Annotated in this window: 54 protein-coding genes (1 of these 54 only partly in view); 8 read left to right on the forward strand and 46 right to left on the reverse strand. The window is 34.9% G+C overall.

The annotated features are described in order from the left end of the window. The 5 genes from B0A64_RS00570 to B0A64_RS00590 form a co-directional block, all read right to left on the reverse strand. Positions 1-789, reverse strand: partial view of a FecR family protein gene (locus B0A64_RS00570; protein ID WP_089477607.1) — the 5' portion only. Its footprint begins 390 nt before the window's first position; the window shows 789 of its 1179 coding nt (coding positions 1-789); it begins with the start codon at positions 787-789; its stop codon lies off the left edge, out of view. Positions 790-1365: 576 nt separating this feature from the next. After that, positions 1366-1929, reverse strand: coding sequence for an RNA polymerase sigma factor (locus tag B0A64_RS00575; RefSeq protein ID WP_089477608.1), 564 nt, complete (start codon positions 1927-1929; stop codon positions 1366-1368). Positions 1930-2326: 397 nt separating this feature from the next. Beyond that, a complete protein-coding gene (locus tag B0A64_RS00580) occupies positions 2327-2983 on the reverse strand; it encodes an aspartate kinase (protein ID WP_089477609.1) in 657 nt (218 codons plus the stop codon). Positions 2984-3102: 119 nt separating this feature from the next. Further along, positions 3103-3474: a YraN family protein gene (locus B0A64_RS00585; RefSeq protein WP_089477610.1), complete on the reverse strand. Its 372-nt coding sequence runs from the start codon at positions 3472-3474 to the stop codon at positions 3103-3105. A 187-nt stretch (positions 3475-3661) separates the two neighbouring features. After that, positions 3662-4561 carry a S66 peptidase family protein gene (locus B0A64_RS00590; protein WP_089477611.1) on the reverse strand — a complete coding sequence of 300 codons (900 nt, stop codon included), beginning with the start codon at positions 4559-4561 and terminating at the stop codon, positions 3662-3664. A gap of 227 nt (positions 4562-4788) precedes the next feature. On the opposite strand from B0A64_RS00590, the gene B0A64_RS00595 reads away from it, so the two are divergent. The 3 genes from B0A64_RS00595 to B0A64_RS00605 all read left to right on the forward strand — a co-directional run bounded on the left by B0A64_RS00595 (position 4789) and on the right by B0A64_RS00605 (position 7137). Continuing rightward, entirely contained in the window at positions 4789-5889 is a 1101-nt protein-coding gene (locus B0A64_RS00595) for an endonuclease/exonuclease/phosphatase family protein (RefSeq protein ID WP_089477612.1), read from the forward strand. A 101-nt stretch (positions 5890-5990) separates the two neighbouring features. Next, on the forward strand, positions 5991-6530 hold the full coding sequence (locus B0A64_RS00600; protein ID WP_089477613.1) for a 3-hydroxyanthranilate 3,4-dioxygenase: 540 nt from the start codon (positions 5991-5993) through the stop codon (positions 6528-6530). A 295-nt stretch (positions 6531-6825) separates the two neighbouring features. Then, entirely contained in the window at positions 6826-7137 is a 312-nt protein-coding gene (locus tag B0A64_RS00605) for a hypothetical protein (RefSeq protein ID WP_089477614.1), read from the forward strand. 9 nt (positions 7138-7146) lie between these two features. Here the strand turns inward: B0A64_RS00605 and B0A64_RS00610 are convergent, their stop codons facing one another. Together B0A64_RS00610 and B0A64_RS00615 are read right to left on the reverse strand one after the other, a co-directional pair. After that, the gene (locus B0A64_RS00610; RefSeq protein ID WP_089477615.1) at positions 7147-7425 is read right to left on the reverse strand and encodes a type II toxin-antitoxin system RelE/ParE family toxin; all 279 of its coding nucleotides are present in this window, start codon (positions 7423-7425) and stop codon (positions 7147-7149) included. Positions 7426-7506: 81 nt separating this feature from the next. Further along, the gene (locus tag B0A64_RS00615) at positions 7507-8466 is read right to left on the reverse strand and encodes an MBL fold metallo-hydrolase (RefSeq protein WP_089477616.1); all 960 of its coding nucleotides are present in this window, start codon (positions 8464-8466) and stop codon (positions 7507-7509) included. Positions 8467-8647: 181 nt separating this feature from the next. On the opposite strand from B0A64_RS00615, the gene amaB reads away from it, so the two are divergent. After that, positions 8648-10201 carry an L-piperidine-6-carboxylate dehydrogenase gene (gene amaB, locus B0A64_RS00620; RefSeq protein ID WP_089477617.1) on the forward strand — a complete coding sequence of 518 codons (1554 nt, stop codon included), beginning with the start codon at positions 8648-8650 and terminating at the stop codon, positions 10199-10201. A 55-nt stretch (positions 10202-10256) separates the two neighbouring features. On the opposite strand, the gene B0A64_RS00625 is transcribed toward amaB, so the two are convergent. From B0A64_RS00625 to aspS, 19 genes are all read right to left on the reverse strand, one after another. Continuing rightward, positions 10257-12827 (reverse strand): pectate lyase family protein, encoded by a 2571-nt coding sequence (locus tag B0A64_RS00625; protein ID WP_089477618.1) that lies wholly within the window; start codon positions 12825-12827, stop codon positions 10257-10259. Between the two features lie 612 nt (positions 12828-13439). Continuing rightward, positions 13440-14213 (reverse strand): Bax inhibitor-1/YccA family protein, encoded by a 774-nt coding sequence (locus B0A64_RS00630; protein WP_089477619.1) that lies wholly within the window; start codon positions 14211-14213, stop codon positions 13440-13442. A gap of 141 nt (positions 14214-14354) precedes the next feature. Then, a complete protein-coding gene (locus B0A64_RS00635) occupies positions 14355-15746 on the reverse strand; it encodes an NADH-quinone oxidoreductase subunit N (protein ID WP_089477620.1) in 1392 nt (463 codons plus the stop codon). 154 nt (positions 15747-15900) lie between these two features. Beyond that, on the reverse strand, positions 15901-17340 hold the full coding sequence (locus B0A64_RS00640) for a complex I subunit 4 family protein (protein ID WP_089477621.1): 1440 nt from the start codon (positions 17338-17340) through the stop codon (positions 15901-15903). A gap of 10 nt (positions 17341-17350) precedes the next feature. Further along, the gene (gene nuoL, locus B0A64_RS00645; RefSeq protein ID WP_089477622.1) at positions 17351-19234 is read right to left on the reverse strand and encodes an NADH-quinone oxidoreductase subunit L; all 1884 of its coding nucleotides are present in this window, start codon (positions 19232-19234) and stop codon (positions 17351-17353) included. A 6-nt stretch (positions 19235-19240) separates the two neighbouring features. After that, positions 19241-19561, reverse strand: coding sequence for an NADH-quinone oxidoreductase subunit NuoK (nuoK, locus tag B0A64_RS00650; RefSeq protein ID WP_017494599.1), 321 nt, complete (start codon positions 19559-19561; stop codon positions 19241-19243). Next, entirely contained in the window at positions 19561-20100 is a 540-nt protein-coding gene (locus B0A64_RS00655; protein WP_089477623.1) for an NADH-quinone oxidoreductase subunit J family protein, read from the reverse strand. The genes nuoK and B0A64_RS00655 overlap by 1 nt, the downstream gene beginning before the upstream one ends. Continuing rightward, the gene (locus B0A64_RS00660; protein ID WP_089477624.1) at positions 20101-20646 is read right to left on the reverse strand and encodes a NuoI/complex I 23 kDa subunit family protein; all 546 of its coding nucleotides are present in this window, start codon (positions 20644-20646) and stop codon (positions 20101-20103) included. Between the two features lie 117 nt (positions 20647-20763). After that, positions 20764-21288 (reverse strand): ORF6N domain-containing protein, encoded by a 525-nt coding sequence (locus B0A64_RS00665; RefSeq protein ID WP_089477625.1) that lies wholly within the window; start codon positions 21286-21288, stop codon positions 20764-20766. Between the two features lie 86 nt (positions 21289-21374). Then, positions 21375-22430 (reverse strand): NADH-quinone oxidoreductase subunit NuoH, encoded by a 1056-nt coding sequence (gene nuoH / locus B0A64_RS00670; RefSeq protein WP_089477626.1) that lies wholly within the window; start codon positions 22428-22430, stop codon positions 21375-21377. Between the two features lie 2 nt (positions 22431-22432). Further along, entirely contained in the window at positions 22433-23464 is a 1032-nt protein-coding gene (locus B0A64_RS00675) for a 2Fe-2S iron-sulfur cluster-binding protein (protein WP_089477923.1), read from the reverse strand. An 87-nt stretch (positions 23465-23551) separates the two neighbouring features. Continuing rightward, entirely contained in the window at positions 23552-24919 is a 1368-nt protein-coding gene (gene nuoF / locus B0A64_RS00680) for an NADH-quinone oxidoreductase subunit NuoF (RefSeq protein ID WP_089477627.1), read from the reverse strand. Position 24920: 1 nt separating this feature from the next. After that, positions 24921-25451 (reverse strand): complex I 24 kDa subunit family protein, encoded by a 531-nt coding sequence (locus tag B0A64_RS00685; protein ID WP_026982598.1) that lies wholly within the window; start codon positions 25449-25451, stop codon positions 24921-24923. 136 nt (positions 25452-25587) lie between these two features. Continuing rightward, positions 25588-26826 (reverse strand): NADH-quinone oxidoreductase subunit D, encoded by a 1239-nt coding sequence (locus B0A64_RS00690; protein WP_089477628.1) that lies wholly within the window; start codon positions 26824-26826, stop codon positions 25588-25590. Positions 26827-26853: 27 nt separating this feature from the next. Further along, positions 26854-27375 carry an NADH-quinone oxidoreductase subunit C gene (locus tag B0A64_RS00695; RefSeq protein WP_089477629.1) on the reverse strand — a complete coding sequence of 174 codons (522 nt, stop codon included), beginning with the start codon at positions 27373-27375 and terminating at the stop codon, positions 26854-26856. A 1-nt stretch (position 27376) separates the two neighbouring features. Next, positions 27377-27925: an NADH-quinone oxidoreductase subunit B gene (locus tag B0A64_RS00700; protein WP_089477630.1), complete on the reverse strand. Its 549-nt coding sequence runs from the start codon at positions 27923-27925 to the stop codon at positions 27377-27379. 164 nt (positions 27926-28089) lie between these two features. Further along, positions 28090-28455, reverse strand: a complete 366-nt coding sequence (locus B0A64_RS00705) for an NADH-quinone oxidoreductase subunit A (RefSeq protein WP_055097501.1) — start codon at positions 28453-28455, stop codon at positions 28090-28092. Positions 28456-28698: 243 nt separating this feature from the next. Next, positions 28699-28893, reverse strand: coding sequence for a cold-shock protein (locus tag B0A64_RS00710; protein ID WP_007137066.1), 195 nt, complete (start codon positions 28891-28893; stop codon positions 28699-28701). A gap of 381 nt (positions 28894-29274) precedes the next feature. Next, positions 29275-31026 (reverse strand): aspartate--tRNA ligase, encoded by a 1752-nt coding sequence (aspS, locus tag B0A64_RS00715; RefSeq protein ID WP_089477631.1) that lies wholly within the window; start codon positions 31024-31026, stop codon positions 29275-29277. Positions 31027-31184: 158 nt separating this feature from the next. On the opposite strand from aspS, the gene B0A64_RS00720 reads away from it, so the two are divergent. Both B0A64_RS00720 and B0A64_RS00725 read left to right on the forward strand, forming a co-directional pair. Further along, positions 31185-32180, forward strand: a complete 996-nt coding sequence (locus B0A64_RS00720) for a TlpA family protein disulfide reductase (RefSeq protein ID WP_089477632.1) — start codon at positions 31185-31187, stop codon at positions 32178-32180. Between the two features lie 210 nt (positions 32181-32390). Beyond that, entirely contained in the window at positions 32391-32738 is a 348-nt protein-coding gene (locus B0A64_RS00725; RefSeq protein WP_089477633.1) for a toxin-antitoxin system YwqK family antitoxin, read from the forward strand. Positions 32739-32807: 69 nt separating this feature from the next. Here B0A64_RS00725 and B0A64_RS00730 read toward each other — a convergent pair whose 3' ends face one another. From B0A64_RS00730 to B0A64_RS00810, 18 genes are all read right to left on the reverse strand, one after another. Beyond that, positions 32808-33812, reverse strand: coding sequence for a hypothetical protein (locus B0A64_RS00730; RefSeq protein ID WP_089477634.1), 1005 nt, complete (start codon positions 33810-33812; stop codon positions 32808-32810). Positions 33813-33814: 2 nt separating this feature from the next. Continuing rightward, complete coding sequence (locus B0A64_RS25700) at positions 33815-33940, reverse strand: hypothetical protein (protein ID WP_262495521.1); 126 nt, start codon at positions 33938-33940, stop codon at positions 33815-33817. A gap of 30 nt (positions 33941-33970) precedes the next feature. Continuing rightward, positions 33971-34771 (reverse strand): tetratricopeptide repeat protein, encoded by an 801-nt coding sequence (locus tag B0A64_RS00735; protein WP_089477635.1) that lies wholly within the window; start codon positions 34769-34771, stop codon positions 33971-33973. A 23-nt stretch (positions 34772-34794) separates the two neighbouring features. Continuing rightward, positions 34795-35508, reverse strand: a complete 714-nt coding sequence (locus B0A64_RS00740; protein ID WP_089477636.1) for a hypothetical protein — start codon at positions 35506-35508, stop codon at positions 34795-34797. A 50-nt stretch (positions 35509-35558) separates the two neighbouring features. After that, complete coding sequence (locus B0A64_RS00745; protein ID WP_089477637.1) at positions 35559-35792, reverse strand: hypothetical protein; 234 nt, start codon at positions 35790-35792, stop codon at positions 35559-35561. Positions 35793-35823: 31 nt separating this feature from the next. Then, positions 35824-36624, reverse strand: coding sequence for a tetratricopeptide repeat protein (locus B0A64_RS00750; RefSeq protein ID WP_089477638.1), 801 nt, complete (start codon positions 36622-36624; stop codon positions 35824-35826). A gap of 42 nt (positions 36625-36666) precedes the next feature. Next, entirely contained in the window at positions 36667-37467 is an 801-nt protein-coding gene (locus tag B0A64_RS00755; protein ID WP_089477639.1) for a tetratricopeptide repeat protein, read from the reverse strand. Between the two features lie 31 nt (positions 37468-37498). Beyond that, entirely contained in the window at positions 37499-38299 is an 801-nt protein-coding gene (locus tag B0A64_RS00760; protein WP_089477640.1) for a tetratricopeptide repeat protein, read from the reverse strand. A gap of 23 nt (positions 38300-38322) precedes the next feature. Next, positions 38323-39054, reverse strand: coding sequence for a hypothetical protein (locus tag B0A64_RS00765; RefSeq protein ID WP_089477641.1), 732 nt, complete (start codon positions 39052-39054; stop codon positions 38323-38325). Between the two features lie 12 nt (positions 39055-39066). Further along, positions 39067-39399 (reverse strand): PAAR-like protein, encoded by a 333-nt coding sequence (locus B0A64_RS00770; RefSeq protein ID WP_089477642.1) that lies wholly within the window; start codon positions 39397-39399, stop codon positions 39067-39069. 1 nt (position 39400) lies between these two features. After that, positions 39401-41296, reverse strand: coding sequence for a type VI secretion system Vgr family protein (locus tag B0A64_RS00775; RefSeq protein ID WP_089477643.1), 1896 nt, complete (start codon positions 41294-41296; stop codon positions 39401-39403). Positions 41297-41673: 377 nt separating this feature from the next. Further along, positions 41674-42786 (reverse strand): PepSY-associated TM helix domain-containing protein, encoded by a 1113-nt coding sequence (locus tag B0A64_RS00780; RefSeq protein WP_089477644.1) that lies wholly within the window; start codon positions 42784-42786, stop codon positions 41674-41676. Between the two features lie 160 nt (positions 42787-42946). Then, complete coding sequence (locus tag B0A64_RS00785) at positions 42947-44512, reverse strand: PepSY-associated TM helix domain-containing protein (protein WP_089477645.1); 1566 nt, start codon at positions 44510-44512, stop codon at positions 42947-42949. Between the two features lie 3 nt (positions 44513-44515). Then, positions 44516-44818, reverse strand: a complete 303-nt coding sequence (locus B0A64_RS00790; RefSeq protein WP_089477646.1) for a hypothetical protein — start codon at positions 44816-44818, stop codon at positions 44516-44518. Between the two features lie 220 nt (positions 44819-45038). Beyond that, positions 45039-45371, reverse strand: coding sequence for a hypothetical protein (locus B0A64_RS00795; protein ID WP_089477647.1), 333 nt, complete (start codon positions 45369-45371; stop codon positions 45039-45041). A gap of 64 nt (positions 45372-45435) precedes the next feature. After that, the gene (locus B0A64_RS00800) at positions 45436-47916 is read right to left on the reverse strand and encodes a TonB-dependent receptor (protein WP_089477648.1); all 2481 of its coding nucleotides are present in this window, start codon (positions 47914-47916) and stop codon (positions 45436-45438) included. Positions 47917-48132: 216 nt separating this feature from the next. Beyond that, positions 48133-49377 carry a 2-oxoglutarate dehydrogenase complex dihydrolipoyllysine-residue succinyltransferase gene (gene odhB / locus B0A64_RS00805; RefSeq protein ID WP_089477649.1) on the reverse strand — a complete coding sequence of 415 codons (1245 nt, stop codon included), beginning with the start codon at positions 49375-49377 and terminating at the stop codon, positions 48133-48135. Positions 49378-49458: 81 nt separating this feature from the next. After that, positions 49459-52233 (reverse strand): 2-oxoglutarate dehydrogenase E1 component, encoded by a 2775-nt coding sequence (locus B0A64_RS00810; protein ID WP_089477650.1) that lies wholly within the window; start codon positions 52231-52233, stop codon positions 49459-49461. Between the two features lie 116 nt (positions 52234-52349). Between B0A64_RS00810 and B0A64_RS00815 the strand changes: the two genes are divergently transcribed. Next, the gene (locus B0A64_RS00815) at positions 52350-52901 is read left to right on the forward strand and encodes a hypothetical protein (RefSeq protein ID WP_089477924.1); all 552 of its coding nucleotides are present in this window, start codon (positions 52350-52352) and stop codon (positions 52899-52901) included. 463 nt (positions 52902-53364) lie between these two features. Here the strand turns inward: B0A64_RS00815 and B0A64_RS00820 are convergent, their stop codons facing one another. After that, positions 53365-53718, reverse strand: a complete 354-nt coding sequence (locus tag B0A64_RS00820; protein WP_089477651.1) for a hypothetical protein — start codon at positions 53716-53718, stop codon at positions 53365-53367. A 40-nt stretch (positions 53719-53758) separates the two neighbouring features. Further along, positions 53759-54784 carry a LacI family DNA-binding transcriptional regulator gene (locus B0A64_RS00825; protein WP_089477652.1) on the reverse strand — a complete coding sequence of 342 codons (1026 nt, stop codon included), beginning with the start codon at positions 54782-54784 and terminating at the stop codon, positions 53759-53761. 163 nt (positions 54785-54947) lie between these two features. On the opposite strand from B0A64_RS00825, the gene B0A64_RS00830 reads away from it, so the two are divergent. Further along, positions 54948-57587, forward strand: a complete 2640-nt coding sequence (locus tag B0A64_RS00830; RefSeq protein WP_089477653.1) for a TonB-dependent receptor — start codon at positions 54948-54950, stop codon at positions 57585-57587. Positions 57588-57671 lie beyond the last annotated feature (84 nt).

Below are 57671 nucleotides of genomic sequence, written 5' to 3' on the forward strand. Positions count from 1 at the left end.
AGCATCTTCAGGATAATTCGAAACATTAAAATGAGTTCCCAGAACCCGAACATTCAATGCATCGGCATTTACAATAAAAGGATGTTTTTTGTCTTTGGCAACATCAAAAAAGGCTTCCCCGTCTAAATAAACCTGTCGGTTTTCGCCGGCAATAAACTTAACCGGATATTTTAAAGTCGTTCCTGAATTTAGGTGCACAAAAGTTCCGTCAGAGAGTTGTAAACGAAATTTCTTGCCATACGGAATTTTGATCGTATTGTAGGTTACTTTTTCTGTATTGGAATTGTTTTCATAAACGATTTTATCCCCGTTTTGATTTCCAACGACATTCCCGCGGGCATCTTTTACCTGAGCCGAATTGTTTTCGGATATAATCTGGACTTTTCCATCTTCAAGTTGCAAAACAATATCGTTACTTTTAAAATCGAATTTAGGTTCAGATTTAGTTGCAAATGTTCCTTTTTGGTACGCAATACCAATTCCTAATACAACCAATATCGAAGCGGCAATAGAAATGTATTTTGTGAAATTAGATTTTTTAGGAGTAATTTCTATTGTAGTTTCCTTTTCTTTAAAATCAGACAAGATGTTCAGGAAGATATTATCAGCCGTTTGCTGATTCATTTTTGGTATTTCGCCCAAAAGATTTTGAATGTCCTCGACTGAAGGGAAATCATCCGTAAGTTTATTTTTTTTATAATAGGCAATTACCTCGTTTGTTTCTTCGGGTGTACATTGGTTTAAAACAAACTTTTGTAAAAGTCTTTTTATTTCAGAATTTGAATTCATTACGAATTGATTTTAGGTCCGGGTTTTATATAATACAGTCGAAAGCAAGTTGAGTACTACTCAAACGTTGTAAATTTTTTAATTTTAACATTTAATCAAATTGATAAATGCTGTGAAGTATTGATTTTGTTGAGGTTTATGCTAAAATAAAAATTCAGAAAAAAAAATAAAAAAAAATAGTTTTTTTGGGATGAAGATATTGTTTTGTCATTTCGACGGAGGAGAAATCTCCACGAGAAGCTCTACAAAGATTGGCGTATATGTTTGTCGATTCTGATTGCGATGAATGGATTAAAATCCATCCCTAGAATATATTTTGTTCCTATCGGAACGTCTTGAAGAAAAATTTTGCAGGAATGATTTATTTTGTAGCAACGGATTTTAATCCGTTGAATGCGCAAAGAAATTTACGCAAACAAAATCGCCAATCTTTGTAGAGTTTCTTGTGTGCCTTCGACTTCGCTCAGGATGACAAGCTTTGCGTAAACCTTTGCGCACTTTGCGGTTAAGCTTAAATTAAAAACAAAAAAAAATCACCCGGAAGAGTGATTTTAGTGGTTAACGTGGTTTTTTGGTTTAGATAATTTCGTCATGAACTTGAAAAAAGACTCGCATCGATTCTAATGCTTTGCTCATTTGGTTCCTGACTGTATTGATAGAGATGCCAAGTTCCTGGCTAATTTCTTCGTAACTCATCCCTTTTTTTCGGGACATCTTAAATATTTGCTTTCGTTTGGGGGGCAATTGTTTCATTGCCTGCTTTCGAAGTTTTTTACAGTCGGCTTCCCGAATCAAATAATCGCCATATTCATGTGATTTCTGACTTTCGTAAAAGATTTCTTCTTTAAGCAATTGATCATTTGCCGCTTTATTCAAAAAATTAAAAGCCTGATTTCTGGCAATCGTAAAAATATATGCTTTAAAGGATTGATCAAGATTTAAATTCTCGCGGTGTTGCCATACTTTCATAAAAACATCCTGAACATTCTCTTCAGCAGCTTCTTTAGATTTTAAAATACTAATGCTGTAACCATAGATATCCTGATAGTATAAATCAAAAAGGGAACGAAATGCTTTTTCGTTGCCATTTTTGAGTTCACTCACCAATAATTTTTCGCTATGCTCTCTTGCTTCTGACATTAATTTAATTAGTCTTTATTTAATTCTAATTATATTATGATACTATCAAAATTGGTACTCTAATCTATTGACTGATTAGCAAATATATAAAAATATTATTCGCAACAAATTTTATTAAAAAAAAGTTAATTCTATTTTTTTTAATAAAATTTATACTGAATACCAGTAACGGTATTGGTAAGTAGCTTTTTATCAAGTCAATAAGTTTTAAGCTGTTATTTTGTAAATTAAGTATTCTAGAAGTGTTTTATTGAGAATATTCTTATTTAGGCTCGCAATAAATATTGATTTTGTAATGGTCCAGACAAAAAAATCCTTTTGCCTTTTTAATAAAAAGTACAAAAGGATTCTATAAAGAAAGAATTTATGGTAATTCTTTAGTATTTAAAAAAGCAGACTAGTTTTTCAGGTCTTTGATTACTTTAAAAGCAACATCAACCTGATCTTCTCCCACCAAAATAGTAAATTCGTTTGAAGTCGAAATTACCTCATTTATGATAATTCCTTCCCAGGCCAAACGCTGAAAAATGAAATAATAAATACCGGGAACTACGATATTTTCTTTAGGTAATTTTACAGTAATAGAAGCTAAATTATCTAATTTCTGAATTAGTTTTTCTCGAACAAAATGTTTTTCAACCAAATGGTTTACACTGCTGCTAACCACAATATTAGTTTCGTTTACACCGCGAGAAGAAGTATAAAAAATGTCCGATAAAGCGTTGATATCCGAAATTAAATCTGCTTGTTTATTTAAGACAGTTTCAGAAGCAGCAAAAGTATAATCTGTCAACTCAGATCGAACCGTAATTTCACCAATATTTTTAATTACTTTATTGATTTTATGGTTCAATTTAAAGTCCAATTCTTCTGTGAGTCGTTTTAAGGACATTACAACAGCGCCTTGTTTCACTTCTTTGCCAAATTCACTTTCTAATTCGGTCATAATGTTCCGGGAAAGGGAAGTCAGGTTAATGATTCCAAGCGATAGCGCATTTAGCAAAAAGGGTTTTGTTTTGATGTAATTTTCGACGATTGAAGAAACGGTTTTCATAATTTTTTCTTTTTTTTTTGTAACTTGATTGTGCTGGTTTAGTGAATAGGGGTGTTATAAATTTCCGCAAATATAAATAAAAAAACAATTTGTTACAAATATAACAATAAAAATTTGTGTTAAAAATGGTAAAAAGCATCTGTAAGATGTTCAATTGCAAATGTTTCACCATCTTTATGGATGGCAATGATGTCAAAACGAATGTTTAAATCATCATAAGAATCCTTTTCCCTATAGTTTATGTAGGCATTTACTGCTTTTATCAGAAGTTGAATTTTTTTGGGCTTCACAAAATCTTGCGGTAATCCAAAATCTAAACTGGATCGTGTTTTGACTTCGATAACGGCCAAAAAGAGATCTTTTTGTGCAATAATATCTATTTCTGCCTTCTTAAAAGTCCAGTTTCGCTCTAAAATCTTATAGCCGTTTTCCTGAAGATAGTCCACAGCAAGATCTTCTCCTTTTTTTCCGAGTTCATTGTGTTCAGCCATGTTTTTAAGTTTTCAGTCTCAGTCTCAGTTTTCCAGTTTGAGTTGGAGATGTTGTGTTAGAAATGTAAGTGCATGCAAAAACGCAAAGTCTACAAAGCCTTATTGAAATTGCTTTGCGACTTTGCGTCTTTGCGAGATTTTTATGTGGTATTTTGGATTCTTCTTGATTGGAAGAAACGAGAAATTATTATTTTTGAAAAGAAACTGTACTTCCGGTTTCGTTTACTTCAATCGAAATGGTATTTCCCATGATCAAAGCTCTATTGTCCTGAATATGTCCTGCCGGAAAGTTGAAGATTACCGGAATATTGTATTTTTTAGTAACATCATCTACAATTTCAACGGCATTTTTGCCCCACGGTACTTCGTTGTCTTTCATTTTTGTCATTCCGCCAACAATAATCCCTTTTAGGTTTTCGATACAGCCATTGCGTCTTAGATTCATCATCATTCGATCAATATGATACAAGTATTCGTCAAGATCTTCGATAAATAAAATTTTATCCTTGCAGTCTATAGCCGATGGAGATCCTAATAAACTGTATAAAATAGATAAATTACCGCCCACTAGTTCGCCGGTGGCTTTACCAAAACGATTCATTTTGTCCGGTGCAATAGTATACGACAAAGGTTCTCCAAATAAACCTGATTTCATTGAGCTAATGGCTGCCGGAGTAGCACGCGGAATCGTTACCGGCATTACACCATGAAGCGATTTGTAGCCCATTGTATTTAAATGATTGTGCAAAACCGTAACGTCGCTAAAACCGATAATCCATTTCGGGTGTTGTTTGAATTTGGTAAAATCTAATAAATCGACCATTCTTACTGTTCCGTATCCGCCGCGAACACACCAGATTGCTTTAATATTTGGGTTGTCCAACTGATGTTGAAAATCGGCAGCACGTTGCTCATCAGTTCCCGCAAGTTGATTAAAATCAAGTCCAATTGTGGTTCCAACAACAGCTTCTAACCCCCAACTGTGCAGTAAATCTATGGTAGGTTTTAAGTTGTCATCGATGTTTTTTCTGGCAGTTGCTAAAATAGCTACAGTATCTCCTTTTTGTAAATAAGGTGGTGTTATCATGTTTTGTTGGGATTGACAGGTAAATGATTGTAAAGCAAAAATAAAAAATATGAAAGGAGAAAAAGAAATATACTTTTTGAAGTTTTGGGATTGTCTCATGTTCATGGTTTCTATGCTAATTCATTATAAAGGTAAACAAATATAGAAATTTTAAAAATTAAAATAATTAGAAAATTCTTACAAATTGATTTATTTGCTTAAATTGAACATCTAAAACATTAAAATTCATGAAGATTATTAGATTTCAGTTTTGTTTCATTGCGCTGTTTTTTCTTTTGATTTTGCAGGCACAATCCAAAAAATACAACATTCATACTGTTGCCTTTTATAATTTCGAAAATCTTTTCGATACGATAAACGATCCTGCAACACATGATGATGAATGGACACCAAACGGAGCGCAGCATTGGACAAAAGAAAAATACGAGCAGAAGTTAAAAAATCTCTCGAGGGTTTTATCCCAAATAGGAACTCCCGAAAATCCTAATGCACCAACACTAATTGGCGGTTCTGAAATCGAAAACCGTGGCGTTCTGGAAGATTTAATAAAACAACCAAAATTACTTGATATAGAGTATGGAATCATTCATTTTGATTCGCCGGACAAACGCGGAATTGATGTTGCATTGCTGTACCAAAAGAAATACTTTAAACCTACATCGTATTCTAATATACCTTTATATATCTATAAAAATAATGCAATTGCAAAAGAAGAAAAGAAAGAAGATACCGATGATGAAGTCGAAATAAAAACAGCCAATAACAATCGAATCTTTACAAGAGATCAGCTTTTAATAACCGGTTTTTTAGAGGGTGAGGAGATTCATATTATAGTCAATCACTGGCCTTCAAGATCGGGAGGGGAGAAAAAGAGTAGTCCGTTTAGGGAAGCCGCTGGAAATTTAAACCGAAAGATTATAGACTCACTTCAGCAAATAAATCCCAATGCTAAAGTAATTACAATGGGTGATTTAAACGATGGTCCGTTTAACAAAAGTGTAAAAATAGCGTTGGGAGCAAAGGCAAAAAAAGCAGACGTTCCTGAATTTGGAGTCTTTAATCCGTTTGAAGAAATGGCGAATAACGGCATGGGAACAATTGCTTTTAGAGATTCCTGGGATATTTTTGACCAGATTATCATGACGGAATCTCTTATAAAACCAGATTTTTTGACGTTTAAATTTTGGAAAGCCGGCATTTTCAACAGACCTTTTCTTATTACCACTTCTGGACAATATAAAGGATATCCGTTACGACATAGTTTGACCGAAGTTGGTTTTAGCGATCATTTTCCTGTTTATATTTATCTGATCAAAGAGGTAAAATAGGTCTGGTATTCAGTCTCAGTTTACAGTCAGAACTTACTGAAAACTGCGACCGCGACTGAAAACTTTTCCTTAACTTAGCTAAAAACTTAGTACCACTAAACATGTCAATAGCAAAACCCTTCAACTTAACCAAATGGATCGACGAAAACCGTCATTTACTTAAACCACCTGTAGGTAATAAAAATCTTTATGTAGATTCCGGTGATTATATCGTGATGATTGTTGCTGGCCCAAATGCCCGTAAAGATTATCATTACAACGAAACCGAAGAACTTTTTTACCAACTCGAAGGCAGTATAAAAGTGGTAATTCAGGAAGATGGCGAACGTAAGGAAATGGAATTACATGCCGGAGATATGTATCTGCATCCCGCTAAAATTCCGCATTCGCCAGTTCGTTCAGCAGGTTCTATAGGTTTAGTAATCGAGCGCAAACGTGCCGGAAAAGGATATACTGACGGATTACTTTGGCATTGTGACACTTGTAATCATAAACTTTATGAAGTGTTTTTTGAATTACATAACATAGAGAAAGATTTCTTGCCACATTTCGAACATTTCTATAATTCAGAAGAATTGAGAACTTGCAACAATTGCGGAACCGTAATGGAGACTGATCCCAGATTTGTAGCGAAGAAATAGTAGATTGAGTCAATGTATTTTAACAGGTTTTGAAAACCTGTTAGGTATTATATATTAGCATTAGAAATTTTGAATTATAGCTTTTTTAGAATTTGGAATGTCAAAATTTAGAGTTTTAGGTTTTTTAGGAGCTATTTCCCGCTATTCGTTCCAATCTTTTGTGTCCGCCGCGGCGGACACAGAAGGATTTCCACTTCTATCGGGGCTAAGGCATTCGTTTTCATAAGAATGATTGTGCTTTCAAGAAAGAATATTACTATATTTGTATCATTAATGATATGAAATTAAATCAAAAATGATACAAGAAATTATCACATATAAAAATATAGTAAATAGTATTGAGGATTTAATGGATAAATCTCCCTTTAAAAAAGCCTATATTATTGAAAAAGCAGGCATACCTAGTCCTACTTTTTATAGAAAACTAAAAACCCAGACTTTTACTCCGGATGAGATGCTTTCTATTGCGAAAATACTTTCTCCGGAAGAAAATTTTCGATTAGAATTGATAAAAGGGATTGAACAAGGAAAGCGTGACTTCGAAGAAGGTAATTTTATTACTCATGAAGAAATGTTATTGGAGTTGAAAAGTAAGGGATTAATTTAATTATAAATATTAATTTAGAGGTTTCTGATGATTATCCCAAAAAATAATTAAAACAATAGAATCATTATGTATTTCGTAATGTAGAGAGATTTGCTTAGAAATCAATACAACATTACATTTTAAATCCATCTTATATTTTCCCAGATAAGGATTTTGTATAAGTAGATTGATAGTATGTATTGTATTTTCTATGAATTTTTTAGCTGTTTCATGATTCCAATGATGTAATAAATAGTTTCTATTACTATAAAAAGTATATTTTGCTTCAGCTGACCAAATAATTTTCATTTTGTAAATTTATAAAAATAAACTTACAAAAATATATTTTACTTTCAATAACAATTCGATAAATTCCTTGAAAAATAGTTATTACAATTCAAATCTCTTCCCTTGTTCCGGATAAATAATGTTCAACCCTAAATCATTTTGCTTTTGCACTTGTTCTTTAAGTTTGATGATATTTTTGGTTGGCGGTTTCAAATGCGTAACAATGATATTAAAACCTTTTAAAGTTCCCTTTCCGGATAAATCTTCTAAAGTATGAAGTTCTTTCATCAGGTAATTAGGAGTCAAATGTCCGAACAAGAATTGATCAGGTTGTTCATTTGGGAAAGAAACTTCGATAAAAATTCCTTTTAGTTGTTTGCTTTTTACAAGAGACGCAATTGCGGTCCAAAGAGCTTTTAGCTTGTCGCTTTTTTCTACTGAGTCAGGTCCGGTATCTCCTAAATAAAGCACATACGATTCTCCGTTTTTAATTAAAAATGCTGTGCTTTCAAACGGATTCACATGACTTAGCGGAAATGCTTTTACCGTCATTGTTGTATTGGTAATTGGAGTTTCTTCTCCAATATTAAGAGTCTGGAAATGGTATTTTTTTAAGGGCTTTCCGGGACCTATATCACCAAAATTAGCCCACGTCTGATCATTAAAATAATGGTTTTCCATCATTTCCATACATTTCTCAGTTGCATATACCGTTTTTGAAGAATCAGCCGGTGAGTTAATAATCAATCCTGAAACGTGATCTAAATGTGCGTGAGAGATAAGATATCCTTTAATGTATTTACGTAAAACCTCGCTTGTCGAAACTTTAAAAATCTTGTTTTCAATTGCTTTTTCGATTCCGGCATTTATAGTTCCCGCGTCAAGAGAAATAAAATCATTTGTATTTACCGGAGCAACCAAATAAGCCGAAAGATTTTTTTCGTCAATTCCGCCTTTTATTCCCAACGGAACAACCTGAAAAGAAGATTTTTGCTCTTTTTGAGAAAATACATTTGCAGAAATTAAAACCAAACAAATAAGGAAACGATTGAAAACAGACATATTTAAATAATTTTGTTGCTGCAAAGTTCCTGAATTAAGACGAATAAATACAGGAATATTTCTTTAATTGAGTTTTATTAATCCTAAATTTACTTGATTTTAACAATGCGCTTCGGTTGAAATTCAACTCGAAATAATATCTTTACATAAAAATATAACAATTTTAACTAAAAAAGTTACAATGACAACAATAGCATCGCAATTTGGAATGAATGAGGCTCTGGAAAAATTGGGCATCAAAACGATTAATGAAGGAACATCAACCGGATTAGAAAACTTTTCATCAGGGGAAATATTAGAAAGTTATTCACCAGTTGACGGAAAATTAATTGCTTCGGTAAAAATGTCAACACCTCAGGATTACGAAAAAGTAATGCAGGCGGCAACAGAAGCTTTCAAAACTTTTCGTTTGATTCCTGCACCACAACGTGGAGAAATTGTTCGTCAGTTTGGGCAAAAATTACGCGAAAATAAAGAAGCTCTTGGTAAATTGGTTTCTTACGAAATGGGGAAATCATTGCAAGAAGGATATGGTGAAGTTCAGGAAATGATTGATATCTGCGATTTTGCAGTTGGATTATCCCGTCAATTGCATGGACTCACAATGCATTCAGAGAGACCCGGACACCGTATGTATGAGCAATATCATTCATTAGGCGTTGTCGGGATTATTTCGGCATTTAATTTCCCGGTTGCTGTTTGGTCCTGGAATACAGCTTTGGCATGGATTTCCGGAGATGTTTGCGTATGGAAACCATCTGAGAAAACACCTCTTTGCGGTATTGCCTGTCAAAACATTATTGCACAAGTTATTAAGGAAAACAATTTGCCGGAAGGAATTTCTTGTTTGATTAATGGTGATTATAAAATTGGGGAATTAATGACAGCTGATTCCAGAATTCCATTAATTTCTGCTACAGGTTCAACCCGAATGGGAAAAATTGTAGCACAAACTGTTGCAGGACGTTTGGGTAAATCATTATTAGAACTTGGCGGAAATAACGCTATCATCGTTACTCCGGATGCTGATATTAAAATGACCGTTATTGGTGCTGTTTTTGGCGCGGTAGGAACTGCCGGACAACGTTGTACATCGACTCGTAGATTGATCATTCATGAAAGTATTTATGATAAAGTAAAAGACGCTTTGGTAGCAGCTTACAAACAATTAAGAATTGGGAATCCGCTTGACGAAAACAATCATGTTGGACCACTTATTGATACTCATGCTGTAGAAATGTATGCAGTTGCTTTGAATAAAGTAGTTGCTGAGGGCGGAAAAATTTTGGTTGAAGGCGGAGTGCTTTCAGGCGAAGGTTATGAAAGTGGATGTTATGTAAAACCTGCAATTGCCGAAGCTCAAAATTCGTATGCAATTGTACAACACGAAACATTTGCACCTGTTTTATATCTAATTAAATATTCTGGAGAAGTAGACAATGCGATCGATTTTCAAAATGGAGTAGGGCAAGGGTTATCATCAGCTATTATGACAAATAATTTACGTGAAGCCGAAAGATTTTTATCTGTTGTAGGTTCTGATTGTGGAATTGCAAACGTAAACATCGGAACTTCAGGGGCTGAAATTGGTGGTGCTTTTGGTGGAGAAAAAGAAACCGGTGGCGGACGTGAATCTGGATCTGATGCCTGGAAAATTTATATGCGTCGTCAAACTAATACAATAAACTATACGACTAGTTTACCTCTGGCACAAGGAATCAAATTTGATTTGTAGATTTAGACAATTTTATGAAAAGGCTTCCAAATTTGGAAGCCTTTTTTTTGTGAATTTACTTTTTAAGAATAGTTTGGGTAAATGAACCGGCATTGGTGTATACTTTGACTAAATAAGTTCCCTGAATTAGAGCACTTACATCTATATTTTCTGTGTTTTTGTCGATTGTTTTTACAAGCATTCCTGAAATATTGTAGATCGCAACTTTTTCTATATTTTGTGTAGAACCCGATATCGATAAGGAGTTTGTAACCGGATTTGGATATAAAAAAGGTTTAATGGTTTGTGGTGTTTGAGTTTCCTCAACGTCTGCCAGACGCAATGTATTGTTATTATATTCTGTACTTATATAGAATAGATTTGCTACAGATCCTTTGCTTATAGTATTTGTTCCTGCTGGTATTGATGCCGTTACTATTCCGGCTGATGCAGTATAAGAAACGTTATTAATTTTTACGGTTCCCGTAAAATTAGAGTCAAAAACTAAGGTCAACGTTGACGAATTTGTTGTCGTGTACGTAATCGTTGTGCTTGATTCAATTTTTAAACGTTCAGTTAATGTTAATCCAGCATATACTACAGATCCTGGCGTAGAATTCAGGTTTCCGGTAATGGTGTAAAATGAACTTGTTTTTCCAGAAGTTGTAAAATTATGTATCTGGTTAGTACTCGGAGTGCTTGTTGTTACCGTTATAGTTCCTGATCCCGTTGCAAATGTTCCGGTTCCGGTAGTAGCAATAGAATAAGATACCGTAGCAGTTGGGGTACCAGAAATTGTGATGGTTTTTGCCGAAGTATTTTTCGCAAAACTAATTCCAGAAGCTGGTAATCCTGTTACTGTTGCATCTGTTGCAGTACCTCCCCAAGTAAAAACAATTGAAGCTATAGCTGTTCCGGTTGCTACTGTCTGGTTGTTGTTAGTTGTAGAAGTAAGCGTTTGTGAGCTTGCTGGCGGATTGCCTTCGCCTTGCACTGAAACTAATGAACTGCTGTAGTTTGTTAATGCAGATTTTAAGGCTGTAATAACAAGTGAGGATTTATCGTCTACACTATTATCGAATGTCCATTTTAGATCGCCTCCGGAAACACGTCCTGAATATTGGATTACTTTGGTTTTGGCTGTTGCAGGTTGATCTGTAACAAGATTTTTTATATAAAATGCAGCATTTGTATCAAAGTTGTTATAAGTATTTGCACCAGATTTAGACTTAACAGTACTACTTACAGTCTCGCCTCTTGTAGTGGCAAGATACGCGTCAAAGTCAGTAGTAGAGCTAATTTTTCCTGAAATGTTGTACAAAGGATTTGTATCGCCATACGCTACAAAACGCATGCTGTTTGTGGCGATATCTGCATCAAAAGTATTATTGAAAGCTTTAATAGAACCTCCTGCTTCACCTGAAAAAGTTCCCATAGTTCCGGCATTATTAACCTGATTGACTTCATCCCAAATATCAGTTCCCTGCAATGAGGTCATCATTGGGTGTTTGCTATTTCTAAAATAGTTTGCTTCTACAAATAGGGAAGAACCTAATGTAGAACCTGATCCGTATTTTGCAACTCCATCAAAATAATTATTGTAGATATGAGCAGAATAATAGCGAACGCGCGGGTGACGAGAATCTGAATGGTCAAACCAATTGTGGTGATATGTGATGTATAAACCAGTGGTAGTCCCTTCACTTAATCCCAAAAGGCTTGCTTTTCCGTTGTCCCAAAAGTGGTTGTACGACAATGTGATGTAAGTTGATGATTTATTGTCTAGCGCACCGTCGCCTTTTATCTGGTCAGCATCACTACCCGCATTTCCGTAAAATAAATCGCAGTTATGCACCCAAACGTGGTCGTTGTCCTGTTGCATTCCAACATTATCTCCGGCAGTACTGTTACAATTCATAAATCCAAGATTGCTAACTTCAATATTCGAAGCAGATTTAAGGCGTACTCCCCAGCCATTTGCAACTGCATCTGTACCAACACCTTCTATGGTAACATAGCTAGAAGCATTATTAGAGTTTTCGATCACCACATCTCCACCTTCCATTACGGTCATATCTGTTATGTTGCCGATCAGGCGGAATATAAACGGACGGGTGTCTTTTCCTTTTTTAATGGCGTATAAGATATTTTGTAAACCAACGCACGGATTTGCACTTGCACCGGTAATGTCTGTCGATATGGTATTTTTGGTGTTTTGCGAGATATAAAGAATTACCGCACCTGTTTTTGGAGTTCCGTCAGCATTGTAACCTCCTGGAACACGACCTCCATCAAAAGCAAAACCATTACGATCCTGAGCAAGAACAGTTAGGTTGCTTGTAGTAGATCCTGTTCCTTCGGTTCCGGAGATTACCGGTTTTACTTTTATGGCATATGTTCCGGCTTTTAGCCCCGGAATATCTGCTCTGTAGTATGAGCCATAGCTTCGAATAAGCTGGTCGTCTATTTTTTTATCTGTAAAACCATTTCCGGTATAGTAAACATTGTACGTTTGGGCATTGCTTAGGGGTTGCCATTTTACAAAAGCAGATTCTAACCAGCCGGAAGCTTCGTTAATTTGAATTTGTTGTGCCCAAGTCTGAATACAGACTAATAGGAAAGTCAGAATAAGTAGGTTTTTTTTCATAATTGTGGTTTTTTAGTTAATAAAGTTTTTGTGGTTTTTTGAGTATCAACACAAATAATTAAATTGTAATCGATTGCACAAAAATATATCTATTTTTTTAAATGTTTATTTTTTTTGCAATAAAAAAATATAAAGTGTAAAAAAAAGCTTGTTTAAATATTGAATATGTAATAAATTACATTAAATGCAATTTATTACATATTTGTAAGAATCGATGTCAGGCTTTGTTTTTATTGTATTAAAAAAATTGGCCAAAAGAAAATTTAGTAGAAAGTAAGGCGAGATTTATTGTTTTAAATTATTTTAGTAACGATTTATAAAAGAAAGAAAAAGCTTATAATTAAGAAGAGGAATTCTCGTTATTTTGAGTCTAATTTGGTTGTAAATAAAACTATTTTTAAAAATTCAGACTAATTTTTAAATTAAAAGCAGGCTGATTTTAGAAAAGTAAGCAGGGGTTTAATGACGTTCTAAAAGGATAATTTTGAGCAATATAAGACGTATAAATTGCTTATTTAAGGAGTGTAAAGTTTATTATAGGACCAATAGAATACATAAAAAAAGCCTTTCTGAAAAGTTCAAAAAGGCTTTGTATTTATATTTTGGAAATACTTAATTTTTACTTGATAATTTTGATAATAATCTTAAGAATTCAACGTACAACCAAACCAATGTAATCATTAATCCCATTGCTCCGTACCATTCCATAAATTTTGGCATTCTTTCCTGAACTCCTTTTTCTATTTGATCAAAATCAAGAAATAAGTTTAAAGCAGCAATAACAATTACAAAAACGCTAATTCCAATACTCATCATTCCGTTTCCGTAATGAACAGGAGTAAAGTTAAAAACCAACGAAGCTAACCATGAAATGATATAATAAGTAGCAATTGCCAATGTAGCAGCAATCACAACTGATTTGAATTGCTCTGTAACTTTTACAATTTTGAATTTATATAAACCTAAACAAACTAAAAAAGTTACTAATGTTGCGCTAACAGCATTAATTACAATTCCGGGATACATTGCTTCGAAAATAGCCGAAATTCCTCCAATAAATAATCCTTCAAACAAGGCATAACCTGGAGCTAAATAAGGAGAAAGCTGTGGTTTAAAAGCTGAAATTATAACTAAAACAAGACCTACAATAGCACCGCCAATAGTGGGTAACATTGCGTTCATTCCGTTAAATGCCATCCACCACGTTACCATTGCAGATCCGCATAATATTAAAAATAAAATAGCGGTTTTATTAATAGTACCTGACAAAGTCATTTCCTGATTGTAATCAATAATTTGTGCCTGATGTACTTCTTCTGCTTTTGAAACAGCATTTGATGAAAAACGTTTGTTGCTTAAAAATGGATTTTTAGAATTGAAGCTCATAATATGATTGGTTTTAAAACTCATCAAATATAATCGATATTTTTTGATGTGCCTGTAATACTATGGAATTTTTAACAATTTGAACCAATAAAAAAGCCATCAATAACAATTGACGGCTTTGTATATTGTATGAATTTATTTTTAATTTAGAAGATCTAAAACTAAAGATGGAAATAAACCTAAAGCAATGTTTAAGGCGATCGAAATTACAGCAACCGCATAAATAAGGAAAGGTTTTCCGGTACGTTCCTGATTAGGTTCTTTAGAATACATAGCTAAAATTAATTTGAAATAATATCCAACACTAATAATTGAGTTTATAACAGCCACGATTACCAAAGCAATATATCCAGCCTGAATGGTTTGATTAAACAAGAAAAGTTTAGCAAAAAATCCGGAGAAAATAGGTATACCCGCCATTGATAATAAGGAACCTGTAAGGATTGCAGCCAATAAAGGATTTGTTTTCCCTAAACCATGAAAATTTGTAATGTCTTCGTTGTCTTGGTTTTTGCATACATATAAGATAACACTAAAAGCAGCGATTCCGGCTAAAGCATAAGCAGCAGTATAGTATAATAATACACCTGCAGATGTTGCTACGGTTAACAAAGTCATTAACATGAAACCGGCATGTGAGATTCCTGAGAATGCCAACATACGTTTTACATTTACTTGTCTTAACGCCATGATATTACCAACGGTCATAGAAGCGATTGAAATAATTACTACAATGGTTTCAAAAGTTCCTAAAAGATCCTGATTGTCTAAAGACGGAACCAGGTTTAATGCAGATACCAGTTTGTAAAGTGTTGCAATAGCTACAACTTTAGCCAAAGTGCTCATTAATGCAGTGGTCAAAGCTGGAGATCCTTCGTATACATCCGGAGCCCAGAAATGAAACGGAACTGCTGCAACTTTAAACAACATACCAATGATTACGAGAATCATTCCGATAGGGAACCAAATTGGTAATTCGGCAGACAGAGAGCTTTCGTGAATTTCTGCAACATCAAAACTTCCCATTGCTCCATAAATCAAACAAATTCCGAATAAAATAATACCGGATGCAAAAGATCCCATCAGGAAATATTTCATACCGGCTTCGTTACTTTTTAGATTTAATCTTTCGCTTGCGGCTAAAATATAAAGAGCTATAGATAAAATTTCGATTCCTAAGAAAAACATGGCTAAGTTTCCAAAAGAAACCATAGCAACTCCTCCAGCCAATAAAAATATTTTTATAGCTACAAAATCTGAAATTTTGGTGGGATGATTTTCGTAAAAATTATGACTTAATGCTACTAAGAAAATAGTTAGAACTATAAATAATGATGAAAACGCAGTAGAGAATTTACTCACTGTGATCATATTATTATAGTAACTTGCTGTTGATCCAAACTCATAATAGTTAAGTGCCAAAACCCCCAATAAACCAATAATGGTAATTGGAACAATGGCCTTTCTTAAATTAAGAATTTCAAACAATAGGCAGAAAATACCCAATCCTGTTATAGCTATTAATGTATTCATTTTTGCTTTTTTGATTTAGGAAATCTAAAACTAATGACGCCCTAATTTATTTTTATTTAAAATATATTTTTATTCTTTTTTAAAATACAAACCTAACTTTTAATGTCTCAAATAAAATCTGAATTCAAAAATCGTTAATCTCCATTCTAAAATCTTAATTCTTATTGATAACGTTTAGAATTGTTTCTAAACTTGGTGTAATCAAATCTGTAATTGGTTTTGGATAAAATCCGAAGAATATTAAAACCGCAATAATTACGATAAATGAAATTCCTTCATTTATAGAAACATCTGCAAAAGTTTTAGAATTTGTTTCTCCTAACATTACATTTTGAAACATTTTAAGCATATAATAAGCTCCCAAAATAATAGTTGTTCCGCCTAATACAGCAAACCAAATATTTATTTGAGACAAACTATATAAAACAGTAAACTCTCCAACGAAATTAAAAGTACTTGGTAAAGCTACAGAAGCCAATACCAAAATTAAAAACATAGAAGTAAATTTAGGCGATTGTGTACGAATACCCCCCATTTCGCTAATTTCTCTGGTTTCGTATCTTCTAAAAATAACTTCGGCAGCAAAAAATAATCCTACTACAACAAAACCGTGAGCAATCATTTGCAAAACAGCTCCGCGTAAACCATCAAGAGTCAAAGTATAAGTTCCTGCAGCGATTAACCCAACGTGAGCTAAGGAAGAATATGCCAATAATTTCTTTAAATCTTTTTGTCTCAATGCTACGATTGATCCGTAGATTACACCGGCAATTCCTAAAGCAATAAAAATATTCATGTACTCTTTTGCAGCCAATGGTGCAATTGGCAATTGCCAACGAATCACACTATACAATCCCATTTTTAGCATGATACCGGACAAAAGCATTGTTCCAACAGTTGGTGCTTTTTGGTATACATTTGCTTGCCAGGTATGGAAAGGGATAATTGGAATCTTGATTGCATAAGCAAAGAAAAAAGCTAAAAATATCCAAAGTTGCTCCGTAGCAGATAAGTTTAATTTGTACAAATCTTCGATCAGGAAACTACCTGCTTTTGTATACAGGTAAATAAAAGCAACTAACATAAACAACGAACCGGCAAGTGTATAAATAAAGAATTTAACCACTGCTTTTCTGCGTTCTTCTGCATCACCATTACCCCAAATAAGGGCAATGAAATATATAGGAATAAGAGCCAGTTCCCAAAAGATATAATATAACAGACCATCTGCTGCAAGGAAAGTTCCTGTCATAGCAAAAGCCATAAATAAAATTAAAGCATAAAAACCTTTAGCATTTTTGTACTCATTGCCAAAAGAAGAGAATATGATAATTGGAGTTAAAGCTGCGGTTAACAAAACCATTGCAATTCCTAATCCATCAGCATTTAGAGCAAATGAAATTTTAGGCTGCGTAATCCAGGCATTTATTAAACTGATGTTTTCGCCTGCACAAAAATGATTTAGTAATACAATTGAACAACCTAAAGCCGCCAAACTAAAGAACAAAGCTACTTTTGATGCTAGCTTGTCACCAACAAAATAAGTGGCAAATGCACCAATTAAAAGAATAATTAATATAAGAGAAACGTTCATAGTTGTAAAATTATTTAGCTAAAAATATATAGGAAACAATGGCACAAAGCCCCAAAACAAATGCAAAAAGATATAATCCGATACTTCCGTTTTGTAATTTTTTACCCTGAAAAGCGAGTTCATTCGTTACTTTTCCTAATCCAAAAACAAGAGCAGACAGAGCTGTTTCAACAGTATCTCTAAAAAATCTTGATAATCCGTTTATAGAGCGTACAAATATCGCATCGTAAATTTCGTCTACATAATATTTGTTGTATAAAACTTTTGTCAAACCTGTAATATTTTCGTCTGTTTCCGGAACATTATCCTGTTTAAAGTATTTGATGTAAGCAATAAAAATACCTACTAATCCACCTACAACAGCAATTGCCATTAATGTATATTCTGTTGTGCCTAAATGATGCTCTTCGCCCGCTACTTTTGAAAAAAGTGGTGCCAAATAACCATTTAACCAACTGTTTCCAGGTAAACTAATTAGTCCGCCAAATGTAGCCAGAACGGCTAAAATCATTAGAGGGAACGTAATCAGTCCGTCACTTTCATGCAAGTGATGTTTTTGCTCCTCTGTTCCTCTAAAATCTTTAAAGAAAGTTAAGAACATTAATCTGAACATATAAAAGGCAGTCATGATCGAAGCAATAGATCCAACAACATATAAAGGAATACTGTGGTGGAAAGCAGTCATTAAGATTTCGTCTTTAGAGAAGAAACCAGAGAAAAACGGAACTCCTGAAATGGCTAATGATGAAATTAACATGGTCCAGAAAGTGATAGGCATTGCTTTACGCAAACCACCCATTTTACGCATATCTTGTTCTCCGTGCAAACCGTGAATTACAGAACCTGAACCTAAGAACAAACAAGCTTTGAAGAAAGCATGTGTTATTACGTGAAAAACGGCTACTTCGTAAGCACCAAATCCTAAGGCTAAAAACATTAATCCTAATTGAGAAACGGTAGAGTAGGCCAATACTTTTTTAATATCAGTCTGAACCAGGCCAATTGTTGCTGCTACTAATGAAGTAATCGCTCCAATAACCGCAATAACAGTTTGAACATCTGGTGCTAAATCAAAAACAAAGTTTAATCTTGTTACCATAAAGATACCTGCTGTAACCATTGTTGCAGCGTGAATCAATGCAGAAACCGGAGTTGGTCCAGCCATCGCATCAGGTAACCAGGTATATAATGGGATTTGAGCAGATTTACCACAAGCTCCAATGAATAAACATATAGCAGCTAATGAAAGCAATGGTATATTTAAGTTTGTTGCGCCTGCAATTGCAGTTTTTAAAGTTGCATAATCTAATGTCGAGAACATTGAACCAAGAATGAACATTCCGATTAGAAGACCTAAATCTCCAATTCTGTTCATGATAAAAGCTTTTTTCGCAGCATCATTGTAATCCTGGTTTTTATGCCAGAATCCAATTAGCAAGTACGAACAAAGTCCAACACCTTCCCAACCAATAAATAAAACTAATAAGTTACTTCCAATTACAAGCGTAATCATGAAAAATACAAACAGATTCAAATAGACAAAAAACTTGTGCATATTTTCATCATCGTGCATGTAACTAATAGAGTATAAGTGTATCAATGATCCAATACCCGTTACAAAAAGCAACCAAAGTAATGATAATTGATCTAATAAAAATCCAAGATTAATGTGTAGGTTACTAATTTGAATCCAATCAAATAAAGTAACCTGAAGGGCTTGTTTTGTTTGGCTAATCTGGTTGAAAAAGAAAAGCGTAACAGCAAAAGAAACTACTACAGCAGCAGTCCCAATGATTCCTGAAACTGTTTTCCCTAAGCTCTTGCCAAAGAAAACATTGATTAAAAATCCTAAAAAAGGAGATAAAACTAAAAGTAAAGCTAAATTGGTATCCATTTTTATTTATCCTTTTAAATTTTTTAAATTATCGATACTAATCGAACCTAAATTTCTAAAGATCGAAACTAAAATAGCCAATCCAACTGCAACTTCTGCTGCAGCAACTGCCATCGAAAAGAATACAAAGACTTGTCCTTGTGCATCTTGATGATAAGTTGAAAAAGCAACAAATAAAAGGTTAACAGCATTCAACATGATTTCGATAGACATAAAAACGATAATAGCATTTCGTCTGTACAATACACCAAAAATACCAATACAGAAAAGTACAACACTTAAAAAGATGTAGTTTTCAATACCTATTTGATTTAATATATTACCCATTATTTATTTAATTTTTCTTTTTTAGACAATAATACAGTTCCAATCATAGCTACTAAAAGTAAGATCGAAGCAAATTCAAACGGAACCATATATTCGTTCAATAATATTTTACCAAGTACTTTGATCGACTGGAAATCTTCGCCTGTCGAATCATATTCGCCAACAATTGGTTTAGAGTTGATAAAAATTGCAATTAATACAATACAAATCAGGCAAAAAGAAACAATTGCCCCTAAACGTGTAATTCTAGGTCTGTGTACTTCTCGTTGTTCGTTCAAATTCATCAACATGATCGTAAACAGGAACAAAATCATAATTGCTCCGGAGTAGACTATAATGTGTACAATAGCCAAAAACTGAGCATTTAGTAATAAATAGTGACCAGCAATCGAGAAAAAACATATTACTAAATAAATAGCACTATGAATTGGGTTTCTGCTAAAAATGGTCAAAAAAGCGGTAATTACCGTGATAAACGCTAAGAAACAAAATATAATTTGTACAGTTGTTGCGTGTGCAAAATCAGGAATATGTATCATTTAATTAGCATTATTAAGTTGAGCATTTTTGATCGCCACGTCAAGAGGCATCACTAATCTGTCTTTTCCAAAAATAAAATCTTCTCTTTCATAGCTGGAAGGAACCAATACTTTTGAAGTCGTCAAATAGATGGCATCTTTTGGGCAGGCTTCTTCGCATAGACCACAAAAAATACAACGTAACATATTGATTTCGTATATCGAAGCATATTTTTCTTCTCTGTACAAATGTTTTTCATCAGCTGTACGTTCAGCAGCTTTCATTGTGATGGCTTCAGCAGGACATGATAAAGCACATAATCCGCAAGCAGTACAGTTCTCACGACCTTGCTCATCACGTTTTAACTGATGTTGACCACGATAAACCGGACTCATTTCACGCACTTGTTCCGGATAGTGAATCGTCACTTTTTTTCTAAATAAGTGTTTAAGTGTGATAAACAATCCTTTTACAATCGCCACAAGATACAATCGTTCCCAAAAAGTCATCTCTTTGTTCGAGACCATCTTTTTTCTACCCGATAATGATATAGTTTCTATTGACATTTTTTTAATTTTTATTGTGAAGCTTAATCCTGCTATCCGCTATATCTTTTGTCCGCCGCGGCGGAATAAAAGGATATCGCTTCTATCAGGGCTAGGGCATTTTGGTATTAATGAAATTTATTTTTTATAACCAATTTTAGTTCTTTCAATTTTATTTTCTTGCTTGTCCATCAACTCATCAAGATAAGTAAAGACTAGTTCGATGTTTTTATTCTGATTTGATAATTTTGCTTTTATCTCTTCAATTTCCAATTTCATATTCAATGTTTCTGAGATCTCCTGACGAATTTTTGTAAAAACACGAATAATTTGAATATTTACTTTAATTGCTGTTGCACTATTCAAAACACTTGATAACATTGCAACTCCTTGTTCCGTAAATACCATCGGATTATACTTTGAATGCGCACCTTGTTTTAAGGTGCCAAATAGGCTCCTTAGAATTTCATTTTCAATTTCAGTCAATTCAAACATAAAATCTTCAGGAAATCGCTCTATATTTCTACGAACCTGTCTTTTCAGTTGTTTAGTTTCTACTCCGTAAAGTATTGCTAATTCTGAATCAAGCATTACTTTCTGTCCTCTAATAAGCAATATTTTGCTCATTATGAATTCCTCTGTAATCATTAATCCTTCACTCATTTATTATTCATTTCAGACGTGGTTACAAATTGGAGTTACCTTTTTTAATTCTAAGGTGCCAATTTGGCTCCTCAAGATTCAAAATCTTAAAATCCTAAAGCTGCTGCGATATCGTGTCTTAATATAACAACACCCGTAATCATAATATTAACAATCGAAAGCGGAATCAAAATTCTCCAGCCTAAGTGCATTAATTGATCGTATCTAAATCTTGGAATCGTCCAACGTACCCACATATAGAAAAATATGAAGAAACATATTTTTGCAAACAATACTGCAATTCCTATTACATTACCAATATTTACACCTACATGTTCTACCATCCATTGCATTCCCGGATAGTTATATCCACCAAAAAATAGCACAGAAATAATTGTTGCAGAAGTAAACATACTTGCGTACTCGGCAAATAAATAGAAGCCCATTTTCATGGAGGAATACTCTGTATGATACCCTCCAATTAATTCACTCTCACACTCTGCTAAATCAAATGGTGTTCTGTTTGTTTCTGCAAATGAACAAATCAAGAAAATTAAAAACGACAAAGGCTGATAGAAAACATTCCAGTTCATACCTTGTTGTTGTAATGAAATTTCTTTTAAACTCATTGTTCCGGTCATCATCAATAAAGCAATCATTGACAATCCCATGGCAACTTCATAAGAAACCATTTGCGAAGCTGCACGAACAGCTCCCATCAATGAGAATTTATTGTTAGAAGCCCATCCACCAATCATAATACCGTAAACTCCAACTGAAAGAACTCCAAAAATATATAATAAAGCAATATTTATATCAGTTGCCTGAAGGATAACATCTCGTCCAAACACATGAAGTCTGTCTCCCCAAGGGATTACAGCACTTGTCATTAAGGCTGTACTCATGGCAATTGCCGGACCTACAACGAATAAAAATTTGTTTGGTGTATTTGGAAAAAATTCTTCTTTCGAGAATAATTTCATACCATCAGCAAGAGGTTGTAATAACCCTCCCCATCCGGCACGGTTTGGTCCTACACGATCCTGAAGAAAAGCCGCAACTTTACGTTCAGCCCAAGTAGAATACATTGCCATAATCATTGTCACGGCAAAAACCACAACAATTACAACACTTTTTTCTATAATAAACGCACCATCTACCATCGTTACGAATTTTTGTTGTTTGTGTTTAATGGAATTTCAGCCATACTAATTTTTTTACGGTCAATATCTCTACCCATTAGAATAGTTTTCTCTGTATCGATTTGTACTTTTTCTAATTTTTGAGTGTAGTTATTTTGGTTGATAACAGAATCTTTTTCAAATTCTCTAGGTCCTTCAATAACCCAGTCACTTACATTTTTATGGTCAAAACGACAGCTGTTGCAAATGAATTCTTCTACTTCATGATACTCGTCTTTACGACCGGTTACACGTTGAATTTCTCCTCCAAACATCCAAACAGTTGTTTTACCGCAACATCCGGGAGTAGTACATTCTCTGTGTGCATTGTATGGTTTGTTGAACCAAACTCTTGATTTAAAACGGAAAGTTTTATCAGTCAATGCTCCAACGGGACAAACGTCGATCATGTTTCCGGAGAATTCATTGTCGATTGCTTTTGAGATACCTGTAGAAATATTAGCGTGATCCCCACGATCTAATACTCCGTGAACTCTGTTGTCTGTCAATTGATCTGCTACTTGTACACATCTTTGACATAAGATACAACGGTTCATGTGTAGTTGAATATTTGGACCAATATTTTCTGGTTCAAATGTTCTTTTTTCTTCAATAAAACGTGATTTTGGATTTCCGTGCTCGAAACTTAAATTTTGTAAATCGCACTCACCAGCCTGATCACAAACCGGACAATCTAACGGGTGATTGATCAACAAAAATTCAGTAACAGATTTACGGGCTTCTGTCACACGATCAGAAGATTTACTGTTTACCTCCATTCCGTCCATACATCCTGTTACGCAAGATGCCATTAATTTTGGCATTGGTCTTGGGTCAGCTTCACTTCCTTTAGCAACTTCAACTAAACAACAACGGCATTTACCTCCGCTACCTTTTAATTTTGAGTAATAGCACATGGCTGGCGGAACTAGATCTCCACCAATCATACGTGCAGCCTGCAGGATTGTTGTTCCTGGCTCTACGTCTATACTTTGACCGTCTATGGTTACTTTCATCTCTTTATTTTGTTTTTTTAGTTTCAAGTTTTTGGTTTCAGCCTATTGAACCTGAAACTAAAAAAGTATTTGAAACTTGAAACTATTTTAAACTGTTTGTTTACCTACTAAATGTTTTACTTGCGAAAAAGGTTCAGCAACAAAGTGATCTCTATTTTTAATTTTTTCAGGGAAACGAACGTGATATTCAAATTCATCTCTAAAATGACGTATCGCTGCTGCTACCGGCCATGCAGCTGCATCACCAAGCGGGCAAATTGTATTACCCTCGATTTTGCTTTGAATGCTCCACAATAATTCAATATCCTCTTCACGGCCCTGACCGTTTTCAATTCTCCACAATATTTTTTCTAACCATCCTGTTCCTTCACGACAAGGGGTACATTGTCCGCAAGATTCATGGTGATAGAAACGAGAAAAATTCCAAGTGTTTCTTACTACACAAGCAGTGTCATTATAAACAATAAAGCCTCCTGAACCTAACATAGATCCGGTAGCAAAACCACCATCACTTAAAGATTCGTAAGACATTAATCTGTCTTCGCCATTTGCTGTTTTAAAAATTAATTCAGCCGGTAAAATTGGCACTGAAGATCCTCCTGGTACAAATGCTTTTAGAGGTCTGCTGGAAGACATTCCTCCCAGATATTCGTCAGAATTCATGAATTCATCAACGCTTAATCCCAATTCAATTTCATAAACTCCCGGGTTTTTGATGTGACCAGAAGCCGAGATTAATTTAGTTCCTGTTGAACGACCAATACCAATTTTGGCATAATCATCACCAGAATTGTTAATGATCCAAGGTACAGTAGCGATAGTTTCAACATTGTTTACTACTGTTGGGTTTGCCCAAAGTCCTGAAACCGCCGGAAATGGTGGTTTAATACGAGGGTTTCCTCTTTTACCTTCTAATGACTCGATAAGTGCAGTTTCTTCTCCGCAAATATAAGCTCCGGCTCCACAGTGAACATGTAACTCTAAATCGTAACCTGTTCCTAGTATATTTTTTCCTAACCAACCTGCAGCTTTAGCTTCGGCGATTGCTCTTTCTAATATTTTGAAAACCCACATATACTCTCCACGAATGTAGATGTATGACAGGTTAGCGCCTAAGGCAAAACTTGAAGTAATCATTCCTTCGATCAACAAGTGAGGAATAAATTCCATCAAATAACGATCCTTAAAAGTTCCTGGCTCAGACTCATCGGCGTTGCAAACTAAATGTCTTGGTTTTCCTGATTTTTTATCAATAAAACTCCATTTCATTCCTGCCGGGAAACCAGCACCACCACGACCACGAAGTCCTGATTTTTTTACTTCTTCGACAACTTCGTCCGGCGTAAGCGTTTTTAAAGCTTTTTCTACAGATGCATAACCTCCGTTTTGGCGGTATACTTCGTAGGTTTTGATACCGGGAACATTGATTTTATCTAATAATATTTTCTGTGACATATTATTTATCGTGTAATATTATTTTATCATCTCTACAATCAGCGATTAACTGATCGATTTTCTCTTCTGTCAATTTTTCTTTGTAGAAATCGCCTAACTGCATCATCGGAGCGTATCCGCAAGCACCTAAACATTCTACACCGGCAATGGTAAACATTCCGTCCGGAGTTGTTTCACCCATTTTGATGCCTAATTTTTCAGAAGTATAATCCATTAAATTCTCAGCACCATTTAAACAACAACAAGAAGTCTGGCAAAATTCGAACATGTATTTTCCAATTGGTTTTTGGTTGTACATGGTATAAAAAGTAACCACTTCGTAAACCTCAATTGGTTTTATGTGCAAAATTTCGGCAACTTTATCCTGCAGTTCAGTACTTAACCAGTTATCGTGTGCGTCCTGCACTTCGTGCAAAACAGGTAATAAAGCTGATTTTCTTTTATCTTCAGGATAATGACTGATTAATTCATTGATGCGGGTCATCAATGCTTCAGTCATGTTTATTTCTTGTTTGTAATGTTTTCTTTCCATTCTTAATTTTAGATTTTAGATTTTAGATTTTAGATTTTTCAATCTTCGATCTTTAACCTACATTCTGCAATCTTTTTTTAATTTTAAATTTTAGATTTTTCAATCTACAATCTACATTCTGAAATCTACAATCTATTTAGGCGTCTAATTCTCCTGCAATAACATTTAAACTTGATAGAATAACAATTGCATCAGAAAGTAAAGCACCTTTAATCATTTCAGGATATGCCTGGTAATAAATAAAACAAGGTCTTCTAAAATGTAATCTGTATGGGGTTCTGCTTCCGTCAGTAACTAAATAGAATCCTAATTCTCCATTTCCTCCTTCAACAGGGTGGTAAATTTCTGCAACTGGTACAGGAACTTCTCCCATTACGATCTTAAAGTGATAAATTAAGGATTCCATCGAAGTATAAACATCTTCTTTTGGAGGAAGGTAGTAATCAGGAACTTCTGCATGATATTCGTTTCCGGCTGGCATTTTGTCCAACGCTTGGCGAATAATGCTTAAACTTTCGCGAACTTCGGCATTACGAACACAAAAACGATCATAAGTGTCACCTGATTTTCCAACAGGAACAATAAAATCGAAATCTTCGTAAGAAGAGTAAGGGTGTGCAACACGTACATCATAATCAACTCCGGCAGCACGTAAGTTTGGACCTGTAAATCCGTAAGCCATTGCTTGCTCTGCTGAGATAGCACCTACGTTTACAGTTCTGTCAAGGAAAATTCTGTTTCTTTCGAATAGGTTTTCAAATTCTTGCCAAGCGACAGGAAAATCTCTTAAAAACACGTCTAATTTGCGGAAAGCTTCTGGTGACCAATCTCTTTCGAAACCACCAATTCTTCCCATATTTGTTGTTAAACGAGCACCACAAATTTCTTCGTAAATTTCGTAAACTTTTTCTCTAAATTGAAAAACGTATAAAAAGCCGGTATAAGCACCAGTATCAACACCAAGGATCGAGTTACAAATTAAGTGATCTGTAATACGAGCCAACTCCATTACGATAACTCTTAAATATTGTGCACGTTTAGGCACTTCGATATTTAGTAATTTCTCTAAAGTCATCCACCATCCCATATTATTAATAGGAGAGGAGCAATAGTTCATACGATCTGTAAGGGGCGTAATTTGATAGAAAGGACGATTTTCGGCGATTTTTTCGAAAGCTCTGTGAATATAACCAATAGTAGGTTCTGCTTCCAGAATTCTTTCACCATCCATTAACAGGATATTTTGAAAAATACCGTGAGTGGCCGGGTGTGTTGGACCTAAATTCAGGACTGAAAGCTCGCTTCCGTCTTCGTTTAGTTTATCCTTAACTATTTTAGCATAACGATGCTCTGGTGGTAATAATAGTTCTGACATTTTATAATGTTGAATTATTTATTTTTTTTAGCAATTTGTTGTTGTTCTTCCAAAGAATCTGTCGTCTTTATCAGTTCTTCCGCTGTCTTCCATTGGGAATTCTTTACGCATTGGGAATGATATCATTTCGTCCATATTCAAAATACGTTTCAATTGTGGATGTCCAATAAAGTTAATCCCGTAGAAATCGTATGTTTCTCTTTCCATCCAATTGGAGCTTAAGAAAATATTAGAAATGGTTTTTATCTCTGGTTTTTCACCATTAATAAAAACTTTGATTCTAATACGTTTATTTTCGTACCAATTGTGCAAATGGTAAACTATAGCATACTGACGATCTGTTTCGTTGTCTGGATAGTGAACCCCACATAAATCGGTTAAAAAGTGAAAGCGTAAATCAGAGTCGTTTTTCAAAAAAAGAATCAATGCTGTGATTTTGTCAGCAGTAGTTTCGAGTGAAAAAATATCTCTTTCTTGTTGAAAGTTAAAAACACTTGCGTCAAATGTTTCTGTAAGTTTATCTTGAATCAGGGTATTTTCTAAAGCCATCTTATGAAATATTATATGAAGCTAGTAATTCTTGGTATTCTGGAGAACTTCTGCGTCTTACAGATTCAGTTCGTACCAATTCTTGAAGTTTCATTACTCCATCTACTATTTGTTCTGGTCTTGGTGGACATCCCGGAACATAAACGTCAACCGGAATTACTTTGTCAATTCCTTGTAATACAGAATACGTATCGAAGATTCCTCCTGATGAAGCACAAGCTCCAACAGCAATCACCCAGCGAGGCTCAGCCATTTGTTCGTAAACCTGTCTTAAAATAGGAGCCATTTTTTTAGAAATAGTTCCCATTACCATCAACATATCTGCCTGACGAGGAGAGAAACTCACACGCTCAGAACCAAATCGTGCTAAATCGTAATGTGAAGCCATTGTTGCCATAAACTCGATTCCGCAACAAGATGTCGCAAACGGTAAAGGCCAAAGAGAATTCGCGCGTGCCATACCTACAACATCATTTAGTTTTGTGGCGAAAAAACCTTCACCAACAACACCTTCAGGAGGGGCAACCATATTTACTTTTGAATCGCTCATTTTGTATTTTAGATTTTAGATCTCTGATTTTAGATTGCAGCAATCTTGAAAATCGAAATCAATATTTAAAAAAATCAATATTATATTTTGAGAAATTTACTTTTCAAATCTAAAATTTTAAATCAAAACAATCTAAAATCTACAATCTGAAATCTAAAATTTCTTTATTCCCAGTCTAATGCTTTTTTCTTGATGATGTAGAAAAAGCCAACTAAAAGAAGCGACATAAATACAATCATCTTTAACATTCCTTCTATTCCAAGTTCTTTGAAGTTTACTGCCCACGGATAAAGGAAAATAACCTCTACATCAAACAATACAAATAAAATGGCAACAAGGAAATATTTTACAGAAAACGGAATACGGGCGTTACCAACAGATTCGATACCGCACTCAAAGTTTTTGTCTTTAACTTCTGAGGTTCTTTTTGGGCCTAATTTTCCAGAAATAATGATTGTTCCTACCACAAAACCAACAGCCAGGATGAACTGCATTAAAATAGGAAGATAACTGTATTGATCAGATTGCATAAACTTAGGGTTTTTACTTAAAGAATAAGCCACAAAGATAACTTTCAACTCTGTAAATCACAAGCTAAAAAAGGATTTAAGTGTGGTGTAAAAGGGTGATTAATTGTAATTTTTATCGATTATAAATAACAATCTCTTTTTTTAAGTTTTTTTTAAGATTTGACCAAAAAAAAACGTCTCGAAATTAATCGAAACGTTTTTAAAACCATTCAGAGGCAAAAAAAATAAATTGCTATATTTTTCTTAGATTACTGCTACTTTAGCAGCAACTTTCCCTTTTCTTCCTTCTTCTTCTTCATAGCTTACACGGTCACCTTCGCGTAATTCTTCCGCGTTAATTCCTGAAGCGTGAACGAAGATATCTTTTCCTGTTTCTTCGTCTGTAATGAATCCATAACCTTTAGATTCATTGAAAAATTTTACTGTACCTGTACGCATTGTAATTGTAATAATAATTTATAATGAAGCAAATGTAATATATAAATTCATACAAAAGACAATAAGGTGTTAATTTTTTGTAAAAATTATTGATTCACAGTGTTTTCGCTATTTATATTGCATCAATTTTGATATGCAAGTATTTTATTTAAGAATCGGTAATAGTAAAAATAAATGTTAAAAAAGTAGCTTATGGTTTACAAAAAATTTGTAAATTAAGCACAACTCATTCGATAAATCTGAGGTTATGTGAGATAATACTTGTATTTATTGGCGTCGCCATTTTTAGCGATGTTATTTTTAGTTTAAAAAATAGTAAAATGTAAAAAAAAACTGCCACTAAATTTTAGCGGCAGTTTTGTATTTTAAAATTATCAGAATTTATATTGCATCAATCTTGATATGTAATTCTTTTAATTGTGCGTCATCAATTTTTGCAGGTGCATCGATCATCACATCACGACCAGAATTGTTTTTAGGGAATGCAATGAAATCCCTAATTGTTTCCTGACCACCTAAAATGGCAACTAATCTGTCTAAACCAAAGGCTAATCCTCCGTGTGGTGGTGCTCCAAACTGAAAAGCATCCATTAGGAAGCCAAATTGAGCTTTTGCCTCTTCTTCGGTAAAACCTAAATATTTAAACATTAATTGCTGCGTTGCTTTGTCGTGAATACGAATTGATCCTCCGCCAATTTCATTTCCGTTCAAAACCATGTCGTAGGCATTGGCACGCACATTTCTTGGTTGTGTCTCTAATAAATGCATATCCTCCGGTTTTGGAGAGGTAAATGGGTGGTGCATTGCATGATAACGACCACTCTCTTCATCAAGTTCTAATAATGGAAAATCTACAACCCATAACGGAGCAAATTCTTCCGGATTACGCAATCCTAAACGAGTTGCCAGTTCCATACGAAGTGCAGAAAGCTGAGCACGTGTTTTATTGGCAGGGCCAGAAAGTACAAAAATCATATCGCCGGGTTTTGCTCCCGTAATTTTTGCCCATTGCCCTAAATCCTCCTGATCGTAGAATTTATCTACAGATGATTTAAAAGTTCCGTCGTCATTACATTTTGCATACACCATTCCTGATGCGCCAACTTGCGGACGTTTTACCCAGTCAATTAATCCGTCAATTTCTTTACGGGTATAATTTCCTGCTCCGGGAACTGCAATACCAACGACTAATTCGGCAGCATTGAATACCGGGAATTCTTTGTGTTGTGCAAATTCGTTTAACTCACCAAATTCCATCCCAAAACGAATGTCCGGTTTGTCATTTCCGTATGTTTTCATGGCATAATCGTAGGTAATTCTAGGGAATTTATCTACTTCGATACCTTTTATTTCTTTTAATAAGTGTCTTGTCAGTCCTTCAAAAACATTCAAAATGTCTTCTTGCTCCACGAATGCCATTTCGCAATCGATTTGTGTAAACTCCGGCTGGCGGTCTGCGCGCAAATCTTCGTCACGGAAACATTTTACGATCTGAAAGTATTTATCCATACCACCCACCATCAATAATTGTTTGAAAGTTTGGGGCGATTGTGGCAATGCATAAAATTGTCCTTCGTTCATACGGCTTGGTACAACAAAATCTCTTGCTCCTTCAGGAGTCGATTTGATTAAGTAAGGAGTCTCAACTTCGCAGAAATCTAAATCAGACAGATATTTACGAACTTCCATTGCTACTTTATGACGAAATAACAAACTGTTTTTTACAGGATTTCTTCGAATGTCTAAGTAACGATATTTCATTCTGATATCCTCTCCACCGTCAGTTTCATCTTCGATTGTAAACGGAGGTGTTAAGGCAGCATTAAGGATCGTTAATTCAGTAACTAAAATTTCGATTTCACCAGTTGGGATGTTTTTGTTTTTAGCTTCACGCTCAATTACAGTTCCTTTTACCTGGATTACAAATTCTCTGCCCAGCGTTTTTGCTAATTCAAAAACAGTTTTATCAGTACGGCTTTCGTCGAAAATAAGTTGTGTAATTCCGTAACGGTCGCGTAAATCAACCCAATTCATAAATCCTTTATCGCGAGATTTTTGAACCCAACCCGCTAGTGTAACTTCCGTATTAATATTTGAGGTGTTTAACTCACCACAATTATGACTTCTATACATGATCAAAATTTTAGATTGCAAAAGTAAACACAAAATTCAAGATAATATAGTAAAGTGATAAAGTTGATCGCCTGAAATTTGAAATATTTTGTTAATTCTTAAATTTAGCAACGCTAATTTCTTTAGATTTGAATCACTAAAAACAAACTTTAAATTATATGAACAAACTTTTTATATCTGGTCTGTTGATTTTTAGCGCTTTGAATGTCATCGGTCAAACCAAAAATCAAATTAAATTTACAGCTAAAATTACGAATAGAAACAGTGATACTTTGGTCATTAGAGGTAAGGATAATTTTAAACAAGTTATCCCAATTAATAAAAAAGAGGTTTTTGCTGCGAATTTTGACGCTCCAAAAGGATTTTATGTGTTCTCTGACGGGACAGAATCTTCTAATTTATATTTAAAACCAAATTCTGAGGTCAACTTAACGATGAATGCCAAAGAGTTTGATGAAACTATTGTTTATAAAGGTAAAGGTGTAGACGAAAGTAATTTTCTGGCACAACAAGCCTTAAAAGACGAAAAGTTTCAAGCGGAAGCTTTTGCCAAAGAACCTGCCGAGTTTGCTTCCTTATTAGAGGCTAAGAAAAAAGCAGATCTTGAAAATCTTGGAAAAGGTAATTTTGAGGCTGAATTTAAAACAGCGTTGCAACATAATTTTGAAAGTTTTAATCAATATGCAGCGCAGGAATATGACAGAGCATCGAAAGCAAATAAACTAAAAGGGAAACCCTCTCCTGGTTTTGATTATGAAAATCATAAAGGAGGCAAAACGAAGCTTTCTGATCTAAAAGGGAAGTACGTTTATATTGATCTTTGGGCAACATGGTGTGCACCTTGCAGAGCCGAAATCCCGTATTTGCAAAAGATAGAAGAAAAATATCACGGAAAAAATATTGAGTTCGTTAGTGTTTCAATTGATAAATTGAAGGACAATGAGAAATGGAAAAAATTTGTAACGGATAAAAACTTAGGCGGGATTCAATTGTTTGCCGATAAAGATTGGGAATCTGAGTTTGTAACGAGTTATGGTGTAACCGGAATTCCGAGGTTTATTATTGTTGATCCACAAGGCAATGTTTTAAGCTCTGATGCTGACAGACCATCGTCTCCAGCGCTTCAAACACAGTTGGATGCACTATTGAAGTAATTTATGTATCAAATTTATAACGTTATAGTAAATTTGTGTTTTTTATAAAAATCCAGTAAAACCAGTGCTTAAGCGCTGGTTTTTTTGTTTTGGGTAAATTTCCAATGTTAAGCTTTTATCCAATGTTACCAAATTGCTAACTAAAAGTTTTTTTAATGTAAACAATTAATTATATTTGATAAAGATTTGAAAACATTAATACCTAAAGATATGAAAAAGTGTGTAATTTTAGTTGCAATATTGTTCTCTGGAATTTTAGTTGCACAAGAGGTAAAACCTGAATTGGAAGCTGTTGGAAACAAAGTAAAAGCTACTTATTATTATGAAAATGGTAATGTACAACAACAAGGCTTTTTTAAAGATGGTAAACTGGATGGCGTTTGGGTATCGTATGATCAAAAAGGTAATAAACTTGCCGTGGGAGAATACACAGACGGATTGAAAACTGGGAAATGGGTTTTCTTCAATGAAAAAAATCTTTGCGAAGTTGCTTATGAAAACAGCAAAATTAGCTCAGTAAAAAATTTACAAAAAAATGCTTTGGCAAACAGAAATTAATACAATTTCGAATAATTTATAAAACCGTCTTTTTAGGCGGTTTTTTTTATGCTGCACTATAGAGAGAAATCAATAATAATTATGCAATACCCAAAGCATAAACAAAGAGAATAAAAAGAATCCTACAGCCGCAAAAAATAAAAATAGGGCAGTATTAAGATTTGGATCCTGAGCACTGCGTTTCTCTTGTTGTAAAATAGATTCTTGTTCCTTATTTTTATGCTTTTCTTTTTCAAAAGCGATCCATTCCGTATACGTATAATTTTTTCCTTTATGGGTATTATACACCTGATTTTGAAATTTGTAAGAAGTGGAACAGATTTCGAATTTTATTTCTTCAAGCAATTTATTGCCTCCTTTTATTGTTGAAGTAAATTTACCCTCCAATACTGTTTTGGTCAACTTTTCTAATTTGATGTTTATGCACGAAGAAATTTGAAAATCTTGCGATATATGATACTCCTTCGCATGATTTATGAAGCTTTGGCTTTTTAACAAAACATCCAAATTTTCTTCATGTAAATCAATCCATCCTTCAAGTTCGACATATTTCTCGTCTATTGATTTACATTCAAAAGTAGTTTTCAGAGGTAAATTAAGGGGCATGGAAATAAAATCCAATCCCTTATATGTTTTACCTTTTTGAAAACCGCTGTCATGGTTAATAAAAAAAAGAATGCAGACACCATTAGAAAGCATATCGCTTTCCAGACCAAGAGGGGTATTAAAATATAATTTTTCGACCGTTAAAAAAACACTTTTATTAGCAGCTGTTCTGTGTTTGTTCTTATACTTGTCGAAAATGGGCTTAAAATTTTCTTTAGTTTTTATTCCGGCAATGTTTAGTTCTCGATTATACTGCCATTCAATCGGACTAAAAACAAGAGGATCTTTTACTCCCTGTTGCTGATAATCTAAATTAATAAATTTGTAGTTTTTATTTAAATCATCTATTTTTTTAATCAATAAACTAAACTTACCATTCGAGATTACATTCAGCAATGTTTTGTCTTTATAAGAGCTATCTTTTTCGAAAGAGAAACTGTATTTTACTGAATCTTGTTTTTCTAGCATAATTATTTTTTTTCGTCAGGAAATGCATTGCTTAATGCGTGCAGGTTAACCAGCGCTTTATCGGTTTCGCCAAACATGCGCTGGTTGCTTATTTTTTGCAGTAATTTGTCTATTTCTTGCTGTGTCATAATCTTAATGGTTTTAGTATTCTTTAACCTCTAGATCAAATGACCATTTTTGTCAACATTATAGTTATCAATATTTATTCTCTCTATATATCCTTGCTGTACATCTTTTTGCATACTACTTATTTTACTTATTGGTACTTTATAATGGTTGAGCCAGCGGTCTTCGTATTCTGCCATCTTTTCTTTATTATCTAAGAGGTAATACAATTTGTAGAGTTTTTCATCGTCCTGATGAAAAAAATAGGGATCTTTAGTATACGTTTTTCTGAAAGTAATGCTTTCATTGATATATTTTAAAGCTTCTTCATATTCTTCCAGACGCAATAAAGCTGAAATTAACCTGAAATGAACCAAATAAAGCCACTTATGATTTAAATCTCTTTTCTCTTTAATGGTGTAATTATCTCTTTGTTTGTCAAAATTCTGAAGCATAAATTTTGCTTCTTGTACTAGTTCGTCATATCTTGATTGTGTATAATAAAGCAGCACCATCCGTAAATGCCCGTTCCTGAAATAGATATTCTCAGCGAGTGTTTTTTGGTAATATTCTTCTGCCTGATCAAACTGGTTATTTTTTTCGGCAAGCATGCCTAGTATTTCATTGGCTTCAGGATAGTTGGGGTCTATGGCGAGGGCTTTGTGGCAGTATTCTGTTGCGGTATCGTCTGCTTCGGCTTCCATATAGGTACTCGCCAGCAATGCCAGGTATTTTTTTTCGTCAGGAAATGCATTGCTTACTACGTGCAGGTTAGCCAGTGCCTTATCGGTTTCGCCAAACATGCGCTGGTTGCTTATTTTTTGCAGTAATTTTTCTATTTCTTGTGGTGTCATAGTTTTAATGATTTTAGTTTTTCTTAACCCCTAAAAGTATTGCCTGGTGGTAATTTTCCGTGAGCGCTTACGTAGGCATCTATTAGCTCGACCTCACGCAAATTGGCAGTGGCATAACTTGCATTTTGCAGATACCATTGTTTAGGAAGAAGGTTTAAATTTGAGAGATTTTCTAAAATATAACTTTCCTTTTCATTTGGGTAAAGTTCAGATATAATTAAATATCTGGCATAAACAGATTTAAACGACGTTAAACCGTATTTCCAGATCGCTCCTATGTTTAGCAAAGTTTCTGTATGTCCTGCTCCCCATATATAATCTCTAAAAAGTCCCGGAAAGCCTACATGCAAGTCGTATACATTATAATCGTCTTTGTCCCTTTTTCTTGTTCTGGGTTTTGTAGTGGTTATGGGTGGTGCAATAGTAATGGGTTTGGTTTCCTCCAGCGGTATGGTACCAGGAGGCGCTACTAGGGGCAGCGGCAAAACATCGTCTACTGCTGCGGGTGGTGTAATACTAGTGGGTATGGTAACTACATAATCCCACATAATTTTTGCCGCATCGACAATGGCACTGCCAATAGAATAAAAAAATCCTGCTATCTCATCTCTCCATGACCAGATTATCATAATGGCTAATGCTGCTAACGCAACCCATCCCACAATATTCCAAAAATTTGTTGATCCCACGCCTGCTAAAAATCCGCCTGCACTTGTCGCTAAAACTGCTGCTCCCATATTATTTTATATTTAAATTTGACCTGAATTGTTACAACTTATTACACCGCCTAAAGGACAAATACATTTAGAATTGTCAGACAGCGGTTTATGTTGCAATATTCTGCTGCTGCATCGTCTGCTTCGGCTTCCATATAGGTACTCGCCAGCAGTGCGAGGTATATTTTTTCGTCAGGAAATGCATTGCTTACTACATGCAGGTTAGCCAGTGCCTTATCTGTTTCGCCATACATGCGCTGGTTGCTTATTTTTTGCAGTAATTTTTCTATTTCTTGTGGTGTCATGTAGGTGTAGGGAACTAATTAAGGTTAATCTTTAAAATGAATGACCGTTTTTGTCAATATTATAGTTATCCATATTTATGCTCTCAATATAACCCTGTTGTACATCTTTTTGCATGCCTTCAATATCACTTAGTGGTACTTTATAATGATTGAGCCAGCGGTCTTCGTATTCTGCTATTTTCTCTTTATTGTCTAAGAGGTAATACAATTTGTATAGTTTTTCATCATCCTGATGAAAATGATATGGATCTTCGATACATGATTTTGCAGTGTTCAGTCTTTCTAAGATATATTTTATAGCCTTTTCATATTCTTCAAGACGAATTAAAGCAGAAATCAATCTGGCACTAATCAAATAAAGCCAATCATAATTTAAATTTCTTTTCTCATTCGATGTATAATTATCACGCTGCTTATCAAAATTCTGAAACATAAATTCTGCTTCTTTTACTAGTTCGTCATATCTTGATTGTGTATAATAAAGCAGCACCAGCCGTAAATGTCCGTTTCTGAAATAGATATTCTCAGCCAGCGTTTTCTGGTAATATTCTTCTGCCTGCTCAAACCGGTTGTTTTTTTCGGCAAGCATGCCTAGTATTTCATTGGCTTCGGGATAGTTGGGGTCTATGGCGAGGGCTTTGTTGCAATATTCTGCTGCTGCATCGTCTACTTCGGCTTCCATATAGGTACTCGCCAGCAGTGCGAGGTATATTTTTTCGTCAGGAAATGCATTGCTTACTACATGCAGGTTAGCCAGCGCCTTACAGGTTTCGCCATACATGCGCTGGTTGCTTATTTTTTGCAGTAATTTTTCTATTTCTTGCTGTGTCATTTTTTAATATTCTAACTTTTTAAAAAGTATTTCCTGCTACTCTTAAATTAAACGATCATATTTGTCAACCGCATAGTTATCGATATTTTCATATTCTATATACCCTTGCTTTACGTCTTCTTGCATACTGTTGATTTGACTAACAGACACTTTATAATGATTGAGCCAACGGTTTTCATATTCTGCCACTTTCTCTTTGTGATCCAATAGATAATATAATTTGTAAAGTAATCTTTCTTCTGAAGAAAAGAAATAAGGATCTTTAATATGAGTTTGATTAAAATTAATTTCTGCATGGATATATTTTATCGCCTCATTGTAGTCTTCGAGGCGAATTAAAGCTGAAATTAATCTGGAATGAATCAGATAAAGCCATGTATTACTTAATTTTATTTTTTCTTTTGTTGTGTAAGAATTTCGCTCTTTGTCAAAATTCTCCAGCATAAATTTTGCTTCTTGTACTAGTTCGTCATATCTTGATTGTGTATAATAAAGCAGCACCAGTCGCATATGTCCGTTTCTGAAATAAACATTCTCAGCCAGTGTTTTCTGGTAATATTCTTCTGCCTGCTCAAACTGGTTGTTTTTTTCGGCAAGCATGCCCAGTATTTCATTGGCTTCTGGGTAGTTGGGGTCTATGGCGAGGGCTTTGTTGCAGTATTCTGCTGCGGCATCGTCTGCTTCGGCTTCCATATACGTACTCGCCAGCAGTGCCAGATATTTTTTTTCGTCGGGAAATGCGTTGCTTACTACATGCAGGTTAGCCAGCGCCTTATCGGTTTCGCCAAACATGCGCTGGTTGCTTATTTTTTGCAGTAATTTGTCTACTTCTTGTGGTGTCATGTAGGTGTAGGGAACTAATTAAGGTTAAGCTTTAAATGGAATGACCGTTTTTGTCAATATTATAGTTATCCATATTTATGCTCTCAATATAACCCTGTTGTACATCTTTTTGCATACCGTTAATTTTACTTAGTGGCACTTTATAATGATTGAGCCAACGGTCTTCATATTCTGCAAGCTTTTCTTTAATATCTAAGAGGTAATACAATTTGTAAAGCAATTCATCTTCTGTATGAAAAAAATAGGGGTCCTTAGTATATACTTGTTGAAATTTAACGATTTCATTAATATATTTTACAGCTTCTTGATATTCTTCGAGGCGTAATAATGCTGAAATTAATCGGGAATGAATCAGATAAAGCCACTTATGATTTAAATTTCTTTTCTCTTGTGTTGTATAATCATTTCTTTTTTTATCAAAATTCTCTAGCATAAATTCTGCTTCTTGTACTAGTTCATCATATCTTGATTGGGTATAATAAAGCAGCACCAGTCGCAAATGCCCGTTTCTGAAATAAACATTCTCAGCGAGTGTTTTCTGGTAATATTCTTCTGCCTGCTCAAAGAGATTGTTTTTTTCGGCAAGCATGCCCAATATTTCATTGGCTTCGGGGTAGTTGGGGTCTATGGCTAGGGCTTTGTTGCAATATTCTGTTGCTGCATCGTCTGCTTCGGCTTCCATATAAGTACTCGCCAGCAGTGCGAGGTATATTTTTTTGTCAGGAAAAGCGTTATTTAATAGGTGTAAATTAGCCAGTGCCTTATCGGTTTCGCCAAACATACGCTGGTTGCTTATTTTTTGCAGTAATTTTTCTATTTCTTGTGGTGTCATAGTCTTAATGATTTTAGTTTTTCTTAACCCCTAAAAGTATTGCCTGGTGGTAATTTTCCGTGAGCGCTTACGTAGGTATCTATTAGCTCGACCTCGCGCACATTGGCAGTGGCATAACTTGCGTTTTGCAAATACCATTGCTTAGGAAGTAGTTGCAAAGCTGTTAATTTTAATAATATATAACTTTCCTTTTCATTTGGGTAAAGTTCAGATATAATTAAATAGCGTGCATATACAGATTTAAACGAGGTTAAACCGTATTTCCAGATGGCTCCTATGTTTAACAAAGTTTCTGTATGTCCTGCTCCCCAGGTATAATCTCTAAAATATCCGGGTCTACCAACATGCAAGTCGTATACATTATAATCGTCTTTGTCTCTTTTTCTTGTTCTGGGTTTTGTAGTGGTTATGGGTGGTGCAATAGTAATGGGTTTGGTTTCCTCCAGCGGTATGGTACCAGGAGGCGCTACTATGGGCAGCGGTAAAACATCGTCTACTGCTGCGGGTGGTGTAATACTAGTGGGTATGGTAACTACATAATCCCACATAATTTTTGCGGTATCTGCAATAGCACTGCCAATAGAATAAAAAAATCCTGCGATCTCTTTCCGGTATATATATGCTATTGTTACGACGGCAACAACGGCTATTATTGCCAATGCAATCCATCCTCCAGGATTCCATAAATTTGCTACTGCCGCACTGACGGCTTCTAAAAAATAGGCGACTGTACTAGTCGCTGCAACTGCTCCCATATTATTTTATATTTAAATTTGATCTGAATTGTTACAACTTATTACACCGCCTAAGGGACAAATACATTTAGAATTGTCAGACAGCGGTTTATGTTCGAGTATTTTAATCTTTAGTACAGGATTTATCCAGTTAAGGGGTTTTCCTGATAAGTCACTATCGAGTTTGCATTTGTCTTTTATGGCGCATGTACCAAAGGCAGGAATGTTTAATCCTGCAATATTGTCTTTGTCTGTGGCAAAGAACCCCTCTCTGTTTTTTATTTTATTATTAGAAGTAACAATTAGTAGGGTCGTAAAAAGCCCTTTGTCACAGTCTAAAATTGCTTTGTCTTTTATATATTCCATACTAGGTTAGCTTTACTTCTATACCGCCTTTTATATTAATATTCTGGTCATTGCTCATAGTAATATCGCCTCCGGTCGAAGAGATATCAATAGAACCGGCGCCTCCTTCTTTTGGTGTTGCGTTCAGGGATATAGTACTGCCGCCGTTTACGGTGATATCTTTGCCGTTTACAGCAATCGTTCCGTCTTTGTGCATGGTAAAAGAGCTGTTTCCAATTGTTATCGTCAGTTTTTTTGTTCCGGTCATAGCAATATTGCCTTCGTCATCCATTTCAAATACAGATTGGGCAGGCGTATCTTTTTTTGCACCCACATTTATGGTATTGGTGCTGCCCACGTTTATGGTATTGGTGTTATTGGCATTTGTGGTTGTATTACCGCTACCGTCAAATTTCATATTGGCGGTTCCGAGGTCGGTAAGATACATCGAGCCCTCTTTGTCATTAAGTTCCAGTTTATTGCCACTTTTACTGCTAAAACTTTTTATATTATTTTCTTCGCCGCCGCCATCACCAATTTTACCATGAAACAAACTTCCTGTAACATAAGGTCTGTTTGGGTCGTTGTATCGAAAACCAACCATAACATGATCGCCAACTTCTGGTATGGTTACCCAGCCTCTGTTTTTGTTTACATTGTCGCTGCTGCCGGCATCCGGGGTCAGGACATAGAGCCACGGGGTACGGGCTTGCCGTTTTTTTTGCCATAATAATTGTACCCTGATTCTTCCGTTGCCTTTAGGGTCATTATTGGCTACTACTACGGCTCTTTGTTGCTGTGCTTCGGGCATTGGCACATCTGGCTCCGGCAGTTTTTTTATTCCGGTCGGCAGTGCCTTAAAACTATTTTCGTATTCGCCTGCGTCCAGTGCCGTATGATTAATTTCTGTAATGATGTAGGTTCCAATTTCGCTGGTTTTGTAATGTATTTTTGTACTATCTAATCCTTGTTTGTAGACATCCAATTTGTCTTTTACCTGTTCTGAAGTAATCGTTATAACAGCGCCTATTCTTAGATGTGCATTTTTGCTTGTTGCCGTTATGTAGTTTCCGTCTGCCGCTGTACTTTCTTGTTTGTTTCTTAAAATAGATTCAAAATACGCGTCGGCTCCAGTGCTAAACTGTCCAAACTCGTACGAAGGAGTTCTGTATAATTTTTGCGAAGCTTCAAAAGCCTCTTTTCCTAATGTAGGCAATCCTTGGGCGATATCATCATTAGTTTGTGCCTGGTACAATCGATCTACACTTTCGTTATACGTATAACCACTGTAATGGTTTGGTTTTGCCTGTACCAATATTTTTAGCGTATGCAAGTCTTTATTGTAAACTAATTTTATAGGGGTAGTTTCTATTTTTGGTTTTCCAAAAAACAATTTTTCACCGTCATAAAACAGCCATTCATTATATTGTTTGGCCAATCGCTGTAGGTATCTAAAATCAGATTCAAGGTATTGTGTCTGATATTCTGTTCTAAGGGTAAATTCAGGATCAATTTTGTGCTGCAAATCATCACCGGCGGCAGTTTGTATGATATCGAGTATGATATCTCTTAAATTTTGATTTTCCCACGAATGCAGTTTTTTGCCGGATTCTAATAGGATCGTTTTAGAATAACCGGAAATTACAATCAGACTGCCTACATCTCCAAGTTCTTTCTCGTAACTTACATTTGTTATAATTCCTAAAAAACTATTAGAGGGACTTAATCTGATGTGAACTACTTTTCCAAGGCATTTTTGTGCATTTTGCATAGTATGCGCCATGGGCTGCTCCAGAATAGAATACGGCATGCTAATAGAAAACTCATGGTGATTGTTGATGCTTTGTTTTAAACTGATTTTTGTAAAATGAGAAATTTCTTTGCCATCTATGCCAAAGATTATTTTTGGGATAATCATATAAGGGGGTTGGTTTTTAGGTTAGTTTTATAAAGTAAACCAATGTTCAAACGACAACCAGCCAGCAAAAGTTTTATTTGTAGCAGTTTAGGGTACTATGGAGTAAAACAAGAATTTCCTGCTTGTTTTTTTTGATTGATAGTTAATACGTTGGTTGTGATTAATTGAACACATAGAGACATAGCTTTTGGACCTTGAGAAAAGGTGTTTCACTTATTTAAAATACACATAGCTTAGCTATGCAAAAAGAAATATATTTCTTTTTGCATTCTTTTTAGTTAAAAAAACTATGTTTCTATGTGTTAAATATATATTTTGACACCTAATGAGTTAATAGGTAATAAAATGGAAAGGGTATTAGACAATGTCCGGGTATCTTATACCTTCTTTTTTTTGGATTTTTTATTTCTTCCAAACCAGATTATAAAACCTGTTACAGGCAAAGCAGCAGTAATTAAGCTTATTATAAAAGCGATAATTTTTCCGGGTAGATTTAAGATCTGTCCGGTATGAATTCCGTAATTCATTTCTACCACTTGCAGGCCTAAACTCTTTTTGTCAAAAGTTTGACTTTGAAGTAGTTTTGCATCGTTGGGATGAAAATAATAGTTGCTTTGATGATCGTATCGCAAAGTATGCGGATAAGCTCCGGTAGTAATAATGTCGGTTTTTTGCTGCGGATAAGTCACAAAAATCATTTCGGCTTTTGGTTGTAGCTGTATGGTTTTGATAAAAGCAAGATCGACAGTATTAGTTCTATGGTGATCAAATTTAGTGGTATCAATTGTTGGTGCTTTTGTTTCTAAGGCTTTATCGTCACCAAAATTGAAGGTTTTATAAATCCCGTCACCAACCCATTCGTAGGTAAAAGTGAGACCTGTAATTGCAAGTATAAGGGCAATAATCGAAATGTAAAATCCGGACGTATTGTGCCAGTCATAGTTTACCCGACGCCATTTTGCAGACCATTTTACAGAGAAACTTCGTTTGATATCGCTTCGTCGTTTGGGCCACCACTGGATAATTCCGGAAATAAGTAATAAAATAAAAATAATTGTCGCACCACCTATTATGTGTTTCCCTATATAATCCGGCAGAAGCAGGTCCAAATGAATGTATTCGACAATTATAAAAAAGTCGGTTTTTGGATTTTCGGCTTTAAGGTATTTTCCGGTGTACGGATTAAAGTAGAGATATAGATTTTCAGTATCAGAAAACAGATAAACAATTGCAGAACGGTTCTTGCCATAATACGAAACCATACTTGATTTGTATTTGGGGGCAATTTCTCTGGCTTTTTCCTGTAAAACAGATGGGAGTAAAAAGGGTTTGTTTTCAGGTTCGACCAATCGCCATTCTTTGCGGGTAATGTCTTTTATCTCGTCATGAAAACAAAAGATGCAGCCGGTAATACTTATAATAAAAACAATAAGCCCGGAAATTAATCCGAGCCATTTATGTATAAAACGTATTTGCGTCCTGAATCCCATTTTTTGAATAAAGCGTAAAAGTATACGCTAAATCAATAAGGGACAAGTAATTTTAGTTATTTTAACTATTGCCTAAAAAGCAAAGAAAAGTTAGCCGCGAATTTCACAAATTTCCACAAATTCAATTCGTGCAAATTCGTGAATTCGTGGCCAAAAAATTTTAAACTTTTGTTCCTGTAACAATTGCTTTCTTCGGTTTTAGATGATAAGCGACATAAAGTGTTATTGAAGCCAGAACAATCCAGAAAACATCAATAAAGAAAACCTGAATATGATTTTGTATAAACGAGTTCCAAAACCAATTTCCGGAAACAATTCCGTTGGTTATTGGGATCAGAAATCCTAAAATACTTCCGGAAATCAAGCAGAATCTATTGGTAAAAGCGTCGTTCTTTTTAATAATAAAAAAGAGGATAAGAATTAACCATACTCCAAAATAAACAAGATAAAGATTATCCTGAGTCAACGGATAAAAGATTTTTGTTGCTATAAATGCAAGGGCAGTAACAGGATACATGCTTAAACATATTGCAAGATAAATGCGAACAACAGCAGCATTAAAGCGTCTTTTTTTCTCCGGCAAATTGTTTTTTTGTCTCGCTACCAACCATATCATCACGCCCGAAATGATCACGAAACAAGTAATAAGCCCCAGAACAAAACTCACGATTTTTAAAACATACCCACCATAATCGCCAAAATGTATTTTGTATAAAACATTTTTTACAACATCGAGATAGTTGGTTTGCGTAACAGGGTTTTTCTTTGCAATTTCTTTCCCGTCACGAATACGGTAAATCACTTTTCCGATCCCGGTAAATTTTTTGTGGCTTAACATTTCACCTTCTACCACTACATGCATATTAGCATCTCCATAGTTCTGGATAAAAACACGCGTAATCTCAAAGTCGTTCCAGTTGCTTTTTGTTTTTGCAACCAATTGATCAATATCAAAAGGTGTTGCCAGTTTTTTGTTATCAAACGTATAAGTAGGATCGTTGTACTCTAATTCTTTATATAATTTATCCTGATCGCCTTTGTACAACGCCATTACAGCAGGAGCCACAATTAGAAGTTTAATCATAAAAAAAGCGCCTGTTACCGCATATACAAACTGAAATGGTAAACCAATCATTCCTAAGGCTGTATGGGCATCTGTCCATAATGTTTTTAATTTTTCCTTTGGACGGAAAATATAAAAGTTAGAAACAATTTTTTTCCAGTGCAATAAAAGTCCGGTTACAATGGCAAACAAAAAGAATAATGCGGTAAACCCAGAAAGATAATATCCAACCGGATACGGAATCTGAGCCAGGAAATGCAAACGGTATAAAAATTCGCCTAACGAATAAGATTGTTCGTAGGTATAAGTTTTGAAGGTTTGTGTATCAAGATAGAAAAACGTTCCTTCTTTTTGTTTGGCGGGAGCCAAAGTATCTTTGGTACCTTCCAGATAAACGGCAACTCTGCGTTCGTTACTTGGTTTAGAGATGGTAACATTTCTTCCGTGTAAAACGTATTCTTTATCCAGTTTTTTTAGAGTTGTGTTGTAATCTAATTGAATTTCTTTGGTATTAACAGATGATTCATTTCTTTCCCAATTGATGATTTCATCTCTGAAAAAAGAAAAAGATCCTGCAAAAAAAATCACAAAAAGAACCACGCTGATCACAATTCCGCTAACAGTATGAGTATGAAAATAGATGTTATAATGACGATTATTCATAAGTTATTTTGCTACGGGATTGTAAGTTTGACCAAGATAAATAAAAAGAGAAAAAAATAAAGTAAGGAGCAAATAGATGCCCCAGATTTTCCATCCGCTTTTTGCTAAAAAAGCAATTACCATTAATGCTACCCAAAGTATAAATCCGGTAAAAGCCATTGTCATTAAAATATTAGCACGGTTAAACCAGGAAGCTAAAGCCAAATGAAAACTGACTGAAACAAAATAGCCGCCAAGTATAGCAGCTGTTATTTTGGCAAATCGTTGCCATTTTGATTGGGTTAGATATTTAGGATTTGCTGGCATATTTTGGTTAGAAATGGTTTGGTTATAATTCGTTGGGTCTAATTAATTCTAACACATAGAAACATAGAATTTGACCTTTCAAATAAGGCGTTTCACTTTGTTAAAATTTACAGAGTATTGCTATGTGAAAGAAATGTGTTTCTTTTTGCATTCTTTTTTAGTATAAAATCTATGTTTCTATGTGTTTAAATAAAATATTTTTGGAATTACACCCTACAGGTTAGTTAAAATAAAATTCTAATAAAGCGACAATTACAAAGAGTGCTATAATAGCAAATCGGTTTATTTTTTTTAAAGGTGCCAAAATGATAATTAAACTACCAATGGTCATGAGTTGAATAAAAAACATCAAAGTCCCGCAGCACAAAGATTGAGTTAGTAACCAAAGAGAATACGCTACTAAAAGAAGTCCTAAACCTAAAAATTTGGTTGGTTTAGGATTGCTTTTCATCCATTTCTCGAAACCCAGATCATAAGATAAAGTGGCTCTTTTTGAGGTGTAATACAAAGTATAAAATGCTAAAAAAACGATGAGACTGGCTGTTGTTATCATAATTTCATAGAATTTAAAAAAACACCTTTCTACAAGATAGAGAAAGGTGTTTTTTGTTTTTTTATTAGAATCTGTAAGAGAAATTTGCTGCCAAACTTCTCATGTTTTTTGGGTGTATTGTAGACCAACCATCATAAGTATCAACGTTTGCGATATTATCAAGTTTAAGTGTCAGTGTAAATTTTTCAGTTCCGTAGAAAACAGAAGAATTAAGTACGGTGTATTCCGGAATTGTAAATTGTCCTGTCAAAGTACGGTTCATGATTTTGTTATCGCTGGCATAATTTCCTCCAAAACCTAAACCAAAACCTTTTAGGTCACCTTCTATAAATCTGTAGCTTGCCCAAAGGTTTGCTAAGTTTTGTGGCCCTGCACTTTCTGGTCTGTGGCCTACGAAATCCGGGTCACCGGCAGTCAAAAGAGCATCATTGTAGCTGTATCCAAAAACAATGTTTAAACCATCAATTGGGTTTGCAACAATTTCGGCTTCGAAACCTTTGTTTCTTTGAGCACCGTCTTGGTAAGAGGTTTGAGTTGTTGCTGTATAAACGGTATAAACCTGATATTTAACCTCAGTGTTGTAGTAGCTAAAAGTTGCGTAAAGTCTATCTTTAAAGATGTTTAATTTTGTTCCAACTTCAAATTGGTTGGCATGCTCCGGAGAGAAAGTTCTGGGTCTTGAAGTTCCGTCTGCAAGAATGTCGCTGGTTGGTGCAGAGTTAGCAAAACCATCCATATAGTTTGCAAACACAGATACTTTGTCAATTATTGGTTGGTATACCAATCCAAATTTAGGTGAAAAAGCAGTTTGGTTGTAATCATCCGTTTTTGTAGTTACATCACCTTGTGTCATGAAACGGTCTGCACGTAAACTTGCCATTGCAGACAATGCCGGAGTAAAGTTGATTACATCAGACACATAAGCACTGATTACTTCCTGCTTTGTTTTATTATTGTTCATTGGTGCCGAAGCTAAAAGTGATTCAGCACCTGCTTTTGTCAATTTTCCGCTATCGCCATTCGTAATATATTTTGTTGGGTCAGTAATTTTATAAAGGTTTTCATTTACTGTTTTTACATCAAGATTTCCAATATAAATATTTCCATTTGCGACATAACCTGAACCATTGTCAATTGATCCTCTGTTAAAATAATCTAAACCGGCAACAATTCTGTTTCTTAGTTTTCCGATTTTGAAATCACCAATAAAATTTTGTTGAATATCAGTTATTAAAGTAGTTGCATTTTGGTAATTCATTTGACGCCCTAATACAATTCCTTGCGGGATGCCAGTAGTATATTGAGTTCCCTCATATAAGTAGGAGTAATATCCTTCGGTTTTTGCTGAATTTCTTGAAACAACAGTTTGTGAAGTCCATTGGTCAGAAATTTTATAGTTCATTTGACCTTGTAAGCTATAAGATGGAGTTTCTACAGCAAGTTCATTACTGGTATAAGAACGTTTGTTGTCATAACCTAATTCATTCATGTTGTGAACTCTTAGAGGAGCCCCTCTGTCCAGGAACAACATCGTAGGATTCGTTGATTTGTTGTTCATGAACTCCGTATTAATGAAAAACGAAAGTCTGTCGCTTACCTGATAAGATAATGAAGGGGCAAAAAAGAATGATTTTTTAAATCCGGCATCCTGAAAGCTGTTTTCGTTATGGTAAGCCGTGTTAATGCGTAAGTTTACTTTATGTTCGTCGTCTAAAGGAGTATTAACATCAGCAGTAACGCGGTTTAAGCCGTAGCTTCCTGCGGTATAATTAATTTCTCCCCCAAAATGATCGTACGGTTTTTTGGTTGTTAAGTTGATTAAACCTCCGTAAGAGATTAAGCTACTTCCAAATAATGTTCCTGATGGTCCTTTTATTACTTCTATTTTTTCAATATTAGCAGGATCTAAACTCCCGTTTGATAAAGCCGGTAATCCATTGATCATGCTTGGTTGCACAGCAAATCCTCTAAGAGAAAAATAAGCAGCGCCATCTCCACCACGTCCTGTAGATGCCCAAAGAGGGGATAATCCCGGAGCATTTTTAAGAGCATCGTCAATATTAGTAACGACTTGTTCTTTTAGTAATTCGCTTGTAATTGTAGTATAAACTTGTGGGTTTTCAAGATTTTTAAGAGGCAATCTTGATACTTGTTGTGTTTCTTTACGGGCTAATGAATTCTTTTTTCCATTACCGTTAATTACAATTTCGTCTAATTGTTCAGAATTTGCAGTGATCGTAAAATCTTCTACTATTTCGTCACCGGCATTAAGGGAAACACTTTTTTCTTTAGAAGAATGTCCAACAGAAGAAACTTTAATAACATAGTTTCCCGGTTTTAGGTTTTTGATTTCATAAAAACCATTGCTGTCTGTATTGGTTCCTATTTTTGTTCCTTTTAAAACAATTGAAACGTTGTCTGCAGCTTGAGAATTAGCTAAACTAATCTGACCTTTAATACTTGCTTTTTCTTGTGCCGAAATACTTGTTGCAGCTAATAGAAAAAAACAAAAGCTCAAAAAAGAAATTGTAAATTTATATTTCATTTTTATTTAGAATTGATTTTAATAGCGCAAATTTAGTTGTTGAAGGGCAACTATACAAGCTATTCTTATTTATTCTAAATTAAATATTTTTTAAAGGGTAAAATTTACGTTTATTTAAAAAATTAACATCTTAAGCAAGATTTAAGCTAATATTAAGAAAAAAACCCTGTTCAAATTGATGAACAGGGTTTTTATTTATATTGAAAATTATTACAATTACAACTCTAAAGCACGTTTAGCATCGCCATTCATCAATAATTCTAATGGGTTTTCTAAAGCTTCTTTTACTGCTACTAAGAAACCAACAGACTCACGTCCGTCGATAATTCTGTGGTCATAAGAAAGTGCTACATACATCATTGGATGAATTTCTACTTTACCGTTTACAGCAATTGGACGCTCAATAATATTGTGCATTCCTAAAATTCCTGATTGTGGAGGATTGATAATCGGAGTACTTAACATGCTTCCAAAAACACCACCGTTGGTAATTGTAAAAGTTCCGCCAGTCATATCATCAACAGTAATTTGACCATCACGAGCTCTAAGGGCTAATCTTTTGATTTCAGCTTCAACTCCACGGAAAGTTAATAATTCGGCATTACGAACTACAGGAACCATAAGACCTTTTGGTCCTGAAACTGCAATTGAGATGTCTGCAAAATCATACGCTATTTTATAATCACCATCCATCATTGAGTTAACATCCGGATATAATTGCAAAGCTCTTGTTACTGCTTTTGTAAAGAAAGACATGTATCCTAAACCAAGACCACCATGTTTAGCTTTAAAAGCATCTTTGTATTCGTTACGAATTTGGTTGATTGGTGTCATGTTAACTTCGTTGAAAGTTGTTAACATTGCAGTTTCATTTTTAGCCGCAACTAATCTCTCTGCTACTTTACGACGTAACATAGACAATTTTGAACGCTCAGATCCACGGCTTCCACCAGTTGGAGTTCCCATAGAAGGTACTGCATTTACAGCATCATCTTTAGTTATTCTTCCACCTTTACCAGTTCCTGAAACTGTTGCTGGTGCTATATTTTTTTCGTCTAATATTTTTCTAGCTGCCGGAGATGGAGTTCCTGCCGCATAACTTGTAGCTGCCGGAGCTTGTACCGGTGCTGCTTTTGGCGCTTCAGTTTTTACTTCTGCCTTAGGTGCTTCGGCTTTTGGAGCTTCTGCTACTGGTGCAGCCGGAGCATCACCTGCTGGTTTTACACCATCAGTATCAATTAAACAAACTACAGCTCCTACAGCAACTGCATCACCTTCTTCTGCTTTTAGCGTAATAATTCCGCTCATTTCAGCCGGTAATTCAAGAGTTGCTTTGTCTGAATCAACTTCAGCAATAGCTTGATCTTTTTCTACATAATCTCCGTCTTTTACTAACCAAGTTGCAATTTCAACTTCTTTTATTGATTCCCCTGGTGATGGGACTTTCATTTCTAAAATCATCTTTGTTTTTGTTTAAGGTTTTTATGGTTTAAAGTTTCTTGTTCATGTAAAACCGGAAACTTTAAACTTGAAACATTCTTTTTATCTGAATAAATTTTTATCGAATACCATTCTAATTGCATCTGCATGACGACGTTTTGCACGTGTATAACTTCCTGCTGCAGGAGCGGCGTAAGCTTTTAATGAAGCTAATCTCCATTTTACAAGATCAAAGTTCATTAACATAAAGCTGTAAGCTCCCATGTTTTTAGGCTCTTCTTGTGCCCAAACATAATCATCGGCATTTGGATACTGAGCGATAATTGCCTTCAATTGTTCAACCGGTAAAGGGAACAATTGCTCAATTCTTACTACAGCAACGTCATTTCTTCCGTTATTTTCTCTTTCAGCAACAATGTCATAGTAGAATTTACCGGTAACAAAAACTAAAGTTTTTACATCTTTTTTGTTTACGGTAGTATCATCAATTGTTTCCTGGAAACTTCCTGTTGCTAATTCTTCTACTGTAGAAACACATCTTGGGTCACGCAATAAACTTTTTGGAGAGAAAACCACCAAAGGTTTACGGAAATTTGTTTTCATTTGTCTTCTCAACAAGTGAAAGAAATTGGCTGGAGTTGTACAGTCTGCCACATACATATTTTGTCTTGCACAAAGTTGTAAGTAACGCTCCATTCTTGCAGAAGAGTGTTCTGCACCTTGTCCTTCATATCCGTGTGGCAATAATAAAACAATACCATTTTGGTTGTTCCATTTGTCTTCACCACAAGAAATATACTGGTCAATCATGATTTGAGCTCCATTAGAGAAATCTCCAAATTGTGCTTCCCAAATTGTCAAGGCATTAGGGTTCGTTAATGCGTATCCGTAATCAAAACCAAGAACGCCATATTCAGATAAAAGAGAGTTGAATACTCCAAATTTTCCTTTTTTGTTCTCAATAGCATCCAATAATATAACTTCTTCTTCAGAATCTTCTACCTTAACTACAGCATGACGGTGAGAGAATGTACCACGCTCTACGTCCTGACCAGAAATACGAACATCAAATCCCTCCGTCAAAAGAGAACCGTAAGCCAGTGCTTCTGCAGTTCCCCAATCAAGAGTATTATTGTCGTATCCGGTTTTTCTGTCGGTAACAATTTTAGTTATTTTATTGATGAACTTTTTGTCTGCCGGTAATGTCGAGATTGTGTTAATGATAGAATCCAATCCTTTTTTGTCAAAAGTAGTGTTTACTTTTTCAAGCATTTGGGTATCTGTTACCTGAACAAATCCGTCCCATTCGTTTTTCATGAATGGCGTTATAATCGTCAAATCTTTTTTACGGGAAGCTTCTAAGTTCTCCTCCATCAAAGTTTTGTATTCTTTTTCTAAAGCATTTACATAAGAAGCATCGATTACGCCGTCTGACAATAATTTTTCTGCATAAATATCTCTTGGATTTTTATGTTTTGCGATGATTTTATATAAAACCGGTTGTGTAAAACGAGGCTCATCACCTTCGTTATGACCGTATTTTCTGTATCCTAATAAATCGATAAATACGTCGCGACCAAATTGCATTCTGTAATCTAATGCAAAAGATACTGCGTGTACAACAGCTTCGGCATCATCAGCATTTACGTGCAATACTGGCGAAAGTGTAACCTTAGCAACATCTGTACAATAAGTAGACGAACGGGCGTCTAAATAGTTTGTAGTAAAACCAACCTGGTTGTTGATTACGATATGAATCGTTCCTCCGGTTTTATAACCGTCAAGTTGCGCCATTTGAATAATCTCATATAGTATACCCTGTCCTGCGATTGCAGCATCTCCGTGTACGGCGATAGGTAATACTTTAGAGAAATCATCAGCATAATATTTATCTTGTTTTGCTCTTGTAATTCCTTCAATTACTGCTCCAACCGTTTCTAAGTGAGAAGGGTTTGGTGCTAAATTGATATTGATATTTTTTCCTGTTCTTGTTTTTTTGTCAGCCGTAAGACCTAAGTGGTATTTTACGTCACCATCAAAATATTCCTGATCGTAATCTTTACCGTCAAACTCACCAAAGATATCCTGAGTTGATTTGCCAAAGATGTTTGCCAAAACATTCAAACGACCACGGTGGGCCATTCCCATTACAAATTGTTCAACACCTTTTTCAGCAGCTTGCTCGATCAAAGCATCAAGAGCCGGAATAATAGTTTCTCCACCTTCTAATGAAAATCTTTTTTGACCTACATATTTAGTATGCAGGAAGTTCTCGAAAGAAACAGCTTCGTTTAATTTTTCTAAAATGATTTTCTTCTCTTCAGACTTGAAGTTAGGCTGATTAACATTTACAGCCAGTTTTTCCTGTATCCATTTTACAACACCAGGATTTCTAATATACATATATTCAATACCAATATGCTGGCAGTAAATAGCTTGAAGACGGTTTACAATAGCTTCTAAAGAAGAAGGTGGTATTCCGATAGTCTGAGCAGCATCAAAAACGGTAGAAAGATCAGCCGTTGTTAATCCAAAATTTTCAATATCTAAAGTAGGAGACGAAGTTCTACGGTCACGAACAGGGTTTGTTTTGGTAAACAAATGTCCGCGGGTACGGTATCCATCAATTAATTTTAGAACATTAAATTCTTTTTGCAGTTTTTCTGAAACCTGACTGTAATCTGTGTTTGGGCTAGTCACATATTCAACAATATGTTGAACCGGATTTTCGTCATTATAAGTCGCTTGTCCAAAGTCGAAACCTTGAAAAAAACTTCTCCAGCTTGGCTCAACGCTATCCGGATTTACTAAATATTGATCATATAATTGTGCGAAAAACTCTGTATGCGCTGCATTTAAAAATGAAAACCTATCCATAATATTAGTGAATATACTTTTTGTTAAATAGAATGGCAAAAGTACAACAATCGCATTTATTTAAATCTTTTTTTTGCGTACTTTTACGTAAAAATTTGTTAAAAATAGACTCAACTATGAATAAAATTCAATTTTCAATCGATTGCAAACTTTTTTTTGTGATTTTGACAGTCTTATTTTCTAGTTCAGCAATTGCACAGCAAAATTATGTAATTGACAATAGCAATCATTTTTGGGATAAGGTACAATTTGGCGGGGGGCTTGGTTTAGGAATTGGTTCCGGTTATACCGATATTTCTGTAGTGCCAAGTGCTATTTATAATGTAAATGAGATTGTTGCAGTTGGTGTTGGTTTGCAGTTTGGTTATTTATCATCCAAAAATTATTACAATTCTTTTGTTTACGGTGGGAGTCTGATTGGGCTTGTAAACCCGATTCCTGAGATTCAGTTGTCTGCCGAATTAGAGCAGGTACGCGTAAATACAGACTATAATTCGACTCCTTACAGACCAGGTTATTCAGATAATTATTGGAATACGTCCCTATACTTAGGCGCTGGTTACAGAGCCGGAAATGTTACTATTGGTGCCCGCTACGATGTGTTGTATAAGGCAGATAAAAGTCTTTACGGATCAGGATTTATGCCTTTTGTGAGAGTTTATTTTTAAGGTGCAGAGGTTTCAAAGGGGCGGAGTAACAGAGGTTTTCCGTAGAGTCGTATAGCAGTGCATCTAAAGGTTTAAAGGAATTTCAGGAAGGTAATGAAAGATACCATGTAGAGTTTCTTGCGGAGATTCCTCGTTCCTCGGCATGACAAGATTGTGTTTATGATTGCGAAAAATGGATTAAAATCCATCCCTACAATATATTTTGTTCCTACGGAACTTCCTTAAAGAAATATTACTGAGGAATGATTTATTTTGTAGTAACGTTTCCTGAAGCTTCGGGATTATTCTGGTGATTTTTTTTGCTAAATATTCAATTTCGAAGATATATCTCGAAGAGATTACATATTGGTAGAACATTATTATACCACCAACATTTGTCCCATAGGGACATACCGTTTTAAAATTTAGCACAAAAAAGGGAAACCTCTGTCACTTTGCATCTTTGTGCCTTTGCCCCTTAATTTTACTTATAATAATTTCTAAACCAAACCTTCTGCCATTCTCTTTTTAAAACTAAAAAAGAAACCTGCTCGGCCAGAATTACCAGATCAGAACCATCTAGTTTTTTGATATCATTTTCGGGAACATCAATAATGTAAAGCAAGTTCAGATATTCAGCAAATTTGTACTGAATCATTCGGTAGATTTTTTCGTGAAGCTGAATTTTTAATTCTTCAGGCAAAATACGGAGCGGAAAATCTATGCCTTCATTGGCCAGATTAAAGTCTTTATTGATTTGCTCAATCAGGCTTATATATAGATTTCCACTTTCGGCATCGGCCAATAAAATATCGGTATTTTCAGGAATCGGAAACATTGATGCTTTTTAAGATTGGCGCAAAGTTAAAATTAAAAAATCATTTAACTGTCGATTCTCTTTCAATGATTCTTGTAGGAAGTTCAATAATTTGATGTGTCACTGGTCGATGCTCTTTTATATCGACAATTTCATCAATTAAAAGTGACACTGCCTGATGTCCCATTTCGAATCCGGGCTGATCTATTGTCGTTAATTTAGGAGAGATAACCGTACTCATAAACCAATTGCTAAACCCAAAAACGGCAACTTGTTCCGGCGTTTTTATTCCGGCTTCATTAAAGTATTTAATAATCCCGATGGCGACTAAATCGGTAATGGCAAAAATGGCATCGATATCCGGATTTTCGGTCATTACTTTTTGGGCGTTTTCGTAACCGTCTTCAAAATCAGTATTGTTATCGCACACATAAACTAGTTTCGAATCGTACTCGATTCCGTGTGCTTCAAGCGCTCTTTTATAACCTAAAAAGCGATCGATAGAATTTTGCGGAACATACGAACCTCTAAAATGCGCAATTCTTTTGTACCCTTTATTAATAAGGTACGAAACAGCATCAAAAGCCGCTTTGGCATCGTTGATAACCACTTTGGAGCAATCGACCCTTTTGGCAATTTTATCAAATAAAACTACCGGAGTATTTTTACGGATCGCTTCGTTAATATGTGAGAAATCGTCTGTCTCATTCGAGAGTGACATTAAAACACCGTCAACTCTTTTTTGAATTAATAAAGCAAGTTGTTTTTTCTCGAGTTCGTATTTTTCGTTTGATTGTAATATAATAACCAGATAGCCTCTTTTTTCGGCTTCTTCGAGAATACCATTTAGTACGCTGGAAAAAAAATGATGCACAGTGGCAGGAATTATAACGCCAATTGTTTTGGTTTCATTAGTTCTAAGGTTAACCGCAACAGAATTAGGCATGTAGTTCATCGTTTCGGCCATTTCGATAACTCTGGCGCGCGTAGATTTGCTAATATCTGTATATCCTTTTAGTGCTTTTGAAACCGTAGTGACCGAAATTCCTAATGCCGAGGCTATATCTATTAATTTTGTGTCATTCATGAAATAAAAGTACTAAAAATAAACTGCATTGATAAGTTTTTAAGTTCCGAAAACGTTTTAGGTGTTTTCGAAAACGTTTTCGATTTATAATTCTTATATTCCTTATTATTTGTTCCTAAGTTTGACAGTGATAACCATAATTACTAACTAACCAAACAAAAAAATGAAAAAGATACACCAGTATTTAGGCACATTACTTTTAATATTTTGCCTATTTTTTTTACCAAATAAAGGGTTTGCCCAAAATAAAAGTACTATTTCAGGAAAAGTACTTGATGATACCGGAGTAACAGTTCCGGGAGCAAATGTTTCGATTAAGGAAACAGGTAAAAGTACCGTTACAGACGAAAACGGAGGATATTCATTCTCGAATGTCGATGCAGGAACTTACACGATTATTGCAACCAATGTGGGGTATAAAACTTTCGAAAAAAAGATTGCCCTAAAAGAAGGAGAATCTCAGGAGGTAAATTTACTTCTTGAGGGAGAATCACAAAGTTTGAAAGAAGTTGTGGTTACGGGATCATCAGCGCCAAGATCTAAATTGGAGTCCAGCGTTGCCATTACTACAATGGGTGCAAAAGCGATCGAAGACAGAGCGCCATCAAGTACAGCGGCATTACTTCAAACCATTCCGGGATTTGTGGTAGAAGCATCTGGAGGAGAAATAGGAAACAACCTTTTTGCAAGAGGTATTCCCTCAGCGGGAGCTTATGAATATGTACAAATTCAGGAAGACGGATTGCCGGTTTTTGAAGATGGTGCTTTGCAGTTTGCCAACGCTGATACTTTTTACAGACTAGACGAAACAGTAAGCAAAATGGAAGCTGTTCGTGGAGGATCGGCATCCATTTTTGCGAATAATGCTCCCGGCGGAATTATCAATTTTATCTCAAAAACAGGACAAAATGAATTTCAGGGAAGAGCAAAATTTACGACTTCAGATTACGGAATGTTCAGAACTGATCTTAATTTATCAGGCGCTTTAATCAAGGACAAATTATTTTTTAATGTTGGAGGTTTCTACAGAGCCGATAATGGCGTTAGAAACACTGGTTTTACAGCAAATAAAGGGGGGCAGATAAAAGGAAACATCACTTATAAAATTGATGAGGACGATTATTTAAGAATTAATTTTAAACACCTTGATGACCGAAATGCATTTTATTTGCCAATTCCTTTAAAAAGCAATAACGGAAAAATTGAAGGTATAGATGGTTTTAATCCAAATTATGGAACGTTGACTTCTGTAAATTTCAGTCATTTGAATGTACCTCAATACGGCGGCGGAACTTTTAGTGCTGATCTAGAAGATGGTTCTCACCCAATTATAAACGCTATTGGAGCTGAGTTTAAAAAGAAAATATCGGAGAAAGTAACATTCAAAAATGCTTTCAAAAACACGAATATTGATTTAAACTACAATGCTATTTTTCCAAACGGAGGACCTTGGACACAGGATGCTTATGCAACAAGTGTGCAAAATACTACGGCAAGTAATTTGACTTATAGTTATGTAGATAACGGACAAAAACTTGATCCTAATGCTTTGATCATGAGAGCTGATTTATGGCACATCGAGAAAAAGATGAACAATTTTGCCAATAATTTCTCTTTTAATTTTGATTTAGATCCTGTAAAATTAACAGCCGGTTACTATTATTCGAACTGGAAATCGAACCAATACTGGAACTGGAATTCGTATTTGGTAAATGTTTCTGATAATCCGAGATTATTAAACGTAAAAGATAATACAACCGGAGTTGATCATACCTGGAATGGCGTAGAAAGAATTACCTGGTTAGAAAGAGACGCGCAAACTAAAGGGCTTTTGAATGATATTTATGCTGATGCAGAATTTAAAGCTACAGATAAGTTAACCTTTAATGCAGGCTTAAGATATAACAAAGACAAATATTCAGGATATAGAGATAACGCCAGATTTTTTGCCGAGAATTTAGGGATTTTAGACAACAATACGGCTGATGATGCGGTGACAACAGTAAAAGGAAATCCGTACACCTATTGGAGATATGATGTAAGCGAATGGTCGTATACAGCAGCAGGAAATTACAAGTTCAATGACAATATGGCTTCGTACGTTCGTTACAGCCACGGATTTAGATCGCCAATCGAAGAGTCATTTTATGACAATGCAGCAGATTTAAGCAAACTTCAGAATACCGAAGTAAACCAGTTTGAATTAGGATACAAATATGCGAGTTCATTTTTCTCTGTAAATGCAAATTTGTTTCACATGGGGTTAAAAAATGTTGCCTTTACGGATATTTTATCTGACGGATCATCTGAAAACAAATTTGCCGATGTAAACAATATTGGTCTTGAAGTAGAAACCAATGTGAGATATAGTATTGTAAAACTGAATTTTACTTTTACGGTTCAAAAACCGGAATACGATAATTTTACAGGTAAAAATGCAGATGGCTCTACTTTTGATTTTAACGGAAATACAGCACGCAGAATTCCTAAATTTTTCTGTAATCTAAGACCAGAAGTAGATATTACCAAAGATCTTACAGCTTATGTTCAGTTTTCTTACTACGATAAAAAATATACCAATCAGGACAACAAACAAGTTTTGCCGGCTTACAAAGAAGTTGGAGCAGGTTTAAGTTACAGATATAACAATCTTCGTTTTGCAGTCGATGCTTCGAATTTATTCAACGAAATTGGTTTGACCGAAGGAGATCCAAGACAAACAACATCTGCGGCAAGCGATGTGTTTATGGCAAGACCTATTTTAGGACGTGCGTTTAGATTTTCGGTAGCGATTAATTTCTAAATTTATATAAATCAAAATCTGTTAGTGTAACTCGTAAAAAAAATTAAACACATAGAAACATAGATTTTATCGTTTTAAAAAAAA

The organism is Flavobacterium araucananum (assembly GCF_002222055.1).
GTDB classification, from domain to species: Bacteria; Bacteroidota; Bacteroidia; order Flavobacteriales; family Flavobacteriaceae; genus Flavobacterium; species Flavobacterium araucananum.

What these genes read in the sequence shown, in the direction of transcription:
- B0A64_RS00575 (WP_089477608.1), bottom strand. Translation starts at nt 1,929, where the DNA reads ATGTCAGAAGCAAGAGAGCATAGCGAAAAATTATTGGTGAGTGAACTC.
- B0A64_RS00580 (WP_089477609.1), bottom strand. Translation starts at nt 2,983, where the DNA reads ATGAAAACCGTTTCTTCAATCGTCGAAAATTACATCAAAACAAAACCC.
- B0A64_RS00585 (WP_089477610.1), bottom strand. Translation starts at nt 3,474, where the DNA reads ATGGCTGAACACAATGAACTCGGAAAAAAAGGAGAAGATCTTGCTGTG.
- B0A64_RS00590 (WP_089477611.1), bottom strand. Translation starts at nt 4,561, where the DNA reads ATGATAACACCACCTTATTTACAAAAAGGAGATACTGTAGCTATTTTA.
- B0A64_RS00595 (WP_089477612.1), top strand. Translation starts at nt 4,789, where the DNA reads ATGAAGATTATTAGATTTCAGTTTTGTTTCATTGCGCTGTTTTTTCTT.
- B0A64_RS00600 (WP_089477613.1), top strand. Translation starts at nt 5,991, where the DNA reads ATGTCAATAGCAAAACCCTTCAACTTAACCAAATGGATCGACGAAAAC.
- B0A64_RS00605 (WP_089477614.1), top strand. Translation starts at nt 6,826, where the DNA reads ATGATACAAGAAATTATCACATATAAAAATATAGTAAATAGTATTGAG.
- B0A64_RS00610 (WP_089477615.1), bottom strand. Translation starts at nt 7,425, where the DNA reads ATGAAAATTATTTGGTCAGCTGAAGCAAAATATACTTTTTATAGTAAT.
- B0A64_RS00615 (WP_089477616.1), bottom strand. Translation starts at nt 8,466, where the DNA reads ATGTCTGTTTTCAATCGTTTCCTTATTTGTTTGGTTTTAATTTCTGCA.
- amaB (WP_089477617.1), top strand. Translation starts at nt 8,648, where the DNA reads ATGACAACAATAGCATCGCAATTTGGAATGAATGAGGCTCTGGAAAAA.
- B0A64_RS00625 (WP_089477618.1), bottom strand. Translation starts at nt 12,827, where the DNA reads ATGAAAAAAAACCTACTTATTCTGACTTTCCTATTAGTCTGTATTCAG.
- B0A64_RS00630 (WP_089477619.1), bottom strand. Translation starts at nt 14,213, where the DNA reads ATGAGCTTCAATTCTAAAAATCCATTTTTAAGCAACAAACGTTTTTCA.
- B0A64_RS00635 (WP_089477620.1), bottom strand. Translation starts at nt 15,746, where the DNA reads ATGAATACATTAATAGCTATAACAGGATTGGGTATTTTCTGCCTATTG.
- B0A64_RS00640 (WP_089477621.1), bottom strand. Translation starts at nt 17,340, where the DNA reads ATGAACGTTTCTCTTATATTAATTATTCTTTTAATTGGTGCATTTGCC.
- nuoL (WP_089477622.1), bottom strand. Translation starts at nt 19,234, where the DNA reads ATGGATACCAATTTAGCTTTACTTTTAGTTTTATCTCCTTTTTTAGGA.
- nuoK (WP_017494599.1), bottom strand. Translation starts at nt 19,561, where the DNA reads ATGGGTAATATATTAAATCAAATAGGTATTGAAAACTACATCTTTTTA.
- B0A64_RS00655 (WP_089477623.1), bottom strand. Translation starts at nt 20,100, where the DNA reads ATGATACATATTCCTGATTTTGCACACGCAACAACTGTACAAATTATA.
- B0A64_RS00660 (WP_089477624.1), bottom strand. Translation starts at nt 20,646, where the DNA reads ATGTCAATAGAAACTATATCATTATCGGGTAGAAAAAAGATGGTCTCG.
- B0A64_RS00665 (WP_089477625.1), bottom strand. Translation starts at nt 21,288, where the DNA reads ATGAGTGAAGGATTAATGATTACAGAGGAATTCATAATGAGCAAAATA.
- nuoH (WP_089477626.1), bottom strand. Translation starts at nt 22,430, where the DNA reads ATGGTAGATGGTGCGTTTATTATAGAAAAAAGTGTTGTAATTGTTGTG.
- B0A64_RS00675 (WP_089477923.1), bottom strand. Translation starts at nt 23,464, where the DNA reads ATGAAAGTAACCATAGACGGTCAAAGTATAGACGTAGAGCCAGGAACA.
- nuoF (WP_089477627.1), bottom strand. Translation starts at nt 24,919, where the DNA reads ATGTCACAGAAAATATTATTAGATAAAATCAATGTTCCCGGTATCAAA.
- B0A64_RS00685 (WP_026982598.1), bottom strand. Translation starts at nt 25,451, where the DNA reads ATGGAAAGAAAACATTACAAACAAGAAATAAACATGACTGAAGCATTG.
- B0A64_RS00690 (WP_089477628.1), bottom strand. Translation starts at nt 26,826, where the DNA reads ATGTCAGAACTATTATTACCACCAGAGCATCGTTATGCTAAAATAGTT.
- B0A64_RS00695 (WP_089477629.1), bottom strand. Translation starts at nt 27,375, where the DNA reads ATGGCTTTAGAAAATACCCTGATTCAAGATAAACTTACAGAAACATTT.
- B0A64_RS00700 (WP_089477630.1), bottom strand. Translation starts at nt 27,925, where the DNA reads ATGAGCGATTCAAAAGTAAATATGGTTGCCCCTCCTGAAGGTGTTGTT.
- B0A64_RS00705 (WP_055097501.1), bottom strand. Translation starts at nt 28,455, where the DNA reads ATGCAATCTGATCAATACAGTTATCTTCCTATTTTAATGCAGTTCATC.
- B0A64_RS00710 (WP_007137066.1), bottom strand. Translation starts at nt 28,893, where the DNA reads ATGCGTACAGGTACAGTAAAATTTTTCAATGAATCTAAAGGTTATGGA.
- aspS (WP_089477631.1), bottom strand. Translation starts at nt 31,026, where the DNA reads ATGTATAGAAGTCATAATTGTGGTGAGTTAAACACCTCAAATATTAAT.
- B0A64_RS00720 (WP_089477632.1), top strand. Translation starts at nt 31,185, where the DNA reads ATGAACAAACTTTTTATATCTGGTCTGTTGATTTTTAGCGCTTTGAAT.
- B0A64_RS00725 (WP_089477633.1), top strand. Translation starts at nt 32,391, where the DNA reads ATGAAAAAGTGTGTAATTTTAGTTGCAATATTGTTCTCTGGAATTTTA.
- B0A64_RS00730 (WP_089477634.1), bottom strand. Translation starts at nt 33,812, where the DNA reads ATGCTAGAAAAACAAGATTCAGTAAAATACAGTTTCTCTTTCGAAAAA.
- B0A64_RS25700 (WP_262495521.1), bottom strand. Translation starts at nt 33,940, where the DNA reads ATGACACAGCAAGAAATAGACAAATTACTGCAAAAAATAAGCAACCAG.
- B0A64_RS00735 (WP_089477635.1), bottom strand. Translation starts at nt 34,771, where the DNA reads ATGACACCACAAGAAATAGAAAAATTACTGCAAAAAATAAGCAACCAG.
- B0A64_RS00740 (WP_089477636.1), bottom strand. Translation starts at nt 35,508, where the DNA reads ATGGGAGCAGCAGTTTTAGCGACAAGTGCAGGCGGATTTTTAGCAGGC.
- B0A64_RS00745 (WP_089477637.1), bottom strand. Translation starts at nt 35,792, where the DNA reads ATGACACCACAAGAAATAGAAAAATTACTGCAAAAAATAAGCAACCAG.
- B0A64_RS00750 (WP_089477638.1), bottom strand. Translation starts at nt 36,624, where the DNA reads ATGACACAGCAAGAAATAGAAAAATTACTGCAAAAAATAAGCAACCAG.
- B0A64_RS00755 (WP_089477639.1), bottom strand. Translation starts at nt 37,467, where the DNA reads ATGACACCACAAGAAGTAGACAAATTACTGCAAAAAATAAGCAACCAG.
- B0A64_RS00760 (WP_089477640.1), bottom strand. Translation starts at nt 38,299, where the DNA reads ATGACACCACAAGAAATAGAAAAATTACTGCAAAAAATAAGCAACCAG.
- B0A64_RS00765 (WP_089477641.1), bottom strand. Translation starts at nt 39,054, where the DNA reads ATGGGAGCAGTTGCAGCGACTAGTACAGTCGCCTATTTTTTAGAAGCC.
- B0A64_RS00770 (WP_089477642.1), bottom strand. Translation starts at nt 39,399, where the DNA reads ATGGAATATATAAAAGACAAAGCAATTTTAGACTGTGACAAAGGGCTT.
- B0A64_RS00775 (WP_089477643.1), bottom strand. Translation starts at nt 41,296, where the DNA reads ATGATTATCCCAAAAATAATCTTTGGCATAGATGGCAAAGAAATTTCT.
- B0A64_RS00780 (WP_089477644.1), bottom strand. Translation starts at nt 42,786, where the DNA reads ATGGGATTCAGGACGCAAATACGTTTTATACATAAATGGCTCGGATTA.
- B0A64_RS00785 (WP_089477645.1), bottom strand. Translation starts at nt 44,512, where the DNA reads ATGAATAATCGTCATTATAACATCTATTTTCATACTCATACTGTTAGC.
- B0A64_RS00790 (WP_089477646.1), bottom strand. Translation starts at nt 44,818, where the DNA reads ATGCCAGCAAATCCTAAATATCTAACCCAATCAAAATGGCAACGATTT.
- B0A64_RS00795 (WP_089477647.1), bottom strand. Translation starts at nt 45,371, where the DNA reads ATGATAACAACAGCCAGTCTCATCGTTTTTTTAGCATTTTATACTTTG.
- B0A64_RS00800 (WP_089477648.1), bottom strand. Translation starts at nt 47,916, where the DNA reads ATGAAATATAAATTTACAATTTCTTTTTTGAGCTTTTGTTTTTTTCTA.
- odhB (WP_089477649.1), bottom strand. Translation starts at nt 49,377, where the DNA reads ATGATTTTAGAAATGAAAGTCCCATCACCAGGGGAATCAATAAAAGAA.
- B0A64_RS00810 (WP_089477650.1), bottom strand. Translation starts at nt 52,233, where the DNA reads ATGGATAGGTTTTCATTTTTAAATGCAGCGCATACAGAGTTTTTCGCA.
- B0A64_RS00815 (WP_089477924.1), top strand. Translation starts at nt 52,350, where the DNA reads ATGAATAAAATTCAATTTTCAATCGATTGCAAACTTTTTTTTGTGATT.
- B0A64_RS00820 (WP_089477651.1), bottom strand. Translation starts at nt 53,718, where the DNA reads ATGTTTCCGATTCCTGAAAATACCGATATTTTATTGGCCGATGCCGAA.
- B0A64_RS00825 (WP_089477652.1), bottom strand. Translation starts at nt 54,784, where the DNA reads ATGAATGACACAAAATTAATAGATATAGCCTCGGCATTAGGAATTTCG.
- B0A64_RS00830 (WP_089477653.1), top strand. Translation starts at nt 54,948, where the DNA reads ATGAAAAAGATACACCAGTATTTAGGCACATTACTTTTAATATTTTGC.